This window comes from Sulfitobacter sp. JL08 (genome assembly GCF_003352045.1).
Classification (GTDB): domain Bacteria; phylum Pseudomonadota; class Alphaproteobacteria; order Rhodobacterales; family Rhodobacteraceae; genus JL08.
This window is the reverse complement of record NZ_CP025815.1, coordinates 788,136-845,806: the sequence shown is the minus strand read 5'-3', so window position 1 is coordinate 845,806 and position 57,671 is coordinate 788,136. Positions and strand designations below refer to the sequence as shown.

50 protein-coding genes, 1 tRNA gene and 2 pseudogenes (2 of these 53 cut by a window edge) are annotated in these 57,671 nt (G+C 54.6%); 23 read left to right on the top strand and 30 right to left on the bottom strand.

The window, feature by feature from the left end:
* The 4 genes and pseudogenes from C1J05_RS04280 to C1J05_RS04260 form a co-directional block, all read right to left on the bottom strand.
* Positions 1-271 carry the beginning of a phospholipase D family protein gene (locus C1J05_RS04280; RefSeq protein ID WP_114869176.1) on the bottom strand. Its footprint begins 1,271 nt before the window's first position, so 271 of the gene's 1,542 nt are visible here — the first part of the coding sequence; the start codon lies at positions 269-271; its stop codon lies beyond the left edge, outside the window.
* Between the two features lie 235 nt (positions 272-506).
* Positions 507-1,568, bottom strand: coding sequence for a DUF3604 domain-containing protein (locus C1J05_RS04275; RefSeq protein ID WP_254684696.1), 1,062 nt, complete (start codon positions 1,566-1,568; stop codon positions 507-509).
* Between the two features lie 354 nt (positions 1,569-1,922).
* Positions 1,923-3,407, bottom strand: a pseudogene (locus C1J05_RS04270) (phage terminase large subunit family protein); the annotation flags it as partial.
* A gap of 430 nt (positions 3,408-3,837) precedes the next feature.
* The gene (locus C1J05_RS04260; protein ID WP_162797859.1) at positions 3,838-4,521 is read right to left on the bottom strand and encodes a hypothetical protein; all 684 of its coding nucleotides are present in this window, start codon (positions 4,519-4,521) and stop codon (positions 3,838-3,840) included.
* 108 nt (positions 4,522-4,629) lie between these two features.
* Between C1J05_RS04260 and C1J05_RS04255 the strand changes: the two genes are divergently transcribed.
* From C1J05_RS04255 to C1J05_RS04205, 12 genes are all read left to right on the top strand, one after another.
* Positions 4,630-5,307: a LexA family transcriptional regulator gene (locus C1J05_RS04255; RefSeq protein WP_114869173.1), complete on the top strand. Its 678-nt coding sequence runs from the start codon at positions 4,630-4,632 to the stop codon at positions 5,305-5,307.
* A 2-nt stretch (positions 5,308-5,309) separates the two neighbouring features.
* Positions 5,310-5,546: a hypothetical protein gene (locus C1J05_RS04250; RefSeq protein WP_114869172.1), complete on the top strand. Its 237-nt coding sequence runs from the start codon at positions 5,310-5,312 to the stop codon at positions 5,544-5,546.
* Entirely contained in the window at positions 5,543-7,741 is a 2,199-nt protein-coding gene (gene recD2 / locus C1J05_RS04245; protein WP_114869171.1) for an SF1B family DNA helicase RecD2, read from the top strand. Before C1J05_RS04250 ends, recD2 begins: the two co-directional genes overlap by 4 nt.
* Positions 7,738-8,469 carry a hypothetical protein gene (locus tag C1J05_RS04240; protein ID WP_114869170.1) on the top strand — a complete coding sequence of 244 codons (732 nt, stop codon included), beginning with the start codon at positions 7,738-7,740 and terminating at the stop codon, positions 8,467-8,469. Before recD2 ends, C1J05_RS04240 begins: the two co-directional genes overlap by 4 nt.
* Before the next feature lie 126 nt (positions 8,470-8,595).
* Positions 8,596-8,838 (top strand): hypothetical protein, encoded by a 243-nt coding sequence (locus C1J05_RS04235; RefSeq protein WP_114869169.1) that lies wholly within the window; start codon positions 8,596-8,598, stop codon positions 8,836-8,838.
* A 40-nt stretch (positions 8,839-8,878) separates the two neighbouring features.
* Positions 8,879-9,328, top strand: a complete 450-nt coding sequence (locus tag C1J05_RS04230; RefSeq protein WP_205389050.1) for a DUF2924 domain-containing protein — start codon at positions 8,879-8,881, stop codon at positions 9,326-9,328.
* Entirely contained in the window at positions 9,328-10,653 is a 1,326-nt protein-coding gene (locus C1J05_RS04225) for a recombinase family protein (protein WP_114872103.1), read from the top strand. Before C1J05_RS04230 ends, C1J05_RS04225 begins: the two co-directional genes overlap by 1 nt.
* Positions 10,650-11,066: a hypothetical protein gene (locus tag C1J05_RS04220; RefSeq protein WP_114869167.1), complete on the top strand. Its 417-nt coding sequence runs from the start codon at positions 10,650-10,652 to the stop codon at positions 11,064-11,066. Before C1J05_RS04225 ends, C1J05_RS04220 begins: the two co-directional genes overlap by 4 nt.
* A gap of 32 nt (positions 11,067-11,098) precedes the next feature.
* A complete protein-coding gene (locus C1J05_RS04215) occupies positions 11,099-12,103 on the top strand; it encodes an HIT family protein (protein ID WP_217621157.1) in 1,005 nt (334 codons plus the stop codon).
* Position 12,104: 1 nt separating this feature from the next.
* Positions 12,105-12,560: a hypothetical protein gene (locus tag C1J05_RS04210; RefSeq protein WP_114869166.1), complete on the top strand. Its 456-nt coding sequence runs from the start codon at positions 12,105-12,107 to the stop codon at positions 12,558-12,560.
* Positions 12,561-12,567: 7 nt separating this feature from the next.
* On the top strand, positions 12,568-12,699 hold the full coding sequence (locus tag C1J05_RS21975) for a hypothetical protein (RefSeq protein ID WP_302622787.1): 132 nt from the start codon (positions 12,568-12,570) through the stop codon (positions 12,697-12,699).
* 347 nt (positions 12,700-13,046) lie between these two features.
* A complete protein-coding gene (locus C1J05_RS04205) occupies positions 13,047-14,957 on the top strand; it encodes a DUF3604 domain-containing protein (RefSeq protein WP_114869165.1) in 1,911 nt (636 codons plus the stop codon).
* A gap of 273 nt (positions 14,958-15,230) precedes the next feature.
* Here the strand turns inward: C1J05_RS04205 and C1J05_RS04200 are convergent, their stop codons facing one another.
* Positions 15,231-15,485, bottom strand: a complete 255-nt coding sequence (locus C1J05_RS04200) for a mechanosensitive ion channel family protein (protein ID WP_114869164.1) — start codon at positions 15,483-15,485, stop codon at positions 15,231-15,233.
* 161 nt (positions 15,486-15,646) lie between these two features.
* Positions 15,647-16,339 carry a hypothetical protein gene (locus C1J05_RS21640; RefSeq protein WP_205389048.1) on the bottom strand — a complete coding sequence of 231 codons (693 nt, stop codon included), beginning with the start codon at positions 16,337-16,339 and terminating at the stop codon, positions 15,647-15,649.
* Positions 16,340-16,420: 81 nt separating this feature from the next.
* Here C1J05_RS21640 and C1J05_RS04185 point away from each other — a divergent pair, with 81 nt between their 5' ends.
* Positions 16,421-18,337 carry a DUF3604 domain-containing protein gene (locus C1J05_RS04185; RefSeq protein WP_114869161.1) on the top strand — a complete coding sequence of 639 codons (1,917 nt, stop codon included), beginning with the start codon at positions 16,421-16,423 and terminating at the stop codon, positions 18,335-18,337.
* Between the two features lie 666 nt (positions 18,338-19,003).
* On the opposite strand, the gene C1J05_RS04180 is transcribed toward C1J05_RS04185, so the two are convergent.
* The 5 genes and pseudogenes from C1J05_RS04180 to C1J05_RS04160 form a co-directional block, all read right to left on the bottom strand.
* The gene (locus C1J05_RS04180) at positions 19,004-20,005 is read right to left on the bottom strand and encodes a HupE/UreJ family protein (RefSeq protein WP_114869160.1); all 1,002 of its coding nucleotides are present in this window, start codon (positions 20,003-20,005) and stop codon (positions 19,004-19,006) included.
* Positions 20,006-20,007: 2 nt separating this feature from the next.
* Positions 20,008-20,871 carry a peptidyl-prolyl cis-trans isomerase gene (locus C1J05_RS04175; RefSeq protein ID WP_114869159.1) on the bottom strand — a complete coding sequence of 288 codons (864 nt, stop codon included), beginning with the start codon at positions 20,869-20,871 and terminating at the stop codon, positions 20,008-20,010.
* A 418-nt stretch (positions 20,872-21,289) separates the two neighbouring features.
* Entirely contained in the window at positions 21,290-23,227 is a 1,938-nt protein-coding gene (locus C1J05_RS04170) for a DUF3604 domain-containing protein (protein WP_114869158.1), read from the bottom strand.
* A 1,034-nt stretch (positions 23,228-24,261) separates the two neighbouring features.
* Positions 24,262-24,966 (bottom strand): IS6 family transposase, encoded by a 705-nt coding sequence (locus C1J05_RS04165; RefSeq protein WP_114869157.1) that lies wholly within the window; start codon positions 24,964-24,966, stop codon positions 24,262-24,264.
* Between the two features lie 56 nt (positions 24,967-25,022).
* Positions 25,023-25,259 (bottom strand): annotated as a pseudogene (locus C1J05_RS04160) (IS110 family transposase); the annotation flags it as partial.
* Positions 25,260-25,434: 175 nt separating this feature from the next.
* On the opposite strand from C1J05_RS04160, the gene C1J05_RS04155 reads away from it, so the two are divergent.
* Positions 25,435-26,826, top strand: coding sequence for an alpha/beta fold hydrolase (locus tag C1J05_RS04155; RefSeq protein WP_114869156.1), 1,392 nt, complete (start codon positions 25,435-25,437; stop codon positions 26,824-26,826).
* Positions 26,827-27,271: 445 nt separating this feature from the next.
* On the opposite strand, the gene C1J05_RS04150 is transcribed toward C1J05_RS04155, so the two are convergent.
* From C1J05_RS04150 to C1J05_RS04130, 4 genes are all read right to left on the bottom strand, one after another.
* A complete protein-coding gene (locus tag C1J05_RS04150) occupies positions 27,272-28,330 on the bottom strand; it encodes an IS110 family transposase (RefSeq protein WP_114868711.1) in 1,059 nt (352 codons plus the stop codon).
* A gap of 382 nt (positions 28,331-28,712) precedes the next feature.
* Positions 28,713-29,711, bottom strand: a complete 999-nt coding sequence (locus C1J05_RS04145; RefSeq protein ID WP_114869155.1) for a sterol desaturase family protein — start codon at positions 29,709-29,711, stop codon at positions 28,713-28,715.
* A gap of 887 nt (positions 29,712-30,598) precedes the next feature.
* Positions 30,599-31,363, bottom strand: a complete 765-nt coding sequence (locus C1J05_RS04135; RefSeq protein WP_114869153.1) for a class II aldolase/adducin family protein — start codon at positions 31,361-31,363, stop codon at positions 30,599-30,601.
* 15 nt (positions 31,364-31,378) lie between these two features.
* Positions 31,379-32,596 carry a TauD/TfdA family dioxygenase gene (locus C1J05_RS04130; RefSeq protein ID WP_162797911.1) on the bottom strand — a complete coding sequence of 406 codons (1,218 nt, stop codon included), beginning with the start codon at positions 32,594-32,596 and terminating at the stop codon, positions 31,379-31,381.
* A gap of 134 nt (positions 32,597-32,730) precedes the next feature.
* Between C1J05_RS04130 and C1J05_RS04125 the strand changes: the two genes are divergently transcribed.
* The 3 genes from C1J05_RS04125 to rpsU all read left to right on the top strand — a co-directional run bounded on the left by C1J05_RS04125 (position 32,731) and on the right by rpsU (position 35,480).
* Positions 32,731-33,603, top strand: coding sequence for a GlxA family transcriptional regulator (locus C1J05_RS04125; RefSeq protein ID WP_162797910.1), 873 nt, complete (start codon positions 32,731-32,733; stop codon positions 33,601-33,603).
* Between the two features lie 530 nt (positions 33,604-34,133).
* Positions 34,134-35,090, top strand: a complete 957-nt coding sequence (locus C1J05_RS04120) for a DMT family transporter (protein ID WP_254684695.1) — start codon at positions 34,134-34,136, stop codon at positions 35,088-35,090.
* Positions 35,091-35,279: 189 nt separating this feature from the next.
* Positions 35,280-35,480 carry a 30S ribosomal protein S21 gene (gene rpsU / locus C1J05_RS04115; RefSeq protein ID WP_114872101.1) on the top strand — a complete coding sequence of 67 codons (201 nt, stop codon included), beginning with the start codon at positions 35,280-35,282 and terminating at the stop codon, positions 35,478-35,480.
* A gap of 148 nt (positions 35,481-35,628) precedes the next feature.
* Here the strand turns inward: rpsU and C1J05_RS04110 are convergent, their stop codons facing one another.
* Entirely contained in the window at positions 35,629-36,537 is a 909-nt protein-coding gene (locus C1J05_RS04110) for a DMT family transporter (protein ID WP_114869149.1), read from the bottom strand.
* Positions 36,538-36,944: 407 nt separating this feature from the next.
* Entirely contained in the window at positions 36,945-38,015 is a 1,071-nt protein-coding gene (locus C1J05_RS04105) for a LysR family transcriptional regulator (RefSeq protein ID WP_254684694.1), read from the bottom strand.
* Positions 38,016-38,072: 57 nt separating this feature from the next.
* Between C1J05_RS04105 and C1J05_RS04100 the strand changes: the two genes are divergently transcribed.
* Positions 38,073-38,717: a hypothetical protein gene (locus C1J05_RS04100; protein ID WP_114869148.1), complete on the top strand. Its 645-nt coding sequence runs from the start codon at positions 38,073-38,075 to the stop codon at positions 38,715-38,717.
* Between the two features lie 1,407 nt (positions 38,718-40,124).
* The gene (locus C1J05_RS04090) at positions 40,125-41,822 is read left to right on the top strand and encodes a hypothetical protein (protein ID WP_114869146.1); all 1,698 of its coding nucleotides are present in this window, start codon (positions 40,125-40,127) and stop codon (positions 41,820-41,822) included.
* A gap of 291 nt (positions 41,823-42,113) precedes the next feature.
* On the opposite strand, the gene C1J05_RS21280 is transcribed toward C1J05_RS04090, so the two are convergent.
* From C1J05_RS21280 to C1J05_RS04055, 8 genes are all read right to left on the bottom strand, one after another.
* Complete coding sequence (locus C1J05_RS21280; RefSeq protein ID WP_162797909.1) at positions 42,114-43,109, bottom strand: hypothetical protein; 996 nt, start codon at positions 43,107-43,109, stop codon at positions 42,114-42,116.
* 47 nt (positions 43,110-43,156) lie between these two features.
* Positions 43,157-43,819 carry a VPLPA-CTERM sorting domain-containing protein gene (locus C1J05_RS04085; protein WP_114869145.1) on the bottom strand — a complete coding sequence of 221 codons (663 nt, stop codon included), beginning with the start codon at positions 43,817-43,819 and terminating at the stop codon, positions 43,157-43,159.
* Between the two features lie 238 nt (positions 43,820-44,057).
* Positions 44,058-45,731 carry a DEAD/DEAH box helicase gene (locus C1J05_RS04080; protein ID WP_114869144.1) on the bottom strand — a complete coding sequence of 558 codons (1,674 nt, stop codon included), beginning with the start codon at positions 45,729-45,731 and terminating at the stop codon, positions 44,058-44,060.
* Positions 45,732-46,163: 432 nt separating this feature from the next.
* Entirely contained in the window at positions 46,164-47,144 is a 981-nt protein-coding gene (locus tag C1J05_RS04075) for a hypothetical protein (protein ID WP_162797908.1), read from the bottom strand.
* Between the two features lie 11 nt (positions 47,145-47,155).
* Positions 47,156-47,644, bottom strand: a complete 489-nt coding sequence (locus C1J05_RS04070; protein ID WP_114869142.1) for a type I-E CRISPR-associated protein Cas6/Cse3/CasE — start codon at positions 47,642-47,644, stop codon at positions 47,156-47,158.
* Complete coding sequence (locus C1J05_RS04065) at positions 47,634-48,116, bottom strand: hypothetical protein (protein ID WP_114869141.1); 483 nt, start codon at positions 48,114-48,116, stop codon at positions 47,634-47,636. Before C1J05_RS04065 ends, C1J05_RS04070 begins: the two co-directional genes overlap by 11 nt.
* 11 nt (positions 48,117-48,127) lie before the next feature.
* Positions 48,128-48,769, bottom strand: coding sequence for a hypothetical protein (locus tag C1J05_RS04060; RefSeq protein ID WP_114869140.1), 642 nt, complete (start codon positions 48,767-48,769; stop codon positions 48,128-48,130).
* Positions 48,770-49,160: 391 nt separating this feature from the next.
* Entirely contained in the window at positions 49,161-49,544 is a 384-nt protein-coding gene (locus C1J05_RS04055; protein WP_114869139.1) for a transposase, read from the bottom strand.
* Between the two features lie 261 nt (positions 49,545-49,805).
* Between C1J05_RS04055 and C1J05_RS04050 the strand changes: the two genes are divergently transcribed.
* On the top strand, positions 49,806-50,459 hold the full coding sequence (locus C1J05_RS04050; protein ID WP_368073731.1) for a recombinase family protein: 654 nt from the start codon (positions 49,806-49,808) through the stop codon (positions 50,457-50,459).
* A gap of 277 nt (positions 50,460-50,736) precedes the next feature.
* Here the strand turns inward: C1J05_RS04050 and C1J05_RS04045 are convergent, their stop codons facing one another.
* Together C1J05_RS04045 and C1J05_RS04040 are read right to left on the bottom strand one after the other, a co-directional pair.
* On the bottom strand, positions 50,737-52,101 hold the full coding sequence (locus C1J05_RS04045) for a DUF6538 domain-containing protein (RefSeq protein ID WP_114869137.1): 1,365 nt from the start codon (positions 52,099-52,101) through the stop codon (positions 50,737-50,739).
* 77 nt (positions 52,102-52,178) lie between these two features.
* A tRNA-Ser gene (locus C1J05_RS04040) sits at positions 52,179-52,268 on the bottom strand.
* 273 nt (positions 52,269-52,541) lie between these two features.
* Between C1J05_RS04040 and C1J05_RS04030 the strand changes: the two genes are divergently transcribed.
* Positions 52,542-52,742, top strand: a complete 201-nt coding sequence (locus C1J05_RS04030; RefSeq protein WP_114869135.1) for a hypothetical protein — start codon at positions 52,542-52,544, stop codon at positions 52,740-52,742.
* A gap of 30 nt (positions 52,743-52,772) precedes the next feature.
* On the opposite strand, the gene ychF is transcribed toward C1J05_RS04030, so the two are convergent.
* On the bottom strand, positions 52,773-53,870 hold the full coding sequence (gene ychF / locus C1J05_RS04025; RefSeq protein WP_114869134.1) for a redox-regulated ATPase YchF: 1,098 nt from the start codon (positions 53,868-53,870) through the stop codon (positions 52,773-52,775).
* Positions 53,871-54,054: 184 nt separating this feature from the next.
* On the opposite strand from ychF, the gene trpA reads away from it, so the two are divergent.
* Positions 54,055-54,846, top strand: a complete 792-nt coding sequence (gene trpA, locus C1J05_RS04020) for a tryptophan synthase subunit alpha (RefSeq protein WP_114872099.1) — start codon at positions 54,055-54,057, stop codon at positions 54,844-54,846.
* On the opposite strand, the gene C1J05_RS04015 is transcribed toward trpA, so the two are convergent.
* Both C1J05_RS04015 and C1J05_RS04010 read right to left on the bottom strand, forming a co-directional pair.
* Positions 54,843-55,298 (bottom strand): MarR family winged helix-turn-helix transcriptional regulator, encoded by a 456-nt coding sequence (locus C1J05_RS04015; protein ID WP_114869133.1) that lies wholly within the window; start codon positions 55,296-55,298, stop codon positions 54,843-54,845. The genes trpA and C1J05_RS04015 overlap by 4 nt on opposite strands.
* The gene (locus C1J05_RS04010) at positions 55,291-56,439 is read right to left on the bottom strand and encodes an Acg family FMN-binding oxidoreductase (RefSeq protein WP_254684693.1); all 1,149 of its coding nucleotides are present in this window, start codon (positions 56,437-56,439) and stop codon (positions 55,291-55,293) included. The genes C1J05_RS04015 and C1J05_RS04010 overlap by 8 nt, the downstream gene beginning before the upstream one ends.
* Positions 56,440-56,576: 137 nt before the next feature.
* Here C1J05_RS04010 and C1J05_RS04005 point away from each other — a divergent pair, with 137 nt between their 5' ends.
* Positions 56,577-57,671, top strand: the 5' portion of a protein-coding gene (locus C1J05_RS04005; RefSeq protein ID WP_114869132.1) for an alpha-hydroxy acid oxidase. It continues 72 nt past the right edge of the window; only the first 1,095 of its 1,167 coding nucleotides appear in the window; its start codon is at positions 56,577-56,579; the stop codon falls past the right edge of the window.

The following is a 57,671-nucleotide window of genomic DNA, read 5'->3' as shown; positions in this document are numbered from 1 at the left end:
GCACATCGATTGAGGATACCGCAGCATCTGTTAGAACAGCCCGTGCCGCGAACGCGAAACGCCCATCGAAAAGTGGGCGAACGCCATCGAGCCCTGGATTGCGCTCCATGGCGCCTTGAATGACCCGGCCGAGTGGCCCTTCCCAATCCGGTTCCAGTCTGTTCGTGGGAGCTGAAAAATTCTTCTCTGGCAGAGGGAATACTGTTCTCAACACCACCGCCCCGATGGTAAATAAAGCCGCAATCACCAATAACCACTTCAAGAAACGCATATGTTGGTCCAGCCTCCATGGCCTGTCTTACGATCTACAACCCTTTATCTCCGGCTACCGGAAATTCCAAATCTTCAATTCTCAATGACGACAGTCGCCGATGAAAACCAGCGCAGGTCAGTTCCGAGCCCCAAAACAGCCGAAAAAAGGCGCCGCCTCGCAGTTGGTGACGCCTTTCACGCTTTGACAGCCTAAACGAAGTTCTATCTCCAGTCGCAAATCGAAAAAACTGGAGTCAACCTTCCGGCGTATACCAGATCGGCGAGGTGTAGGCGCGTTCCTGATGCTTCAAGACGCCTTCGGCCGGAATCTCTGAGCCAAGCTTGACACGGTCATAGGCAAGCCACGTTGGCGTGGGAATTTCCAGGATGCGCACATAGTAGAAGGCGCTGCTGGACGGATCGAAATCCGGGTCTTCCCAATAGGCTGCCAATGCCGCCTCTCCAATAGTGTTGGTATAGGTCGCGGTATTCAGATCGACAGTGTCTCCTACAGGGCGGTCGCAGCGATTGTTGTCCGAAATCGCTCGTTCGTCCGAGCAGGCCACGTCGTATATCCGTTCCTGAGACACTCCGTTGGCATCAAGCCAACCCTTCACAATCTGGATCCGGTCGAGGTTGGCACCATTCGGATCACGCAAGGCGCGGACCATCAGTTTGGGCGCGCGCCCCGCGGGTGCCGCGGTCATGTCGCCGCCCATGGGCACACCGCTTGCATATCCGATGGTGGCAAAGTCCGGCTTGAACACATCGTCCTCCGTGAAACTCCATCCGGCGAAGACCCTGAGCACTGGTCGCGTGCCGGTAGAAGCATATACCTCCTTGCGGGCCATCGCGTCCCATATCGCTTTTCGGGTATTCTCCCGAGCCCAAACACCGGCCAGCGCTCCAGCCGTCGTCTCCCAGTGTTTGACCTGAACGCCTCCGTCACCATCTGGACGTCGATCTGAAACAACGTCGTCGTCATAGCGGAATTCTCCAGTGCCCGGCTCCACCCCGGAGAATTTTCCAAAATAGTTTTCTTCACGCGTGCCGGCAAGTGAAGTGTGGGAGTCGCTCGATCCGATCATGCCGAATTTGAAAGGGTTGATGCCAAGCGCTGCCTGCTGCTCCAGGCCGAGCTTCAGCGCACTGCGGGCGTATTCATTTGGCAGCATTTCGGGCGTCTTTGCTTCGAAGCCAAAGTCGCCTTTGTCCCAGTTATGGAATTCCGCGAACTCGTCCTCGGGCGAAAGGAAAGGATGCGCTTCTCCATCGCCTTTGCCCTGAGTTACCTCGTAGATTGGTTCCCAACGCATCCGCCGTTTTGCATAGGCCGCGTCGATTGGCTCGCCAGCTCGGGTCGCCCCAGAAAACTTGTGTGGGATGCCCGCGGTAGAGATACGGGGAATACTTCGCTGCGCCGATATTTACATTGTCCTCGGTGATCGACACGTCAGCTGCAATCGCGGTGGTCGATGCAAGGCATGCGCATAAGCCAATCGCCGCGATTTTCATTTTCAAAGGTTTCACTTTCTCTTTCCCCCACAAAAGTTAGAGCTGATTTTCAACGCTTGGTCGCCATTTGCATTGGCAATATCATTGGCAAATGCTTAAGACTGTCAGCTGCAGTCATTTGGGGGAAGAATTGGTGAAGAAAGACAGTTATGTTGAGTTGAGCTGCGAAGGCTGGCTATCGGGCGTACCGGTTGAGTTTGGGAGCCGACCCGTCGCGACCAAGCATACACGGCACTGGTCTCGTAGCCCGTGTCGATCGCCAGCCGCGCCAACGTCATCTTCTGACCGGAAGCATGCTCCCATGTCTGACCGAGCAAATTGGCCAGTTGCTGCCAGCACGCCGGATCGCCGGGACCGCCCTCAATGACCAGGTGATCGATCAGCCAACTCTCCAGGCCGCGGCCCCAGCCCCAGACATCAACCTCGATGCGATCCTTCTGAACATCGGCCCCGGCTGTCAGGAACAAGCCGCGCTCTGGAACAGTCCCTCCGTCCCAGGTCTCGCGCCGGTCCGCCAAGCGCTGCCAGTCCGGCGCTTCGCCAGTTTCGACCCACGTCTCACCGAGGATCGTATTGCGGAAGGCTTTGATCGCCTCATCCGATCCTTGCGCCGCGTCCCATGCCCGTACGATCCGCTCCCAGCTGAGCCAGCCGATCGGCGAATAGAGCGCAGAGAGGTGATAGCCGACGGTATTAGGGTCGGCGGCCACGGCCGTCGCGCGCCATTCACCCGCTTCCAGCATGGCCGTCTTGTTATGCTCGGCGATGGGCTGTTCGCAGCCCTCGCAATGATATTCGGCCGTTTCCGGTCGACCCTTTTGCCAGCGCAACCGCTCGAACTTCAGCCACTGCATCGCGCCGCAATGCGGACACGGCACGAAAAACCGCCGCTGATCGCTTGCCTCGAACTCCCGCTCGATCCGGCTCAGCCCCCGGATTGTGGGTGTCGAGACCAGGAACACCTTGCGCCGATGGGCGAAGGTCAGCGACCGGGCTTCGGCCAGCGTGACGGGATCACCTTCCTCGTCGGCCGAGGCCGGATAGGCGTCGACCTCGTCGAGGAAGATGTAGCGAGCGGGCGTCGAGCGCAGGCCTACCGCCGAGTTCGCGCCCGTCATGATCAGGATGCCGCCCGCGAATTCCTTCGACAGCATGGTGTTCCCGGCGTCGCGGGAGCGCGCCGGTTTGACCCGTTCTCGCAGTTCCGGGCTCTCGTCGATCAGCGGATCGATCCGCTGGCGCGAGTTCCTTTTCGCCAGTTCCACCGTCGGCTGGACCGCAAGCATCGGTCCCGGCGCCTGGTGGATCGCAAAGCCGATCCAGTTATTCCCGGCCTCAGTCGCGCCGACTTGTGCGGCCTTCATGAAGACGATCCGCTGAGTCGGATCTCCGGGCGAGAGCCGATCCATGATTTCGCCCATGTAGGGCGTGCGGGCGGTGCGATACCGACCCGGCTCAGCCGAGGCGCGGCCGGAAAGCATCCGATGTCGATCCGCCCATTCAGACACGGTCAGGTCCGCATCCGGCGTGAGGCCCGCTCCCCAGGCGCGCAGGATCTCTGCCGCGCCGTCGAACTCGAGGGCTTCATCACCGGAGATCGGGTTTGGCCTCGGCAAGCTCGTCGAGCTGGGCACGGACATGTTTCTCCAGAACTTTCTGCATGGCGGCGGTTTCCACCCCCAGATCGGCCGCCATCAACGCAGCGGCTCGGGCGGGCCTCCATGCGGTAAACCACACGGCCGCCCAGCTTCATGAACTGCGGGCCTTCACCGGCCCACCGCCACCGCTCTAATGTGCGGTGCGAGATGTTCCACCGCCGGGCCAGTTCTTTCTGATTGAGGTGTTTGAGTTGCATCTTCGTCTCCTGTCGCTCGCTGCGTTGGGAGGAAGATGCGAAATCCTGCTGTGGGATGTCGTCAGGATCGAAGTGGGATGCAGAGGGGGATCAGTTTCAGCCTTGCAACTCAACGGCGAACACCCTGGCGGGGGATTGTCATCCCACACTCATCCCCCTGCGCATCCCACTGTGGAGCCGGAAGGAGGCGCGTGCTTGAACGGGAAGGGTCAGAATCAGTCGCAGTTCAGACGGTAGTTGCCGCGACCGTTCGATTCGATCAGCGAGCGCCACTGCTTCTGCGATTTGAACACATCGGACATCTTCAGGCTCTTGGAGCCAGCCGTCGACAGGATCACCTTGCCGCTCTGCCAAGGCTCACCACGGCGCGCAGCCTGATGCAGCGCTCGGACAACTTGCGCCTGGATAGGGCCAAGGCGGAACTGGTGTCCGCCGCAGCGCACCTCGTGATAGTCGGATGACGCGCTGAAGATCGGCAACTGCGGTCCGGTCTCTGCGCCAGAGAACCCTGTCTCGGCTTCGAAACGATCACGTTCCTCGCGCCTTAGCAGCAAATCCTCAATGCTCAGAGGCACGCCATCGCGATCGCCCCAGATCGAAGCATAGTCTGACCCGGGCGTGCGGAAGTCGCTCACTGTCAACTCGGCAGCACGAAACATCTGGAAGACGTCCCGCGCATGCAGTTCGAGCAAACCATTGTAATAGCTCTGCTCGGTCGGCACCCGAAAGTGCTCGCCCTCACGGGTTTCCTCGTAATCCCCTAGCTCTAATGGCACACCGAAGACACGCACCGAAAGTCGCAGCTTGTCGTTCTCCGCCAGATAGATCAGGTCGGCCTCGGAGATGGACCAGCGATCGAGGATCTCCGGGAGAGTAAAATACGCCTTCTCGATCTCCATCTGTCCCCCGATTCCTGCCATTGAGTGTTTAGGGTTTGTTCTAAATCCTTGACGCGCTCCAATCAATCCTGTTTTATCCTATTTAATCCACAGACCCTTGGGGAAAACATGACCGAGCACCACACGCTCTCCGACCGCCTCCGTGCCCGCGCTCAGCAACTCGGACTCAGTCCTGCCCATGTCGCAGAGATGGCCGGGGTCAATCGTTCCTTTGTCTACGACATCCTGCGCGGCCGCTCTGCGCGGCCCGGCATCGACAAGCTCGAAGAGGTCGCCCGCGTGCTGAAGGTCGAGCGGGAATGGCTGATCCACGGCATCGGCGAGGTCGAAGGCGAGCCGCCCTTCATTGAGAACCCGGATGAAACCTTCGTCGCGATCGCACATGCCAGCCCGCGTCCGTCGATGGGCGGGGGTGCGGTGGTGACCGAGGATCACGACACGCCCGGCCGCGCCTACCATTTCCGCCGATCCTGGATAAAGGGCAGCCTCAAGGCCAGCCCGTCGCAGCTGCGCATCATGCATGTGGAAGGCGACAGCATGTCACCAACACTGCTGGATGGCGACACCGTGCTGGTCGACATGACCCGCCGCGCGCCGAACCCGCCGGGTATCTTCGTTCTGGATGACGGCATGGGGCTGGTCGCCAAGCGGCTCGAGCACGTCCCCAACAGCGACCCACCGGCCGTGCGGGTGATCTCGGACAACGGCTTCTACAGCCCGTATGAGCGCAGCTCCGAGGAAATCCACATCATCGGCCGCATCCGCTGGTTCGCGCGGGAGATCTGACGATGAGCCATGTTATCCTTCGTGGTACCAACATGCGCCGATATGAGGTCGATTTCGGGGATGACGAAATCTCGGTATCCCTTCATGCGAATTCTGAGACCGTCGAACTGTTCATCGAAGCAGACCAGGACGGCAGGCCAGAAGAACGGCGCCGGTTTGCGCTTGTAAACATACCGCGCCATCTGTTCAGCAAGGCAATCGCGGATCTTGCGAAAAGTACCAGGGATCGAGAGCCGTGAACGCCAAAGGTCCCGCGCATCAAGACACCCCGGGCGAAGTTCTCGCCGGTCTGGTTGAACGCGTGACCTTCCACAGCCTTGAAAGCGGCTTTTGCGTGCTGCGCCTGAAAGCACGTGGCCACAGGGAACTTGTCACGACCACCGGACATGCGGCAATGATCTCGGCCGGGGAATGGGTCACCGCCTCTGGCGAATGGGTCAATGACCGAACCCATGGCCTGCAATTCCGCGCCCGGTTCTTGAAAACCTCCGCACCAACATCCCTAGATGGCATCGAAAAGTACCTTGGTTCAGGCATGATCCGGGGCATTGGACCTGTGTATGCCAAACGGATGGTCAAGATGTTCGGCAAGGACGTATTTGACCTGATCGAGGCCGAGCCCGCTCGATTGCGGGAAGTCGAGGGCATCGGACCGAAACGCGCTGACAAGATCACGTCCGCTTGGGCCGATCAGAAAGTCATTCGCGAAATCATGGTGTTTCTCCACAGCCACGCGGTCGGAACCGCCCGGGCCGCGCGCATCTTCAAGACCTATGGCGTCGATTCCGTGCAGGTGATGAGCGAGAACCCCTACCGCCTCGCGCGGGACATTCGCGGCATCGGGTTCCGAACGGCGGATCTGATCGCCGAGAAGCTCGGCATCGAAAAAACCGCAATGATCCGCATTCGCGCCGGGATTTCCTATGCCCTTACTGAGGCCATGGGCAACGGTCATTGCGGCCTGCCGCGAGAGGAACTGATCCCTCTGGCAATCAAGTTGCTCGAGGTCCCGGATGACCTGATCCACACAGCCATCGAATTGGAAATGTCTGAAGGCACGGTCACCGCAGACACCGTCGGCGATATGCCCTGTGTCTTCCTAAGTGGGCTGTACCAAGCAGAGAAAGGCGTCGCCGACCGGTTCCAGAATCTGATCTCAGGCCCGCTTCCCTGGCCAGACATTGATGCCGACAAGGCAATCCCCTGGATCGAGAAGAAGACGGGACTGACACTTGCTGAGACCCAAGCTGAGGCCATTCGGCTCGCGCTTAGCTCCAAGATCATGGTGATCACCGGTGGACCCGGCGTTGGCAAAACCACCATCGTTAACTCGATCCTGCAGATCCTGGCGGCAAAAGCCGTCAAGCTGTTGCTGTGCGCCCCGACCGGGCGGGCTGCAAAGCGGATGAAAGAAGCGACTGGCATGGAGGCGAAAACCATCCACCGTATGCTGGAAATCGATCCAAAGTCATTCGGCTTCAAGCGAAACGAGGAGAGCCCTCTCGACTGCGATCTGCTGGTCGTTGATGAAAGCTCAATGGTCGACGTCTCCCTGATGCATGCGCTCCTCAAGGCAGTTCCGGATCATGCGGCGGTCCTGATTGTCGGAGACATCGACCAGTTGCCTTCCGTCGGCCCCGGGCAGGTGCTGGCCGATGTCATCGGATCCAACGCAATCCCGGTCGTGCGGCTGACGGAAGTGTTTCGGCAGGCCGCCCAGAGCAAGATCATCACAAGCGCCCACCGGATCAATCAGGGCCAATTGCCGGACCTGACCAAGCCCGACGGCGAGAGCGATTTCTATTTTGTTCCCGCCGAAGATCCGGATCAGGCGGTGACGCGCATTCTCGATATGGTCAAGAACAGGATCCCGAAACGCTTCGGTCTGGACCCCATTCGGGACATCCAGGTTCTTTGCCCAATGAACCGCGGAGGTGTCGGCGCCCGTTCGCTCAACATCGAACTTCAGGCCGCGCTGAATCCTTCCGGGGACAACAAGGTGGAACGATTTGGGTCGACCTTCGCACCCGGCGACAAGGTCATGCAGATCGAGAACGACTATGACAAAGAAGTCTACAACGGAGATATCGGCTACGTTGAGGGTGTCGATCTGAATGAGGGCGAGTTGACCGCCAGCTTTGACGGCCGCACCGTAACCTACCTGTTCGGAGAACTTGATACGCTGGTACTGGCCTACGCCGCAACGATTCACAAAAGCCAGGGATCGGAGTACCCCGCCGTTGTCATCCCGGTCCTGACGCAGCATTACGCCATGCTTCAGCGCAACCTGCTGTATACCGGTATTACTCGTGGCAAGCGCCTGGTGGTAATCGTCGGCCAACGCAAGGCGGTGGCCATTGCCGTGAAGAACGTGTCCGGACGGCGGCGCTGGTCCAAGCTGGACGAATGGCTGGTTGGAGGTGATGCCGCATGATCGAGTTGCGCTCTCTCGCAGATGACGAACCTGCGCTTGCCTTTTCGCCGCTCTTGCGGGGTTTTCAGAAAACCTTCGCCTATCTTGGTGAACACGGGAGTATTGGTCTGACACAGTCAAAAGGCTTCAAACGCAACTTCGTCCACTGGGCCGCTGCTGAGTTTGACTGGCCAGGCCATTCCGAAGCAGATCTTTTCGCAGTCAACAAAGTGCTGAACGAGCAGGATTTCATGCCGCTCGGAGACATCCATTTCCTGCTGACAACGCTGAAGATGGGGCGGCATTACAAGGGCCAGTTCAAATTGACCAAGGCCGGGACCGAACTTATCGGTCAACCGGGCCGCCTATTCGGGATCATCACGCCCTTCTATCTCTTCGAGATTGATCATTCCGCCTGGTCCCGTCTCCCGGACGAACGCCTCTTGGGGAACTGGGATATCTTCCTCAACGTGATTAACGTGGAGGCCGAGAATGGCGTTACAGGCGAAGAACTACGGCACGTGCTTTTTGGCGAACCGGAGCCGAGCCCATTCCCGCGCTATGACGAAGTCATGGGCAATCTTTACATCCAGGTGCTTCGCCCACTGATCTGGACGGGCCTGCTGCAAGAAACACGCCCTGGGAAATCCTTTCGGTCGCAGGAAAGCGTGTTCACCAAAACCCCTCTTTGGAAAGTCGCGCTCAAACTCGAGACAGATTCGATGGTTCGGCAGGCCACGCGGCACTGAAGGGTCGCGCGACGCAAACCCGATCCATTACGCAGGCCAACGCACAACCACCGCAACCCATTGTTTTAACTTGATTACCAGCACCTTTTGAAGCCCAGATAGGGCATCAAATGAAAAGGCGCTCCCATGCTTAATGATGTCTCAACCCCGGCTTCGGGGCCCAATCCCCTATGCCCGGACAACATGTCAGCGCGCGCGCGTTTCGAAGAACTCGGCCGCATTCTGGCTGTCGGCTTCATTCGCCTGAACGCTGCCAAGTCCAGTTCTTTATCTGCCGAAGGCGGAGACAGTTTCGTGGACTTCTCGCCCCGAAAGAGCGGTGGTCGTCGTGCAAAACGTATCCGCATCGGAGGAAGTAATGAAGAATAACAATAAGATAACAGCGTCAAAGCCTGGGCAGTACCGAGCCATGGATCAAACCGTCCTGGCGCGCCTGGCCACGCTGAAAGCCATGTCCGTCAAGGACCTGAAGGCCGAATGGGAGAAGCTCATCGGCAGTGCCGCGCCGAACAACAGCCGGACCTTTCTGGAAATCCGGATCGCTTATCGTATTCAGGAACTGACCTACGGCGGCCCCGACCGTGAAACCCGCCGCATGCTGGATCTGCTGGCCGATGAGGTCGAAGGCGTCGCGCGCCGCAAAAATCAGATCGCCGATCCGCGCAATCCCGTAGTGGGCACCAGACTGATCCGGGAATGGGACGGGGTCGAGCAGACGGTGATCGTCCTGAAAGACGGTTTCGACTGGCAGGGCCGGAAGTTCAAATCGCTCTCGGCGGTGGCCCGTGCCATCACTGGAACGCGCTGGAATGGCTATCGCTTCTTCGGCTTGCGCGAACGCAAGCGGGAGGAGGCATGATGGACATCAAAGCCCGCCCCAACCGCCGCCTGCGCTGTGCGATCTACACCCGCAAGTCGAGCGAGGAAGGGCTCGACATGGAATTCAACAGCCTCGATGCCCAGCGAGAGGCCTGCGAAGCCTATATCGCCAGCCAGCGATCCGAGGGCTGGGTTGCGACCCGCGAACGTTACGACGATGGCGGTTTTTCCGGTGGCACCCTCGAGCGGCCCGGTCTCAAGCAGCTTCTGGCCGACATCGACGATGGCTTGATCGACGTCGTCGTGGTTTACAAGATCGACCGTCTGTCGCGGTCGCTAATGGATTTTTCCAAGCTGGTTGAGATCTTCGACCGTAACGGTGTCACCTTCGTCTCGGTCACGCAGTCGTTCAATACCACCACGTCAATGGGACGGTTGACGCTGAACATCCTTCTCAGTTTCGCCCAGTTCGAGCGTGAGGTCATCGGCGAGCGGATCCGCGACAAGGTGGCGGCTTCGCGCAAGCGCGGGATCTGGATGGGCGGCTATGTTCCGCTGGGCTATGATGTGCAGGATCGCAAACTGTTGGTGAACGATGACGAGGCCGCATCGGTCCGTCGCATTTTCGAGCGGTTTGTCGAACTCGGGTCCGCCACGGTTCTGGCACGCGAACTCCGCCGCGACGGCTTCCGTAACAAGCAGGGTACGCTGATCGACAAGGGTTACCTCTATCGGCTCCTGAACAACCGCGTTTATCGTGGTGAAGCCGTCCACAAGGGTAAGGCTTATCCCGGCGAGCACGACGCGATAATCGACAACGACCTCTGGGATCGGGCGCACGCCATCCTGAAGGAAAGCCCCCGCAAACGCGCAAATAACAGTCGGTCGCGGACCCCCGCTCTCCTGAAAGGGCTCATCTTCAGCGACACCGGCGCAGCCATGACGCCCACAAGCACGAAGAAAGGCGCGAAGCTTTACCGCTACTATGTGTCAATGGACGTTATCCGGAACCGCGAGACCGGCGAAGAGACCGCCCCGATGCGGCTGGCGGCTGGAATGGTCGAGGACGCGGTCGTGACCGAGGTCCGGCGCATCCTGCAAACGCCAGAAGTCGTGACGAAGGTGATCACGGCCCTGAACCAACAGGATGGCGCGGTTTCGGAGGCGGACGCCATCGCGGCATTGCATGAATTCAGCGCGCTCTGGGCGCAACTGTTCCCGGCCGAGCAGGCAAGGATCATCCAGCTCCTAATCCGGCGCGTTACTGTCACCGCCGCAGGTCTTGAGGTGGACATTCGGCGCGAGGGAATCACGGGCGTCATCCGTGAGATGGTCGCGCCGCGCAATCTGGAGGCGGCAGAATGACGAACGCCGATGACACGATCCGCATCGTGATCCCGTTGAAGATTCGCAAGAAGAACGGTCGGCCAAAAATCATGCCGCCCGCCGACTACCTGCCCAGCGAAGATCAGATGCAGGACCCGCATGTCCTGCGCGCCATAGGCCGGGCATGGGGCTGGCGGCGGCGGATGGAGGCAGGCGAATTCAGCACGATCCAGGAATTGGCCGAGGCTGTTGGGTTGGCCGAGCGTCATGTCAGCCGTCAGTTGCGGCTGGCATACCTCGCGCCCGAGGTGCTGAAGCGGCTGGTCTACAAGCGGGAGGTCATAGCGGTGACGGTCATGCAGCTGACTGAATGCGCGGCGTTGCCGTGGCAGGGCCAGGCGGGGGTGGTGTTTGGCGGAGCGTCAGATGCCCCAAAGCATTACCAAGGCTAGATTTTCCTTGGCTTATCGGCCACCTTCGGCCCATGAGCGCAAACCAATCCTTTCAACAGCTTGAGACCTACATCCGCGAACAGATGCGGATGTCTCATGTTTATCAGCCGGTCATGCTTCAGGTTCTGCTGGAAAAGGGTGGCTCCGCATCGACCGAGGACGTTGCCAAGGCTCTGCTGAGCTATGATCGCTCGCAGGTCGAGTACTATGAAATCCGAACAAAAAACATGGTCGGCAAGGTACTCACGCAAAATGGCGTGATCGAGCCGGTCAAAGATGGACGGCGCATTGTCGGATACAGGCTGGTGGCCAGCGATCTGTCTGAACAGGAAATCGCTGCACTCATTGAACTCTGCCAGCAACGTCTGTCCGCCTATATCGGTCAGCGAGGCGATGGCATTTGGGGGCATCGCGGCATTGCGGATGGCTACGTTCCTGGCTCGGTCCGGTATGAGGTGCTCAAGCGCGCCAAGCACCGTTGTGAGCTATGCGGGGCCCATGAAGACCAAGCCGCGCTGCATGTCGATCATATCGTGCCACGCGCCAAAGGCGGAAGCGACGACTTGAGCAACTTTCAGGCGCTCTGCGTCACATGCAACACGAACAAGCGAGACAGGGACGATACCGATTTTCGGGACGTGCTGGCATCCTACGGCATCAGAGATCAAGCCTGCATATTTTGCACAATCGGCGAAGACAGGATCATCGCCGAGAACGAGCTTTGCTACGCGATCCGTGACGGATTTCCCGTTACCCCAATGCACACGCTGGTCATCCCCAAGCGGCATGTGGCCGATCACTTCGACCTCTATCAGCCCGAGTTGAACGCGATCCAGACGTTGCTCAAGGAACAGCGCGAACAAATTCTTGCCGCAGACCCCTCCGTCACAGGATTCAATGTCGGGATCAACGCCGGGGCCGATGCCGGTCAGACCATCTTCCATGTCCACGTTCACCTGATCCCGCGTCGGAAGGGCGACGTTGCCGATCCCCGCGGCGGCGTGCGAGGGGTCATTCCTGAGAAGCAGACGTATTAGGATGAACAGCGATCGGTTTACCCCGCGATTTCCCTTCGCAGATTGGCCAAACCCAGACGTCCCTGCGGTCGCCGCAGGCGTCTATGCGATCTGGAAGGATAACGAACTAATCTATTGCGGCATGTCCGGGCGAGAGATCGACAGCAAGGGCAAGGCCGCGCCCAAGAAGTACGGCTTGGTCACCCGCCTAAACAGCCACGCTAGCGGCAGGCTGTCAGGCGACCAGTTCTGCGTCTACGTGGCAAACCGTTTCGTGATCCCGTCGCTAAAGGCCGAGGAACTGCCCCTGTTCGCGAGCGGTTCGCTTACACTTGATTCCCGCACGAGGACCTTTATCCGCGACCACTTGGAGTATGCCTACGCCCTGGTCGAAACCTCTGCCGCCGCTTATGAATTAGAGCGAGCCGCTCGGCGCGGGGATCTGTTTGGTACCCAGCCGTATTTGAATCCCTTATGATCGAGACATGGCCAACCTTGCCCCGGAGGTCCTGAAGCGGCTGACCTGCGGGCGCGAGCCATCGGCGGTCAGCCTTTATGATCTGTGTTTTTTGGCAGGGGAGGCTTGGGGGGAACAAGAGCAGCGCGTGTTCGACTAGCAGCTGGCCTTTGGCCTCAAACGACCCAGGCACCGTGCCTGTTTCGGATGGAGCGGACGTTCGTGCCTTCTGCAGCTAATGACTGTTGAGAGCCCGATTTTACCGCCTCGCGCCTGGAAGGTTTTTGCACATGCAGAAAAACGTGCCCGATAGAACCGGCCCAAAGCCGACCTTGGTGCTCTTTGCAGCGAAGGACGGCAAAGGTCCCACTATGGGAAGCCGTTGAACTTGATCCAAGTCATTGTTGCCGCAGCCGACTGAATGTAGTTTTATGCATAATATGAGCCTCTGGAGCGAACGCCCTTCCAGATGGATAACAGTAGAAATATTGGAAGGCGGATTTGAATATGCCTATTGGAAAAACGCTAACTGGCGCACTGCTCACTTTGAGTACAGTCCTGCCGTCATCGGCCGCTGCCCAACAAGCGAGCGGGCCTGATTTTTCCGTACCGAAAAACGAAATTGTCGAGAAGACAGAAAATTATTCCCCTTTCGTAAACTTCGAGGCACCTGATCGTGTCTTCTGGGGAGATTCACATCTGCACACTTCGTATTCTTGGGATGCTGGATTGGTAGGCAATACGTTAGGCCCGGATGAGGCTTATCGCTTTGCGAAAGGTCAGCAGGTTATTGCAAGCTCTGGACAGCCGGTCAAACTGGTCAGACCTCTGGATTGGCTGGTGGTAGCTGATCACGCAGAGAGCCTTGGTGTCGCTGTACTTATCGAGCGTTCAGATCCCGCCATTCTAAAAAGCGAAGTCGGCCGGACGACGCATGACCTGTACAAAAAAGGCAAGATCTACGAAGCCTTTGAAAACTGGGGTCTAAATGTCATCGTTGGGGGCAATGATCCGCTCAAAGACCCTGCGCTGACCCGCACTGTCTGGGAAGAGATCATAGACCACGCTGAAAACCACAATACCCCCGGGCAGTTTACGGCCTTCATCGGCTACGAATGGTCATCAGCGCCAGGTGGCAATAATCTGCACCGCATAGTCATAACGCGGGATGGTGCTGCGGAGGCGAAAAAAGTTCTACCGTTCGCTGCCTATGAGTCCGACGACCCCGAGAAACTGTGGGATTGGATGGAAATCTACGAAGAAAAAACCGGAGGGCAGATTCTCGCTATCCCCCACAACGGCAACATCTCAAATGGTGTGATGTTCTCAGTCGAGACCCAGTCTGGAGAGCCAATAGACCAAGACTACGCCGAGCGTCGCGCCAAGTGGGAACCTCTCTATGAGGTCACTCAAATGAAAGGTGATGGAGAGTCGCATCCGTTCCTGTCACCGAACGACGAGTTCGCCGACTATGAAAATTGGGATCGTGGAAATTGGGCCGGTGAGCCAAAAACACCGGAAATGTTGCCACATGAATACGCCCGGGGTGGATTGAAGGTCGGCCTTCAAATGGAAGAACAACTCGGCATCAACCCATTCAAGTTTGGATTGATCGGTGGAACCGATTCACACACCTCGCTGGCCACCAGTCGAGAAGACAACTATTTTGGCAAAGTGTCATTAATGGAACCCGGTCTCGACCGGTTCGAAGGAGAGATCGTCCCCGATCCGCAGAATGCGGGCACAGGTACGTATGAATTTGAGACCATAGCGTCGGGGCTTCAAGGTGTCTGGGCAAAGGAAAACACGCGCGAGGCGTTGTGGGATGCGATGAAACGCAAAGAAACATATGCAACGACGGGTAGCCGTATGACGGTCCGGGTGTTCGGCGGCTGGGAGTATGACGCCGACGATGTGCTGCGGCCAGACTTTGCCAAGACGGGCTATCTGGGCGGTGTACCCATGGGCGGTGATTTGCAGAACGCGCCTGGCGGCATGGCCCCAAAACTGATGATCCGCACACTGCGTGACCCGGACGGAGCGAACTTAGATCGCGTTCAAGTTGTCAAGGGTTGGCTCGATTCAAACGGCCAGGCGCAAGAGCTTGTCTATGATGTCGTTTGCTCCGACGACCGAGAAATCATTGAAGCCCGTTGTGAACGCTCCGTCGGCAATACTGTCAACATTGAGGCTGCCACATACACCAACGATATTGGCGATTCACTTCTGATGGCGTTCTGGGAAGATCCTGACTTCGATCCAACCCAGCGTGCCTTCTACTATGTTCGGGTTCTTGAGATTCCGACGCCACGCTGGACAACATATGATGCGGCCTTTTACGGCGTCGATCTGCCTGAAGGCGTACCGCCGTCACAGCAGGATCGGGCATACACTTCTCCGATCTGGTATACGCCATAGCAGACGTTGGTCCATCCCGCAGCGAAAGCACACTTTCCGCCCATAGTACCGAAATGTGCATGGTGCGGCATTCGGGCCGCTTCCATTTTCCATCACGGTCGGCTTCCGGCCCTCAGCAGTCTTTCTTGCTTCACGGGGCGATTATCGGCTTTGGCGCACGGCCAAGATGACAGAGACAGTCACCCGAACCGCCAGCTTTGCTGCGACAGTACCACTCCCGGAAGCGTTGTCATAGCTTTGTTGCACCGATCGTGGACCGGCTGACATCCGGCACTATGAAGAGCCGGTGCTGCTTTGATAAAGATGCACATCTCTTTGAGGGAAAGGTATGGAAATGCCCTCGGCATCAAACCGTTCTTTGGCTCTCCCAGTCAGTCCCCAATAGACTGTCCAATAGTTTTCGGATTTCACCCATGGGCGGCAGAAAATGTTCACCGAACTCTCACCCAGTTCGCCAACAAATACTTCTGCAGATGGATTTTTCATGCAAAGCTCGTCTGCATTTACGAGATCCGAAAGAACCTTAATGGCATGAGTGGCATCATCCCCGTAAAACGTCGGTGTGCGGACTTACAAGCCATTCACCTCGGCATTTTTGATAGCTGCTTTGGGAAACGTCTACCAAAACTGGTCATTGCAAATAAGGGACTATTCTCTTGGCCCATCGACCGTCGCTGGGCCTTCAGACGCTAGCTGCGTTCGGCGAAACAGTTTCGAATCCTTTGGATGATTTTGGCGCTACCCTCAAGGTCATACTTTTCATTAAAGCCGTTGGATGTGAGGTCGATCGTGTGCCCATTCTCGATGAGCCCCAGGAGGGAGACCTGGTCAAGATTTGCAATCTCCAGGCGTGTCTCGCTCTTGGCTTCGGCGGCAGTGCGGACTTTTTGGGGATAGAAATCGACCAGCGCGATCATGTCGTACCGGTGGGAAGGCGGCAAGCGCCAACCCGGATTTGACAGTCGCAGGTGCCAACTCCCATCGTCTCTTTTCGCAAGCGCAAACGTGGTTCCATCGCTAAACGTTGTGCTGGCCCAACACTCTTTAAAACCTGAGCTACCAGGACCGGTTTCGATGCCCCCGCTCCAGCGACCGTCCACAAACGGTATAGAAGGCTCTCCACTTGCATTGGCGATAGTGTGCAGGAGAAAAATGAAAAATACCGTGACGTAGGACCGTTTGTACATTGCCGAAGTGACCCGGGCGTGAGATTCGCTTTGATTGCTAAACCTAGGCCGTGAAACCATTTGATTGCAACAGGAGTGCTTTCGGTTGACCGTCTGCTCCGGGCTCCTTGCTGCCGTTAGCCGCATCGCAGCGATCCTGCCAAACGATCTCGCCCCGACCAACATGAACGGCCCATTGCCGACCTTGGTGGTCATTGCAGCGAAGGTCCGGTTGCTTCGGTACAGGTCTTCGCTACAATGCAAGCTGATCAAAATTTTGCCTAACAGGATTTTCCCATGAAGATTTCCGTCGCGTTAAGCCTAACAGTTGCTGTCATTATTCCATCCATTGTAGCAGCGCAGGAACAGCCCATAGTTTATGCCGGAGACGCGCCCGCTGCATCCGCAGGCGACATCAAAGAAGAATACTCACCGTATCTTCATCAGGCCTACCCCAACCAGGTTCTGTGGGGCGACACCCACCTTCACACGTCCTATTCCACGGACGCAGGCATGATCGGGAACTACCTCGGGCCGGACGAAGCGTTTCGTTTTGCGCGGGGGGAAACCGTCACGGCGTCACTGGGGCAGCGTGCCCGCTTGATCCGCCCGCTCGATTTTCTGGTCGTCGCGGATCACTCAGAGAACCTTGGTCTTGCTGATCTGATCGCAGAATCCAACCCACAACTTCTGCGCAATCCGTGGGGCAAGCAGGTTCATGACCTTGTGAAAGCCGGGAAACCATTTGAGGCCTACGGCCTCTGGGGCTTGGAAATGGGCAAAGGAATTGACCCACTTCAGGACGATGCCTTGGTTCGGACGGTTTGGAACCGAATTGTTGATTCTGCAGAGCAGTACAATGAACCCGGCGTTTTCACAGCATTGCATGGCTTTGAGTGGACGTCATCTCCTGGAACCAACAACCTGCATCGGGTCGTGGTTTTCCGCGATGACGCGGATGAGGTTGAAGACCTGGTGCCCTTCTCTAACTACGATTCCAGCGACCCGGAAAAACTGTGGGAATGGATGGATGCCTACGAAGGACGCACCGGCGGACAAGTTCTGGCAATCCCGCACAACGGGAACCTATCTAATGGGTTAATGTTTGACGATGTGACGCTGGATGGCGCACCGCTGACACGTGAATACGCCGAACGCCGCGCCTTGTGGGAACCGCTCTATGAAGTAACCCAAATCAAGGGTGACGGCGAAGCACATCCAGCCTTATCCCCCAATGATGAGTTCGCAGATTATTATACTTGGGATAAGGGCAATTTTGGACTCGCCGAAAAAACCCCAGATATGTTGCCTCGGGAATATGCGCGAGAGGCCCTGAAACAAGGGTTGGAGAAAGAGGCAGAGCTTGGAGTCAATCCTTTCAAGTTTGGCATGATCGGCTCGACCGATAGCCACACGTCTTTGGCGACAAGCCGCGAAGAGAATTTCTTTGGGAAAGCAACACCTGTTGAACCCGGTTCTGGTCAAGAGCGCTATGACGAACTGATCACCGGTGTCATTGACGTCGAAGGTGTGGACGTCAGAATCAAGAACTACAAAACTGTGGCCTCTGGTCTTGCTGCCGTTTGGGCCAAAGAAAACACCCGCGAGTCAATCTGGGACGCAATGGAGCGCAAGGAAGTTTACGCCTCTACCGGTACCCGCCTGACAGTGCGCGTCTTTGCTGGATGGGATTTTGCAGCCGATGAAATCACGCGTCCAGATTTTGCCGCACACGGTTATGCCAATGGCGTTCCAATGGGCGGCGATTTGACTGCTGCGGCAGAAGGAGCCGCGCCGAAATTGCTGGTGCGCGCGTTGCGTGACCCAGATGGCGCAAACCTTGATCGCATCCAGATTGTAAAAGGTTGGAGAGACGCCGACGGCACTCTGCACGAAAAAGTCTATGACGCTGCATGGGCAGGCGAGCGCGTAGCGGACGCCAAAGGAAAACTTCCTCCCGTAGGCAACACGGTAAACGGCGCGCGTTATACAAATGACATTGGTGAGGCAGTTCTGGGCGCTTACTGGGAAGACCCCGATTTTGACGCTTCCGAGAGCGCTTTCTACTACGTTCGTGTTCTGGAAATCCCAACTCCAAGCTGGTTGGCCTATGACAAGGCCCTCTACGGCAATGCCATTACGCTTCAGGACGATGCTGTTTTGGTGCAGCAAGACCGCGCCTACACCTCGCCAATTTGGTACACGCCCGGCTGATCGGTCTACTAAAAGCTCTCGTGTTAATCGCGGAATAACGGGCGCAAACGAACTTTGCGCCCGTTTCAGTTTGCCGCTGAGAACCTAAGTTCTCACAACAGTTTTAGGGCAAGGTAGGGCACAAAATTGGTAACCAATACCAAAATTTTATAATTGGATAGGTAACCGAAATAGGCTCGTTTAAGGTTTTTTCATCTAGTCCAGTTAGACGCATTGTGAATGCGAGCCACAGCTGGGCGGAATGCGGTCAAAGCAATACCTGTGGCAGCAAGGAACCCAAAATTAATCACAGTCATCCATCCAAACAATGCAGTCCAAGTCTCGATTGTCATTTCCAGCTCCTTCCAGCTCGCATTCTCTACATGGAATACCTTTTATCCTACATTATTGCTGCTGTTTCCCCGATCAAGAACTTTTCACGCGTGAGCGCAGCGTACAATCGCATTTTCCGCTTTGCGGACCTTGGTGCGAAGTGCAGCGAATGTCCGCAATCCGCCCCTTGTGTCGAGCGAAACGACCGGCCCATTCCCGACATTCAGCGATGCTCGATGCTGACTCACCAGCTTGCCCAGACCGGACATTCGTCGATGGCACAGCATTTTCGAGAAGCGAATGACCGCAGCGCGGACAAAGTGCCAATGCGCTGCGCAACGCGCACAACCGGGTTCAAAACCCACTGACCCGTTCGATCAGCCAGAAAGAAGCGGTGGAGCCTATGAAGTAAGCCGGCATTTGCACCGCCCAGTTCGGCATCTCGCGAAAGAACTTCTTCAGCAGGAACATGAAGGCAAGCACGCTCAGCACAAAGGTGAGCTGCCCCAGTTCGACACCGACGTTGAACATCAGCAGAGCCAGAGGAATTTCGTGTTCGGGCAGGCCCACATCCGCCAGCGCACCGGCAAATCCGAGACCGTGCAAGAGGCCAAAGGTAAATGCAACCAGCCACGGGTAGGTTGCTGTTAAGCTGGGCTTGTTCTGCTCGACCTTCAAAAGCTCGCCTGCAAGGAACAAGATGGACAATGCAATTGTCGCCTCGACCGGTGGTCCGGGCACCCATACCAAGCCCAACGTCGCTGCGGCCAAAGTGAGACTATGCGCGAGGGTGAAGGATGTGATCGCCCACAACAGTCGCCTGCTTGGTCCGACGATCAGAAGCAGGGCCAACACGAACAACAGATGATCAAACCCGCCAAGAATGTGTTCGAAACCCAAAACGGTGTAGTCCCACGTGACCTGTGCTGCACTTCGGGGGCCTTTCACGATCATCCAGGGCTGTGACGGCTGCAACAGATTTGTTGTCGCGGCTCCATTGGCGAATGCGATCCGCACAAGCACATCCGTGTTGGTTTCGCGCAGCCCGGCAATTTCGATGCGGCTGCCCAGAAACTGCGCGGGGTCGACCTCGATCAGGCGGCGCTCAACAATTGATCTCGGCAACTCCGTCGTCACAGGTTCGGTCAGATTCTGCGCGGCCTCGGGCAGTTGCAAGACCAACGCTGGCAGCGGGGTAGACAGCTTTGGGCTGCGCCAAAGCACGCTGTAACGCCCCTCGGAAACTTCAGTAAATTCTAGGTAGCCGGGCGTCGAGTCATCCGCGCGCGCCGCGCCGCCAAAAAGAACCGCACATACCGTCAGCAGTACGGCAAGAAAATGCAGGCTTCGCACCATCCTCAGTTCTCCCCTGTGGGCTGGGCCTGTTCTTCTACCGGCATGACAGTGACATCATATCTGGACAGCAGTTTTTGAAAGGTCTCTTCTTCCAGGGCCTTTTTTTGTTCAAGCTGCCACTCCCGCGCGACCAGATCGCGGACTTCGGCCAGATCGGGCAAGCGTCCCGGGACCCTGTCGCTGACAAGAACCAGATGCGCGCCAAAGCCGGATCGAACCGGCCCCACCCATGTGCCCACCGGGGCGGAGGCGAGTGATCCAGCGAACTCCCCGCCGAAATCACGCCTGATCTGAGCAACAGAGGCAAGCTCGTATGATGAGGGCAGCAAAATCGGATCACCAAGCATTGGAGCGTCTTCGCCAGCCTGCAATCTCGTCAGGATATCCCTGGCATCTTGGCCGATATCGTTGCGCCTGTCCGGGCTGAGATAGACATGTTGGAAGGACAGCTTGGGGTCCAGACGAAACCGGTCTTCGTTTGCGGTTAAAATCTGTTGCAGGTCCTCGTCCGAGGGGGATGTCAGGGCAGATACATCCTCAAGAATGAATTCCAGCTTTTGCCGCAGACGGCGACGGATCACCCCGTCACCTTCGTCCAAACCCAGATTGACGGCTTCGCGATAAAACACCTCATCCCGGATGTATTCGGAGATCAGGCGCTGCCGTTCCTGAGGTGTCGGAGGGCGCGACCATGTCTTGGTGAACCCCGCTTCCAGCTGTTCGATCTGCCCCGAACTGACTACAATCTGGTCCGGGTTGTCCGCTTCAGACGGGTTCAGCGCCCCAAAAGCGATGAACATGCCCGCCCCGATCGCCAGAAAATGCAGCATCGGTTCCCGAAGGGCTTTCTTTAGGTCAATAACCATTGATCTTGCTCACCTTGAACGTCTGAAGTTATAGGGCCAAGTGGCCACCTTGTGGTGCTGGTCGCGTCATTGAGGTCTCTTGGCATGTGAAGGGGCCTGCAGAACAAGCCCCTTCAATGTGTGGATGGTTACGCGTTACCCGTTTCTGGGCGTGTAGCTGCCGCTCGCCGGACGTGTTGTATGCTGCGATGCGGCCCGTCGAACCAGCCGCTCGCTGCATCTGCAAAACACGCACCTAACTGAACTCACAGAGTGCGGGCAAAACGGTAATTGTAGTTTTAAACGTATGAACTTTCGGATTGAGCCAAAATAGAGTGTTCAGCGAAGATGGCTGAATTTCTCCATAGTTGGTAGTTGCTCCAAATTCATCTGAGCAGAACACTGCTCAGACGCCTGATCATACATTTACCGATTGAGCTTACCCTTTTGGAGTGTACCAAATTGGTGAGGTGTAGGCGCGTTCCTGTTGCTCCAGCGGCGCCCCTTCTGGGACCTCAAGGCCGAATCTCACGACATCATACAAATACCATGGAGGTGTTGGAATTTCGAGAACGCGCGCATAGTAGAACGCCCGATCGTTCGCATCAAAATCCGGATCACTCCAGACAGTGACCAGTTCTGACGCACCGATTGTATTGGACCAAGTTGCGGTTGCAGGATCGACCGTACTGCCAACCGGGGGCAGTTTGCCGTTATCTGCGATCTCACGTGTACCGGACCAGACAACATCATAGACCTTTTCGTGGGTCTTGCCCTCTGCATCCAGCCAACCTTTGATGATTTGAACGCGATCAAGGTTTGCACCAATGGGATCACGAAGGGCTGCTACAAGAAAGCTGGGAGCCACGCCCGCCTCGGGGGGCGCTGTCAAATCAGCGCCCATGGGCACGCCCTTTTCATATCCAACAGCGGATACTTCCCGGCGCTTCAAATCTGCGTCGCTGAAATCATATCCCCCAAAGAAACGAACGGCCATGCGGGGGCCAGTTGTGCCATAGACTTCCTTGCGGTCCATGGCATCAAACAAAGAGGCACGCGTGTTTTCATGCGCCCAGACAGCGGTCAGGCCGGAGGCCACCTGTTGCCAACTGGCGAGTTTGCCGTTTTCGTTTTCCATGAAGGGGTGTGTCAGACGTTCGGCAGAGGGCTCATACCCTGCGTGTTTGCCAAAGAAGTTGTTCTCTTCGATCGCGGGCAAGGATGTGTGGGAATCCGTTGCGCCCGCCATGCCAAATTTGTAAGGGTTCGTGCCGAATTTTTCTTCCAGAACCATGCCGTTTTTGAGGGCTTCCCGCGCATATTCGTACTGGAGCATGTCTTCGGTCTTGGCCTCGGACAGATCAAGGTTACCCACATCCCATGTGCCGTAATCCGCAAATTCATCGTCTGGTGACAGGTAGGGGTGCGTTTCGCCATCGCCCTTGATCTGGGTGGCTTCATACATCCGTTCCCATTTGGCGCGCTGCTCGACATAGAATTTGTCGATGGGCTTGCCGGTGAACTGTGCATCCATCGGGAACATAATGCCGTTGGACAGGTTGCCATTGTGCGCGAATGTCATCGTCGAGCCATTGGTCTTGGCTTCGTATTCCTCAAGGTATTTGTACAAATCCAGAGGGTCATTGCTGCCCACGGGTGCCTGAGTTGTATAGGGGACAACCTGACGCGCCCGATCCGGGCCGTCGCGGAAGATAACGTTGCGGTGCAGGTTTGCCCCTTTTTCAAGAGACGTCCACTCGAACCCGATAAATGCAGTGAAGCGACCGGGTTCGTTGAATTCTTCCGCGGCATTGATCACATCATCCCAGATTGTTGCGTAGCGCCGCGCGCCGGGAGAATAGTTGGCAAACATTTCAGGGTCCATTTCACCCTGCGAAAAAGTTTGAATGAGGTTGAGAGTGGCTTCTACAGCTTCCTGACCTCCGGCGCCAAAACCTTCGGCCCAACGCGCACCCTGCTCATACTGAGTGACAATCGGCGCTTTGGCCAAAATGTCAGTGATCAATCCCATGCCATCTGAGTGGTCTGTGATCGCAAGCCAGTCCAGCGGGCGGCTGAGGCGAATGTCTTGCCCAGATGAGGCTGTGACCTGTTCTCCGCGCGCCACGCGGTAGGCCTCGCGCAAGCCCAACCGGTTACCAAAGCCACCAGCGTCCATTGAAAGGGCGGTGTGCAGATGGCTATCGCCCCACATCGGGCGTTCTGGAAAGTTACGATCAACATATGGGGAATAGGGCGTGCCCGCTGGAAAGAGCCCTTCAAGTTGCTCCTCATTTGCTTGGTATTCTTGTGCAAACACTGCGCCGCCGACAAGTATCGCTATGGCTGTTGAGCAGGTCAGAAAACGAATTCGCATGATCTTTTTTCCCCCAAGTTAGTAGTCGTTGCCAGCTTCCGCCGAAAAGCGGAATGCTGCGTGCTTAGATAAGTTTATCACGGTCTGGATTGAATTGAAAAGAAATGCAAGTCGGCTCAGATCGTGAACATTTCAGTTGGCCAGCTTAGTCAGACCGCCTGCTGGGGAAAATTATGGGGCGCCGGTGAGCAAAGTTATTTGGTGGTTTGCATTGAATACTCACTGCCGACCTTCGCTGCGTTTGCACGACAGAAAAAAACTGGTCGATGCCCTGAGCGTCCGCTTTCTTCGAGCTGCCCTTTCGATTTCGCACTTGCGGCGAAAGTCCGCAATCCGCCCTTAGTGCCAAATGCTGCGCTAGCAAGCCCTGAGATTTCGCGGTCGCGGCGAACGGCTGGAAGGTCCGCATCTCGGTTGTTGCTGCAGGCTGCAGCGAATGACCGGTTCAGGATCCAGGGGCCACAATCGCGGGGACAACTTCTTCCAACCAAGGTGCGGCCCAACCCACTCAAGCCTTCGCATCACCCCGCACGACCACGCCGCCTTCGGGTGTCTCTGACCGTTTCGATAGCGGTCGAACCTGCTTCAACTGCGGCGCAACCTATTTTCGGCAAGCACCTGAAAAGAAAACCATTTTTGAATGCGTCTCGATTTGGGTGAAGGGCGGGTGGAAAGAGACGCGGGGCGTTCGGAGACCGATTTTGGATCAATGGCCAGTCTCTGAAAGTCGGGTGGCGTCGCTAAACCCCTTTGAAACAAAAAGAAAAAAGGCCCACACTGGGGCCTCATCTCGGGTTCGCGAATGGTTTGTGGCGAAGGAAGCGGGATTCGAACCGATGGTTCGCTTCGTCGTGCTCGACGCAAGAATTCAGCGTCTCCGTCTTTGCCGTTCTCGGCTCCGCTCACGTTTCTCGACGGTGAGCGGGTGATTGCGGCCAAGTGCACTGTAGACGCCACCGGTCTTTGACCAATTCAGGAACTGGTGCTGTCAGACGAATTCGAACCAGTCTCTGCAAGGACAGTAAGGCTGATCCTTATGCCGCACCGAGACCGCGCCACTCAGCCAGAGCGGCGGCACGGTTGAGCTTGAAATTCGTTCGACTTGAGAGGCTGCGTTCCTGATTAAAGTGGTTATAGACGGAAGCGTGAACGGCGGCGAATTTCTGCAAACTTCGCATGCGCCTGAACCGCAGCATCGCTCGCTCTCGTCGTCGGAACGGCAGGTGTGAGTTTTCTGCTCTGTTGTTCAACCAGCGACCAGTTTCCTGTCTGTCTGCAGCGCCGATCTCCTTAAGAGCCGCGCCATACGATGCCAGCCCGTCCGTCACGATCATGTCGGGACTGCCGTGCTTACGCATTGCTTTCTTTAGGAATTTCAACGCAGCCTTCTTATCACGTGCCTTTGTGACGAAGCTTTCCAGGATTTCGCCTTCATGATCGACGGCCCGCCAGAGATAGTGCTGTTCGCCGTTGATCTTCACGAACATCTCGTCCAGATGCCAGCGCCACCGGCTGGATTTCATGCCGGTAATCCGGCGCTTTCTTATCTCCGCAGCAAACATCGGGCCGAACCGATGCCACCAGAATCTCACAGCTTCATGGCTCACATCTATGCCACGCTCATGCAGCAGATCTTCCACGTTGCGAAGGGACAGAGGAAACCGGACATACAGCATTACCGCCAGGCGGATGATCTCACGGCTCGTTTTGAAATAGCGAAATGGGTCAGGTTTGGTCATCTTCAGACGTTACGAAACCGTCCTGCCCGGCTCAAGTCAGTTTCTTCTGACAGAGCCATCCGGGGCTCGAACCCCATCTTGCTCAGCGTTCGGCTGACAAAGTGCGCGCTCAGGCAAGCTTCCATCCCGACAATACATTGCGGCAGCTCCTCAAACGTCGCAACCAACGCCATGCGTTTGATCTTCTTGCGCAAAACAAGCCGACCTTCTTTGTCAAAGCCAACCAAGTGAAATACGTCTTTGCCGATATCAACGCCAACTGACATCAGCTCATCAAAATCATTCTTCGCCATGCTACTTCTCCTTTTTGCAGTATAGGCCAAGCCTAACCTGCTGGGTGAAGCAGCCGGTACATCCCATTAGTGGAAATTGCTTCTACACAACATAGTTCCAAACGCTCGGGCAAATGTTTCCAACTTGAAGCAGGCAAAAGATGCTAAGAGGTAATCCTCGAGGAGGACCACGCTTATGCAAAATCGTCTGGCAGCAATAATGGCCACAGATATGGTCGGCTACTCGCGACTAATGGAAATCGACGAACTGGGCGTTCTCACTCGCCAAAAAGCACACCGGAAAGAGTTGATAGATCCTAAGATCGCATCCAACCGCGGTGAAATTATCAAAACGACTGGCGACGGTATGCTCGTCACGTTTTCATCGATAAAGGATGCAGTTCGTTGCGCAATAGACGTCCAAAGTGAAATGAACCGCCGAGAAACCGATGAACCTGAGGAACAGCGTATCTCTTACCGCATAGGTATTAATCTTGGCGATATTATTTTTGACGATGGTGACGTCTTCGGTGACGGCGTAAATGTTGCTTCCAGACTTGAAAGTCTTGCCCCGCCTGGAGGAATCTGTGTGTCGGATGTCGTCCACCAGTCAGCGGCAGACCGGATAGATGTTTCCTTTCGAGATATGGGAGGACAGCGCGTCAAAAACCTTTCACGTCCGATCCGCGTCTGGCAATGGTCTCCCGACGCGCCGCCAGAACGCAAACCACCAGACATATCGCTGCAGCAGCGCGTAAGCTTTTGCCAATCGGCAGACGGTACACATCTGGCATGGGCATCAACAGGAAGCGGAATGCCTGTGCTGAAGGCTCCAAATTGGCTGAACCATCTTGAATATGAATGGACTAGCCCCGTTTGGGGAGACTTCCTTTCGGAATTCTCGAAGCGTTGTAATCTTGTGCGGTTCGATCAGCGGGGAAACGGTCTGTCGGACTGGGATGTCGAAGACATTACTGAAGACCGAATGATAGATGATATGCTTGCAGTCGCTGACGCGGCGGGATTGGAGCGCTTTGGTCTTTTTGGCATCAGTCAGGGAGCGGCCTTCAGCGTTCGCTTCGCCGTAAAGCATCCGGAAAGGGTTAAATTCTTAATCCTCCTTGGCGGATACGCGCGAGGGCGAATGGTTCGTGATGATCCGGATGCAGCTCAATTTTATGAAGCCTCACGCGCGATGGTCTCGTCAGGTTGGGGCTCTCCAAGTCCGGTATATCGCCACTTCTTCACCACCGCTTATATCCCAGATGCAACGAAGGCAGAAGGAGACAGTTTTGACGAGATGCAGCGAATTTCAACCAGCCCGGAAAACGCGCTCAGGATAATGGAAATGAACGCATATGTGGATTCACGGAAAGAAGCACGTGCAATCCGCGTTCCGACGCTGGTGTTGCATGTCAAAGGCGACATGGCGGCAGCAATCAAGGAAGGCAGAGAACTGGCTAAGGAAATTCCGGGCGCAGGATTTACGGAGTTACCGGGAGCCAATCATTGTATGATTCGCGGCCATCCAGGATTTGATGAGTTTTTCCATGAGATCAGTCCATTTCTGGAAGCCAACAGCGGATGATTTGATAAAGTGATTTTCGGCTAGAAAAACAGAACCTGATGTCTCCTTAGTCCCGCATGTGAGACATACGTCGCAACCGCAGCGAACGTCCGGTCCTGGTGAAAGCAGTCGTTTAGAACCAAAACTTCGAATTTCCGGTTGTGAACGGCTGCTTAACGCGACGAACCGGTCATCAGAGAAAAACAGTCGAATGACTGCATCGAGCCCAATGTATGTACCGGCTGCTGTTCGCAAGTGTTCAATTGCATGTCTTCTGGAAGTCGCTGATATGTATCCGGCCTTTGGATCGGCTTGTGTTGCTTGCCGTGGCCCTGTTGGGAGTACGCACGCGCCTTTGTCTCATTAGCGGACAGGTCGATTATGACCATTCGGGCTCTCAGACTTTGAGTGCGTTTTTATTCCGTTCCATGCATTTGAGGTTTACGAACGTCGTTTGCGGCTGTGATCAGATCGCAGTCGCCAATTCTTTTTCCATCCAATCGAAGTCCTTGCCTGAGTTAAGAACACTCCATGCGATCCGCGCTAGCTTATTGGCAAGCGCCACGCCGAGCTTGTTGTGCTGCATGCGCGTCGCGGCGGCTTCCAACCATGCGCCAAAACTAAACTTATGCCAGTTCTTCGGTCGCATCATGATGACCTGCGCGGCCTGCACAAACAGCATGCGGAGATACCGGCTGCCTCGTTTTGTGATACGACCCAGGATGGTGCGCCCGCCGGTGCTGTGTTGTCGCGGAACGAGCCCCAGCCAAGCCGCAAAATCTCGCCCCCGATCATAAGCCTCGCCGGTCCCGACAGCTGCAACCACAGCCGTTGAGATGATTGGCCCGATGCCCGGAATGGTCATCAGACGTTGGCAGCTTTCCTCGGTCTCGCTGACCTCTTTGATTTCAGATGTGGTCATATCGATCCGTTTATCCAGCCATATCCAATCCTGTTGGAGCCCCAGGATCAATCTCCGCATCCGCAAGGACATCTCGTCGCCGCGATTGCTAAGAATGGCTTCGAGCGAGGCGCGCAGAGCCGCGACACTACGTCGGACAGTGATCCCCTGTTCGATCAGAAAGGCCCGGATCTGATTCATTGCTGCTGTCCGACGTGACACAAGCCGTGACCGAACGCGATGCAGCGCCTGGAGATCAAGCTGCTCCTGCGTCTTCTCCGATACCGTCTTGAGATTGGGACGCAAAGCGGCTTCTGCAATAGCTTCAGCGTCATTGTAGTCGTTCTTCTGGCCCTTGTTGAAAGGCTTCACATAAATCGCGGGAATGATCCGGGGCTCGAACCCCATCTTGCTCAGCGTTCGGCTGACAAAGTGCGCGCTCAGGCAAGCTTCCATCCCGACAATACATTGCGGCAGCTCCTCAAACGTCGCAACCAACGCCATGCGTTTGATCTTCTTGCGCAAAACAAGCCGACCTTCTTTGTCAAAGCCAACCAAGTGAAATACGTCTTTGCCGATATCAACGCCAACTGACATCAGCTCATCAAAATCATTCTTCGCCATGCTACTTCTCCTTTTTGCAGTATAGGCCAAGCCTAACCTGCTGGGTGAAGCAGCCGGTACATCCCATTAGCAGACATGGTCCGGCACGGATGCTCGCAGATGCAGCAACTCTGTTGAGCGAAACCATCAGCTGCGCTGCAGAAAGAAAAACGGTCGTTCCTTCTCGGCGCAGCAAAATCTGGAGGGGCAATGACTGAGTTGCGGGACTCAGTGTGCGTTCGTGGCAGTTGCTCCACGTTCAGCTTTCGGAGTGTCATGCTGCGAACGCGAACGATGCTGTCGTCAAAACCGTATCAGCTTTGCCTGAATTGGGCGGTGCGCCTTTGCCCGCTTCGGGTAGCAAGCGGCCTCCCTCTCACGTTCTGGCAAAACACTCGTATCGTCAAATCTTGCCATGCATCTCTTTCTTGCGCGCGCGCGTCACTTTCGTCCCCTCGTCGCTTCCATCATGAAACGTACCAAACCAGCGGTCCCATGGCATTTCCTGATTGCCATAGTTGCATTCGTAATAACGATGATGCAGTTGGTGATAAAACGTCCCCAACGCCAATCTGCGCTTGTCTTTCACCAGCAGGTCTTCGTAGCCCGTATGGGTCATCGCAGCCCCCGGCCCGAGATATATCACGTGGAAATACAGATGGATAGGATGGCTTGGGAACACGCAATGGATCATCAGCGAAGAGAAATAGAGCAGATGCTCGACCGGATGCATCGACAGCCCGGACCATGGCCCGACGTTAACATTTCGGTGATGCAGCGCGTGGACACGCTTGTAGAGGGCAGGCGCATGCAGCAACCGATGCACCCAGTAAAAATGAAAGGCGGACCAGATGGGCAACAACACCAATCCGGCGGCAAACAGGATCGGATTCGAGGCTAGAGTAATCGTCGGCACGTATCCGTTTGTCATGAGCCACATCATGGCGGCCTGAAACAGGGTCAACTGCAACACACCGCTTCCCAGCGACCAAAACATGTTGTCATGGACCTGGTTCGAGAAATTCCAGAGACGGTTGCCGCGTGCCGGTTCACGATGATCGAATTTCAGCGCCTTGCCTTGGCCTTTTCGTATGTAAAAATACCCGTGAAGCCCTCCGGCCATTCCAATCATCAGGCCCAGATTGACAAGCCACACCTGAAAAATCCACCCGACTGAAAAGGTCTTCGCCGCTTCCAATGAGGGGTAGAATAACCACCAACACAGCGTGGCCAGCAGCACCAGCATCACGCGCTCGCTTAGCATGAGCCAGTTGCACACGAGCCAACGACCCAAGAAACGAGGGTCAGGCGGCCATTTGAAAATCGACGGGTCCGCGAGCGGCAGATCGGGGTGATAATTCCATTCCCGGCTCACGGGTTCAGGGTCAGTATGGTTCGCCATTGCAGCCTCGAAATGCCATTTAGGCGATCAGCGTCCTTTCTGAAAGATGCCAAGTCTTGCCCAAATGCGACAGCTTTGAGCGCAGCATACTATTTTTCATTGTGTCGAGTTTTATGAGGTCTAGGTGACATCCTCTTACATGGCGATCTGACCGAAACACTGCCATTCAAATAATTTACAGCATTAGGCAAAGTGGGCTCTGACCGGTCGTTCGCTGCACAGAAAACGAACGTCTGCTTTTCATACTGCCGATTATGCAACTTTGGACACCGTCGAATTGGGCGGAAAGCGGACGTTCTCTGCAGGTGCGCTTTGTTAGATGCAGAATGTTGAGAGCAGACATTCAGATTACGTCAAATCCGGTTGGATTGCTGGAACACCGAAAGGCGGCTGCGAGCCCAGAGGCGACCTCGGTGAAGGTCGCAGCATCAGTCGCAATGGGCGGAAACCTGAACTTATTCTCGAACGCTTTTCTATAGAACAAGCTAGGCTGTGGGCCATTCGAATGAACGGCAGCTTGGTCCACGACCCAGCCATTGCCTTTCTAAATGTGCTGCACGACGCTCGAATGGCAGCGATGCGAAAGCTGCACCGCAGCGCCAGTGGTGATGGTTAATGTCTCCTTTGGGCCGGCAGCAAGTGTCGGCTTGAGGGTCGCGAAGGTCTGAATAGTCCCGCAGAGCGGAAGTAGGCCTATTTTTCAGTAGCGTCCGCTCTTGTGGCAAGCGGCCATTAAGAACCAAAGTTTCGAATTTCCAGTCGCGAACGGCGGCTTGACGCGACACAGCAGACACTTACCAAAATCCGTCGAAGGTCTGTTCCGAGCCCATTCCTTCCACTTTGCTGCGTGATGGCGAATAGCGGTTTTTCGGCTCCCTGTGTGGTTCTCAGCTTGCGTAGTCTCGACCGCGCGCATCCAGCATGCGCATAAGACCTGCCCACTCTGTCTTTCCGTTGTAGTGGTAGTGTTCGGACACCGCCATTTGATCCTGATACCGTGCAACCTTTTGTGGATCGATTAGGTGCAGCTCTCGTCCCATCGATAAAGTCTTGATCTGCGTGCTACAGGTTTGCCGCAGGAAGTAGGCGCGGAAAAACGCAGCAGCAGCCGTTTCGCCCAATGCGTAGTAGCCATGGTTGCGGCTGATCAGGATTTGATTTTGGCCGAGGCACTCCACGAAGTGATCACCGAAGGCTTCATCCTCTTCGAACTCATATTCAATGTATCCAGTTATGTTTCCGAGATAGACGGCGGGTTGATTGAGGGGCAAAAGACCTTCCTCGATTGAGCCCACGGCCATCACCTCTTCCTCATGCCCATGTACAAAGAAGTTCGCGTCCGGCCGAGATCCCAGGATCCATTGGCACAGATTCTGCACCCCGTCATTCAGCCACGGTGCATCCGGGTCTACCGGCTGGCCCTCGGCATTGATCTTGACCATGTTGGAAGCACGCGCCTCCTCCCAGAACATACCGTATGGGTGGACAAGGTAGTGATCAGGTTCGTCGGGAACGCGTGCGCAGACGGCACCATTGGCCAGATCGGACATGCCATAATGGGCGATGATCCGAAACAGCGCGGCGAGGTCGACGCGCGCCTGCCATTCGGCGTCTGAGCAGTCCTGGCGTGTTTTGATCGAAGCAAGGGTCATGATTGCGGTCCTTATCTAGCTTACGCTGTCGGCGCGGAATTGGCGTTTGAGGGTGCGGATGCGGGAATGCAGATCGTCACGATCTGCATAAATGCCTTCGATGAAGCGCGCGCCGCCCTTGGCATCGTAGCCTGCGCGCCCATGCAGGGCGCGGCGGTTGTCAAAAGCCAGTAGATCGCCTGCTTCATAACGGAACTTCATTTGGTATTCTGGGCTTTGCGCGCGCTCGGAAAAGGCGCGATAGGCTTTGTAAGCCCGCGCCTGGACCTCCAGAGGGGCCTTCATCGGAGCGCGAAGGAACGTGTTATAGCGCACCCCAGTGATCGCGCCGGTGGCATCGGTTTCAACGACGGGACCGCGCCCGCGATAATCCGAGGTCTTGGCGCGGTTGTTATATTCCCAGACGTCGGTGATAAGCGAATGGAAGTGCTCTGGTTGCGCAGTGCGCATGTCCTCGGCCACGCGATAGGCATCCACATAAAGGCCTTCGCCGCCAGTCGTGGTATTTTCACGCATGTAGAGGAATTGGAGGCCGAACGGCAGTTCGCGCGTGGGCAGGTCGATGTGCTGAAGCAAAGCGCCTGAGGTATAGGCTTGGCTGTCCGGATCGTCCTTGATCTCGAGCACGTATTGCCGACCAAAATTGCTTTCCCTAACGGGGCCGATCCGGGTCACGATCTGTTCCAGAAGCCCGTCCTGCTGTGGCAAACCGCGCAAACGCGCAACGCCGTAGACGTGCAGCGCTTCAAGCCAGTCAAGAAAGACTGCCGGATCATCCAAGGCGGCAGGCCCGTTGAAGGTCGGGGGTTCGGGTTGCTCGGCGGCGGTCCAAAGAACCAAGGGTTCAGGTGTATCATCACCGAACCAGGCCGTTCCGCGGAGCCAGCCGGGGTGGTATTCGGAGGTAAGACCATCAGAGAAGGTAACGCTGATGGCACCAGAGGCCCGAAGTTCGGCACCCGTGAGACAAAGGTCTTCCGCAAGCTCCTCCGGTCCAATCGCCATTTCACGTGCTTTGGGGTGTGTCGTCACGGGATCAGGGCTATTTTCGCGCAGCAGCAATGCGTGATGCGCGCTTTTCCGGCCGTCTGACCACGTGATTGTCAATGCCTCGGACGACACGTCGAGACTTTGAACCTGATGATCTACGGGCCAAACATCGAAGTCGGGCGTTATCGGTAAAGCTGTCATCGTGCGATCCTCCTTTCTCCGGCATACAACGTAGACGCTCAAACAACTTGACAAATATCAGCGATTGCTTGACGCATTTCTGCAAATAGTGGAGGCGAGCCGTGCCAAATGTCGTAATCGTCCTGACGAATCACTTCCCGATCCTGTCGCTGACGCTGGTCACAGAACCCTTGCGCGTGGCCAATCGCGAACTGGCCCAACCGGCATGGCATTGTCGCATCTTGTCCGCATCGGGAGGTGTTGTCAGAAGCTCAAGCGGTATCGACGTGCCGACAGGTCATCTGGACGAAGCCCGCGATGATATCGTGTTGCTGCTGTCGTCCTACACCCCCGAAAGCGCACTGACGAAGCCGTTTCTGGGATGGCTCAGACGTAGGGCGCGGGCCGGGACCCTCATGGGCTGCGTGGATACTGGTGCAATGATCTTTGCCGAGGCGGGCTTACTGACCCAAAACCCGGCGGCGGTCCACTTTGAAGCATTGCGAAGCTACAAAGAAACCTATGCGGATCAGATGTTCGTGGACCGGATGTTTGATCTGTCCGACAATCGTTGCTCCAGCGCCGGTGGCGTCGCAACCTTTGACATGACCCTCGCCCTCATTGCGCGGTTCTCGGGGCGAGAGCTTGCGAAAAGGGTCGCGGAAATCCTGACCTACCGACCAACCGAATATGACGGGCCGCAACAGAGAATGCTCGCGGAAACGTCCCTAGTCCAGTTGGATCGCACACTCGGTCGTGCGGTTGATCTGATGTTGGCAAACCTCAGCGACCCATTGAGCATCTCGACCCTCAGCTCGCAATTGAGCGTCCCGCAATGGACGCTCGAACGCCTATTCAAGCGGCACCTCAAAATGACGCCTTCGGCCTACTTCCGTTTTCTCCGCCTGTCTCAGGCACGAAACCTTTTGCTGAATGCGAACTACCGGATTAGCGAAGTTGGCTCACAATGCGGCTTTGACAACCCGGAGAGTTTTGCACGCGCTTACAAAAAGCAATTCGGAGAAACTGCTTCTTATACAAAGTCATCTGCGTCCCGTACGCAGCAATAGCAGACCTTGGCGCAGCAGCAGCGAAATGGTGCTTTGTCCCGCATGTGAGACATACGTCGCAACCGCAGCGAACGTCCGGTCCTGGTGAAAGCAGTCGTTTAGAACCAAAACTTCGAATTTCCGGTTGTGAACGGCTGCTTAACGCGACGAACCGGTCATCAGAGAAAAACAGTCGAATGACTGCATCGAGCCCAATGCAGACATGGTCCGGCACCGATGCTCGCAGATGCAGCAACTCAGTTGAGCGAAACCATCAATTGCGCCGCAGAAAGAAAAGCGGCCGTTGGTGCAATCCGCAGCAAACTCGACAGAGGCTATGACCGAGTTGTGGGACAAACTGGCCTTTGATCTGGATTATTGATTGAAACCGACATTCCGGTCGCTTCGTGGCGGGATGCTCATCTTGGAATAAGCAGTCTACTGTCATGACTGCCTCAACTTATACACACGCACCGTCGCTGTCCCGCACTCTCCAAGGGATCACCTGTGTGCTAACGGGCATGGTGCTGTTTGTCGGGCAGGACGTTCTAATGAAGGGTATGTTGACACATTACCCGGTGTGGATGCTGATCTTCAGCCGCTCCATCGTCGCTTTGATGACCTTGCTGCCGCTCGTCCTGTGGCTAGGTGCGCCGCATCGTATTTTGACCCCTCTTTGGCCTTGGTATCTAGCACGTGCCATGCTCTTTGCTTCAGGCTTCGCGATGTTCTATGCCGCCTTCCCTTTTATGGGCCTTGCCGAGGTCACGACGCTGTTCTTCGCCGCACCCCTGATGACTGCGACTTTGGCAGCGCTGTTTCTGCAGGAGAAGGTTGGAATGCACCGCATTGCCGCGCTGCTGGTAGGGTTTGCGGGCGTTGTCATCGCGATGAACCCCACAGGCGGAAATTTTGGCTGGATTTCGGCTCTTCCGCTTTTTTGCGCACTTACCTATGCAATCAGCCAAATCATTGTGCGAAAGATCGGAGAGCAGGACACATCGCTCGTCATCGGGCTATACACGATCTCGTTCTCGGGTTTTGTAATCGTTCCGATGGGATTTGTGGTAACGCAAATGGTTGTGGTCTCGCCAGAACTAAACCATCTGCGCATGAGTTGGCCGATGCCAAATGTCGAGGGCATCGCCATGCTGGCTTTTCTGGGTGCAATCGGAACGGTGGCCTATACACTGGTCTCGCGCGCATATCAAATCGCCAGCGCGAGTGTGATCGCACCATTCGACTATAGTTACCTGCCGTTGGCAGCCATCCTCGCATACCTGCTGTGGGGGGAAGTCCCACCCCATACGACCTTCATTGGCATGGTACTGATCATAGTGAGCGGCATGTACACAGCCTATCGTGAGCTTCGGGTCAATCGCTCCGCAGACGACAACCCGCCCACGGCTCAGACGGTTTTTACCCCAGGCGCGCCTTCTGTGGTATTGGCGGACGCGTTGGATGCTGAGGCCATGGAACTGGATGAGTTTGACAAGAAGTTACCTTAATCTGCCAGCAGCCTCGGCTGATACTGGGTGAGCGAAGATACTGCTGAAAACGCGGCTCAACGGTCGAAAACCAGAATTAGGAAGAACACCGTTTTTCCAACGTTCAGTTGCATATACAAAAATTACCTTGACAACTGACAGGCTCGTGCAAATCTCAATAAGTTGTTTCTGGAAAGGTTTGAAAACCACATGCAAGTAAGTGTTCGCGACAACAATGTTGATCAAGCTCTTCGGGTGTTGAAGAAGAAACTACAACGCGAAGGTGTATTCCGCGAAATGAAGCTGAAGGAACACTTCGAAAAACCTTCCGAGAAAAGGCTGCGGGAAAAAGGCGAAGCAATCCGCCGCGCCCGAAAACTTGCGCGAAAAAAACTGGAACGCGAAGGGTAGCTAGACGTCCTTTTGGCTAAAGCTGCGCAATAGCAACACATACAGCGGAACCCCAAGTGCAACAATCATCACGCGCAAGTGGATCTGATCACTGATGCAAAGCACCGACCCACGGCAGATCCATCAGGAATAGGTTGTTCCCAATCCCCTAAGGTAACGTGATCGGCGGCGGCCTACGTCGCTTGCCTGACAGAGCGTTTCCGGCGATCGCCGCAAGTAAAACTGCGCCGCCTGTCAGTGTGTTTAGCGTGGCGGTTTCGCCGATGAACAACCAGACCCATAACGGGCCAAGCAGAACCTCAGCCAGTGACAACAGCGCAAGTTCCGCTGCAGGAAGGCTGCGAGACCCCAGTGTATACAGGATCAACCCTGCGCCGACCTGAAACACCCCCATGCCCATTGCAATGCCGCCATCTCGGACCGACAACACTAGGGACAATTCCAAAAATAGGCATATGCCGGACGTCACGATGATGCCGAACAATCCGGACAGAAACACCGACGGCAGCATTTCACCCGATTTCCCCCACCGCAGCGCCACAGTGAAGACCGCAAATCCAAAGGCGGACCCCAACGCCGCAAGGCTGCCTTTCAGGGCGACGCCTCCGGATTTATCTGCGACCATGATCGCGATACCGGCAATGGCAACGGTGATCGCCACCCAGGTGGCAGGGCGTACAGGTTCACGCAGAACAATCCATCCCAGAACTGCCGCCATAAAAGGCGCAGTAGCAAAAAGCAGCATGGCATTTGCCACGGATGTCGCTTGAATCGCATAAATCCCGCCGGAATAGGCAGCCACCAGCGACAGCCCCGCGATCACCGCTGGAAAACCGGTGCGGCGGATCTGGGCAAGGGGGCTTTCACCAGACCGCATGCGAATGAACACATAAAGCAGAAGTGACAAGCTGGCCGAACGGTAAAGTAATATCTGCCACACAACCGCGTCTTCGATCAGCCGTATTCCAAGCCCGACGGTCGACCAAAGCACACCAGCAGCAAAGACAAACAGGACACCGAACCGATGCCCGTCAGTGCCGAGTGACGATTGGTTCATGGCAGTAATTCAGTCTCCATAAGACATTTCTGCCTCATTGCTAGCTTTAAGGCTGTTGCATTAGCCTTCCGTTTGCGACACCGAAACTGTTCGTGGCACATAGACGCCAAGGAATGGCCTCGGACCAGCACCTTCTGCCAACGCCGCGAATTGGTACTTCGTCCGCTCTGCCGACATTAGTACGTTCCGCGGCGAAAGACTGCCTTGAGCCCATATTGACCGATGCTGCGTCTTGCATGAACAAGCGCGAACCGCGCATTGCTGCCGTTGACCACCTCACGAACGGCCCACTCCTGCCGTTCACCCACTGGTCGACATGCTGCGGTCGCAGCCCGCTTTGCGGACTTCACTTTTCCCGATCTGAGATATTACATGTACGGGATTGGTGTTTTGCCCGGACACAGCGATCAGCCAAGACTCACATTCGCTTCGGCGATATCACCCATCTGTGCCCTGATCTGGTGGAGCAATTCTTGGCTCGATCTGTCTGCAAACGCGCTTGGAAGATCCTGTAGTTCAGCCTTACGCGCTACAACCGTCAAAGTACGCGACAGGCCTGACACCGGCAGTTCTCTCAGTTGCAGGTTCATATTCTCGACCATTCCATCGATCAGCAAAGTCGGTGTCAGCATGCTGAAACCCTGACCGGCAGACACGCAGGATGTCACCATACTGGACCTATCGGCAAGGATGACTTTCCTTGGCTCGAACCTCAGACGGCGCAAGTGTTGGGCAATCTGACGGCCCGCATTTGTCGTGTCGCCGAATCTGACAAGTGGCAAGTTCTCCTGAATGGCTTCTAGGCTGTCAGTTGGGCCATCGTAGGATCCTGGCAAAACGAGAAGGTACTTTTCGGTCAAGACATGGTGCCGCTCCAACCCGTCCATGTCGAGGAATGGGTTGGACGTGATCGCCAAATCCGCGCGTTTGGTCCGCAGGAGATGCTCATGGTTGCCGCTTTGCCCGGCGTACAGGGTGATGTCCTCAACACCGAAAGTCTGTTGGGCCAAATCGATCAGTGAGGGCGTCAAGGTCGTTGCAATGGAGGCTTGAAGTCCGACACGTAGTAGCGAAAGCGACTTTTCACCGATATGGCGTAGTTCGGTTTCCATGTCCGAAATTGCATTCAAAATCTTCTGAGCTTTGCCAAGCAAACGCGCACCCGCGTGGGTCAATCCAGCCGGGCGTGTTCCGCGGTCAAGCAGCATAGTGCCAAATGATTTTTCCAGTGCCGAGATGTGCTGAGACGCTGCGGGTTGTGTCAGGTTAAGAAGTTTTGCACCGGCCCGCATCTGACCGGTTTCGGCCACTGCGATGAACACTTCCAGCGAGCGTATCAGCGCAAGCGCGGGAGCAAAACAGCGAATGGCCCCCACCCACATGCCCTGAATGTCCAAGCGCCGCTGCTCGGCAAGCTCCGCGACGAGACCGGCGACATCCTGACACCGTCGCACACGAAGAAAGGCAATCGTCGTCATCGCTACTATGTCTCAAACCGACTGGTCTCGGGAAAGCCGGACCCTGCAGGCTGGCGATTGCCGGCCAAGGCATTTGAAGCCGCCGTGGCCTGCGCCATTCAGGACAGCCTGACACGCGCAGCCGAGAGACACGAGGTCATCATTGCGAAGGATGTCGTGGTGGTGCAGGACGCCTCGGCGCGGGCACACAGTCTGGCGGCACGCATTGAACGCGAAGGCATACGCCAGGCGGCACCTCTGATCGACAGGGGCACGATCCGCAAGGACAGGCTCGGCATCACGCTGTGCGCGGCGGCGCTTTCGAATGCGCTGGAGCTGCAGGTGGATGAACTCACTCCCGCCCTTTTGCGCATCAAGGCCCCGTTCCATTGCCGGCGACGCGGGGCGGAGATGAAGATTATCGCGGGCAGCTTCCAGCCCGTACCGGACAAAACCATGATCCGCGCCCTGCGCAATGCGCATGCCTGGGTGAGACAAATGAAGGCAGGCGCCTCGATCCGGGAGGTCATGATGCAGGCCAACAAGTCCGACAGCTATGTCTCGCGCATCATGCTCCTGGCCTTCCTCGCTCCCCGGATCCAGAAAGCCATCATCGACGGCACCCAGCCGGTATCTCTGACCCTGGAAACCCTGATCAGATCGCGCATGCCACGGGACTGGAACGCTCAGGAGGTCCTGTTCGGGTTTGACGCAAAATCCTGACCCCGAACGCCCCTGCAACCCCGTTCCCTGTTCCGTCCCTGAAAATCCCTGTTCGCCCGCGAAAAGTCCCTGTTAAGGGTCAGAAAATTCCCTGTTCCATATCTTAGGGAATTCTCCTTCTAACCCACTGTAATGCCAGCGCTTTATTCACGCCAAAACCACTCAAACAGGCCGAAATCGAAAAAATTCCCTGTAAATTCCCTGTTAACAGGGAATTCCCCGCCAAACCCCACCGTCCAAACCAGCCAACTGAGACAACCACGCAAATGCCCGTGAAAATCAGCAGAAATCCCGTCTCAGCACGACTCAAATCCTGCAAAATCGCGGGGAAATCGGACAGAATTTTGAGAATTTATCACATAATTACAATGGGTTATGTTGGTGGCGGAGACGAAGGGATTAGAACTATTATCTCTACTGCATTGTTTTTATTATATTTTATTTTCCTGTATGTTCCGTCTGAGTACGGTTCGTATGTTCCATTTATTGTCAAAACTGTGTCAACACTATTGACATATCCTGTGTTATGTGATAGTATATTATTGTAGGGATTAACTATGCTGTCCCTTTGTGTAAATGTGTCAGCACTATTGACATATCATGTGTTATGTGGTAGAGTATTAGCATAGGGCAGTGTAATCGACTGCTGGATGATGAGCGATCACGTAACCAATCGTGACGAACCGAGGGATTGCCGCTGTGTGTCGTGATAGCACATAGGACGAGGCGTCAGCATAGGACGGCAGGAGGCGTAGAGCCTTGAGAACGTCAGCGCCGGGGTAGCGCCCGGACTTCACATCACATTTTGAATGATATGGAGGCTGGCTCAATATGTCCGCTGCTGCTCAAGAACTAACGGCTATCTATCGCAAGAACTCCCCTCTCCGAAAAGATCACCCACTCTCAAAAGAGCATGTCGAACAGATCAGCAAGGCTCGTAGTCCTTCTGACAAATACGATGATCTGATCCTATTGGCACGGAAGCAGAAGGGACGGGATGTTGCTGACACCGTATGGAAGTCAGTCCAACGCCCTCACGGTTACACCCTAGCTCAGTGGAAGTCCCGTCTGCCAACTCTGTACGATGTTGACGCATTGGACATGAAAGCTGATCGCTTGCTGGACCCAGTGACAGAGGCACCGCTACTCGAGAAGTGTCGTTTGAAGGCCACCAAAGGTGAGCTGACAAAGGCAGAGTTCTATCATCTGGCAACTGTCTTACTCACAGACCATACCACTCTGCAAATTAGCTTCTGAAACCCCTTATTTATATGGCTGAAATTCACCGTTTTTAGCCATCAAGCGGGTACCCTACCTCAACCCCAAAATTAGACCTCTTTTGAGAGGCTATCGACCGTCCGAACAGGACACCCTTCAACCAACCAAAAGAAAGACAGGCAAAACACCATGACTGAACGAAACCCTAAGACCTTTGACTATTACAACAAGATGCGCCGTGAACAGAAGCGCCAGTATCAATCAACCACTGTGCAACGCCAGATGGTAGAAGACCGAAAAAAGCTAGGGGAGAAGGCTTTCTACTCTAAGGCTGATCCTGATGTTCAACGCAGGGAAGAAATCCTAGCTGCTGTGGAACAGATGCTCCTCAAGGATAGGGGTCTGGTGGACTTGGTAGGCCGTGACAACGTTTGCGTGTGGACTTCGAAACATGATCTGAACTCAAAAGATGAGACTTACTCCCAAAAATTTGCCAAGTCAGAAGTGAAGGACTACGGCATAGCTGTCATTTGTCACAAGGCTGTATCGGAGAATGGCAAGGCACTGTTCCTAGGTGATCGTGATCTGTGGGTTTGGGACGAGGAACCAGAGAACTCCCGTTTCAGTTCTGTTTCACTGGCAGACTTTGCTCATGCTCACGAATGGGCCAATTCGGTTGGTGATAAGGCCATGATTGCTACGACACGTGAAGCCCTTGATTGGGCAACGGTCACGTATGACAATATCAAAGCCAACTTCGAACCAGTGGAATGCCTGCCTTGGGTGCTGGAGATATCGTCTTGGGATATGCTGGCACTTCGTAAGGCTGACCCCGCTGTGACCTTGGAAGTGAACGAGTTGAATCAGTTCTGTAAGGCTGTGGTTATCGGAATGGGGTTTGTAAACAGCCGATCCTACGGTGATGTGAAGGTCATTTCATTTAACGGCATATCGTCGGAGCTGGCCTATCCAGAGAAGACTGTGATCCTGTCTGCTACAGCATGGGTGTCTGGTTACAAATTGGCTCCTGACAAATACACGGCTCACTTCGACGGTTATCTCCCAGAACCAGATTACCGCAACTTGTCCCTTGTTCATCTAGATAAACCTGCTGGCTTACCGATCTATTACAAGACGTTTTCTGGGAGCCGGTCAGCTAAGGCCAAGATGACGAATTACCTTGAAACACTGGTAGCGGACATTCCAGAGCGTAAGGTTTTTATCACGTGTCCAAAGGCGATACTGCCCCTAGTTCAGGATTGTGATTTTGTTGAGGGCAAGGAGGTGTTCACCTCGCATCATGGCATTGGCACTGGGTCAAACGATTGGCAGGACTGTGATGCAGTGATCTATTTCCTTGATGATCATAAGCCAGGTGCTGCTCATGTCGCCAAAAGACACGCTATCGTAGGGGATGAAATTACCAAGGAAACTCTGGACGATGCACAGAATTATCTGAGGGGTTCATATCAAGATGTTAAACGTGGAAGCTACTTGTCTAATATGATTCAACTGTTGGGTCGCGGCAGGGTACGACAGAGGTACGACGATGGCAGTTCCCATAAGATGACAGCTTACATGGTGGTTGATAAGCGTTACTTCGATATGCTCTCCGCTCAGTTCCCCAAATGTCAGGTTGAATACCGGAGTAAACCCAGTACGAAAGGTGCTGTTCTGAGTAAATATGCAGACTTCTTACGGGAACAGGTCGTAGAAGCACCTCTTTCCGTCAAGTACGTATCGGAGCAACTTGGAATAAAGAACTACAGGAAATACACTTCAGACCTTAAGGCTGATAAGGACGGCATACTGAAGGGTTCAGGTTATCAATTCCAGAAGGGTGAAAGTGGCCGATACGGTACAGGACATCTATTCGTACCAATTTGACGCAGACGGCACCAAGGGTTCCCTCTTCTTATTTCAATTATGGGGAGACACTCTCCTAAGGTACAACTAAAGGGGTGACCTAATTTTAACAGTACCTATCGCCATATAATTTAACTACCTTAGTGCAAGGTACTGTTAGAATTCTATAGGTGCCGTTCGTCAGATTTGGGTACATTTAATTAGGATAATCCCACGTAAATCTAGAAGGGCCACCCGTAAAGGCAGCCCCCCCCTTGCCCTCGGTACAGCCTCTGAATCCACAACCAAAACAACACGGTTGCTGGTAGAGCTTCAGCAGTTGTCTTCAATCGCCTCACAGACCTTCTCGCATTCCCTTTTGTTAGGAGAGGAAGAATAAGAGAAATCATCGTCACAAGTATCCTCGCACAAGTCCACAATCTTTGAACAGGACTTGCCAGTTCCTTGAGATAGCAGCCGCAACGCAATTTGTTCCGCTCTCTCAAGGCCTGTAACAAGTTCAGTGTATGTCATTGCACGGCATTTGTTATTGGCGTCGATAAACCCAGTGTTGCAGCTGTAACCAGTTCCAAATGCATTCAAAGACGCATTTTCGGGGACGAAAACCCTTTCACATTCATCTCCCACTTCTCGATATCCTCTGTTGCATGCCCACCCCTTTATCCCAGGTAAGATGATTGAGTTTGAAGTCAGATGAGCATTTTTTGGAACAGTAACGTAGGCACATTGGTCCCCTCTGCGGATGTAGCCGGTCAAACATCTCCAATTATTCCCCGAGGGGTCTAGTTCGGCATTTGGGGGAGTGACTATTTCGGTGCAATACTCAACCGGGAACCCATCTGGCTTGTAACCTCTAGGACATTTACTCATGCCAAATGAGTTTTCAGTCGGTGCAACGGTTCTTGGTCTTTGTTTGACTTTCTCAAATGCTATATAGCGAGAAATTCTATCCATCCTCATGCAAAATGAATCCAGCGGCAATCCATATTCGCTGATATACCCGCTCACGTCGGATCCACTAGCATAAGGAAGCGTACCCAAAGAGATAGCAAATCGACCATTCGCTGCTTCTAAAAGTTCGACGTTCTGGAAACTCTGGCTATATTCAGTGGCAAGCTGTTTACTTTCCTGCAGAGTGGTTCTGGACGCAACAATCAACTTGCATTGATCGGCTAAGGTCGCTGACGGGAACAAAGCTGTGACAATTAACAACGTCAGAACAGCTGCGCGGTGCCTAAAACTAGATGTCATTCCTAACTCCCAACCTACCAGCGCCAGACCTTTTCCAATAAAATCAAAGAATTTCACTTTGAAGGGAGGCCCGTAAGGCTGACCATTGGACTTTTAACCATAGTTCACTCAACTAGTTTGGCCTTTCTTTTACGACGACGACCAATGAAGCCAAGACCACCTATGCCAGCCAGAAGCATCGGCAGGGCAGCAGGAAGGGGGACTGCAGACAGACCATCGGGACGCCACGGTTCACACTTCGGGGGTGTGTAGTTGCTAGGTATGCAGCCGGGAGGTGGAGGGCCCAGCGGAGGATTCGTCACGGCTGCGATGCGCCACGAGCCCGATACCCTCGCCTCACTCACGAGCCCGATATCCACGCCCGATCTCCAAAAAGTGGATGTTTGGGAAAGCTGAAGATAATCAAAACATACGCCACGTTGACCGAAAGAACAAAACAGGACTGATACATTATTATATGAACTCCAATTTATTACATCTCCCGATCCGTCCGTCTGTACACCGTCAATATTTGGCGATTCAGCTTCAGCTAAGGACCAAGTAAAACCCTCGATATTAATGTCGAAGAAATCGAAGGAAGCGAAGTTGATAAATGAATTAGCGACAAGCAATGAGTCGTCAATACCAAAGCTTCCGACAATAATTGATGCATCTGGGAGAGTTTGCTCAAGCGTCAAAGTGTAGGTCACAGTGGCCGCCTGCGCAGAAGTAGAAACCGCCACCCCCCACAACGAAACGACCGCCGCCATTAAAATTTTCTTCATCATAAAATATTCCCCCACATCAAAATAATAAATCCCAGATCAGAAATACATACATACATTGGAATTTTTAGCCAGCACTGATCCAAATCAACTCAAAAGGTCGGCTTTAAATTCTCAAGTAAATCAATTCGTTACATCCAGTGAGAAATTACCGAGATAATTTGGGTATGTCGTTCTGAATAGAACAGGTACCCCTATCAAACAGGATCTGACCCATTTGAAGTATCAAGGTCGCAAAATCTCAGAAACTAATTAGCTGCTGGGCTTCTGTCCGACTTTTGGCCTTTGCAATTTCCCGCAGCCTTTCGAGTGGGATGACGTTGTTGCCATCCTTGTGGGCGCGAGCATGGCAAATGCGGCAAAGCACGGCCACATCATCCATGGACGTTGCAATCATACCCTTCGCCTCCGCTATGGGATTTAGATGGTGTACTTCAACCTCTCGCAAGATCAGAGGTTGGTGGCCGCAGGTTTGGCAATCAGTGCCATGGTGGCGCAGAGCGTCCCGACGCAAAGCGGGATTGCGTTCAGCCTTACTTTGCACAACCTCAACCCGACGCCCCTCAAACCAGCCCTCTCGAAAGCGGACAGGAGCCACATCGCCTAATTGGGAAATACGCGGATCGCATATCACGATGGCGCAACGGGCGTCCGGATGCCTGAGACCGCGCCCAAACACCTGCTTTAGCCGTCTTGTCGCAGCGTTCTTGCTATCAAAGTAGCTAGTCATTGGATCACCGATCCGAAATGCATCCTCGTCGGTCCAAGTATCGAACAGCTCGTTTGGCCCGGTGAACGGAACACGAGGGATGATAACGGTGGCCCATTGCACCGGGGTATCCATTCCGGCCCAAGCACCGGCACCGATAACAATGTCACGATCCCCCATTCGCCCAACCGCATCTGTCATTGTTTCGTCACGCTGACGAACGGTTGATCCGCTTATACGATCTCCCAATTCCGTCGCCAGTTTATGGGAGGGTGTCGCAACCAGAACCGGTGTATCACTGGCTTCAATCTGTTCGACAACGGTTGCCAACCATTCATCACTATCAACGGGATCATCCGTGAAAAACGAAAAGCTCAGGTGGCCGTGATGCTTTGGTTCGATGATCCGGCTGAGGCTGGAACTGTCACCGATCCCCATAGCGCGCTTGAAGTCATTGAACTGACCGTTGATTGATAGAGTTGCCGAGATGAATATTGTAGAAGGCCGGTTGGAGATTTTCTTGAGTAGCCGCCCTGGCAACCGGTGGATCACGGATACGCCGCCTTCTTCCGTCATCCCGACACGTTTATACCAGACCTCTGGTTCGCTGGCGATTTCAGCAATGATCTTGGCCTTGGCCCTAATCTCGCTGTCCAGCTGAGGGAGGCTAAGCAGTTTGCCTGCCACCTCCAGTGCGGTGGACGCCGCGCAATTCAAATCGCGGAGTGTTTTTCGGTCAATCGATAAATCCGACGCCAATGCGGCAAGGCCCGGAATTTGATCTGCTTCATCAAAGACGATGACATCACGGTTGGTAACGCCATTGTAGCTGCCCGACAGACGCTGATCAAAAATTACAGAACTTGCCGTACAGATCAGGATGTCTGCAATCTGAGCGGCCTCTCGTTGCGCTTCATAGGCTTCCCGGTCATCTTCGAAGTATCTACGGCTGCGGAAGACAGCGACAGTTTTGTCCGGAGCTAGTTCCTGTGCCCAAGGCAAGTCGCTGGAGTTCAAAATCTGTTCTATCAGGGCATTGGTTGCAAGGCAGATCGCAACGCGCTTATCAGTTTGGAACACAGCCGCTAGATAGGCCCGTGTTTTTCCAAGGCCAGTTGCCCCTTCGATCAAGAGAGGCGCATCCGGATTGCTGATATGGTTTGCTACAAATTGGTTGAACTCAGCTTGTTCTGGCGATCTGAACACGGGTCGTCCTTTCGTCTCGATTAACCACTCTTGGTGGCTACGCTTTTGGCGTCAAGTGCCTTGGGTTAGCCACCCAAATTCTGGATGGCTGTATCCCCGGAGACGAAAGAGACGATCAAGGGCTACCTTTAGTAGCCACCCAATTTCCGGATGGCTGTATTCATACCGCCAGACGTGATCCGCGCAATCCACCTTTAGTAGCCACCCAATTTCCGGATGGCTGTATTAAGCCTGCCTGCATTCGGATGCGCGCACCTCCTTTAGTAGCCACCCAATTTCCGGATGGCTGTATTCGCGCCACCACGCTCGACATGCCTTTTAGCCTTTAGTAGCCACCCAATTTCCGGATGGCTGTATTAGATGTCACATCAACCCTCTGATAAAGCTCGTATAAATGCAAAGGAAGGTTGGAAAAAACACACCAATTCCTTCTTAAGTTGCTTCAAAGTCGCGAATTTTTAGCGGTTCAAAGCCACCAAAACTGACAATCTTGGTTATCTTCCCGTCCAGCTTGAATGATGCAGTCCCGCTAATCTCACCTGCACCACGGGCGCTTTGTGCGCCTAAAACGGGCCAGCGGCTCAGCCCATCCAGCCCTCTAAGTAGAATATCCTGATCACGTTCGCGGGCTGATCGCACAACAAATTTACCCTTCAATTCCAAACCTTGCGGCAATGCATAGCTGACCCCCAGTGAGCGCGTTGATACCTGCATGTCGCCCATGTCTTCCTTGTACTTTGCTGCCAGTTTTTCTGCTGCTTCAAGCTGAACCTTCAGGTCAGCGGCATCGTCCGACCCTGTTTTGACAGCCTTGCTTTCTTTGCGCTTTAGATCGGCGACCAGAGCTTCCGCCTGCGCCCGATGTCGATTTGCCTGCTCGCGGGCAAGATAGGCGCTGCGGTCTTCGTCAGGCAATGCCTCCAATACGCCTTCGGTGTCACCAATGTCTTTCCGAACCCAAGTAAAGGCCATTGGGAGCGTTGGGTGGTCAGGAACAAAATTCGATACCAAAAGCCGGGACTTAACTCCGAGACCGCTGCCAAACAGATCAACGATAGGGGATTCCTCTCGCGCTTCCGCAATGGCGGTCAGATCAATTTCGTCGGGCTGCTGCTCACTGCCGGGGTCTTGCCCGATCAGCTCGGAATAGGCTCGTTCCAGCCGATAATGCGCGCCTTTTTCAGCGGCGGCTGCCATTTCGGGCAGTACAGCAAAGCGACGTATGGCCCCGCGAATGGTTGTTGCAGGCAAAAACCCTGACTGTATGGGTTGGCCTTCTTCATCATAGCCAACCGGGGCGACTGGAAAGTTTTCCCACTTGTTGGGCTTAGTGTATTCTGCCACAGGCATTGCGATGCTGAGTGGCGCTTCCAGCCGGATTACGACTTCGGTAATTAAAGTTGATTGGTTCAAGGTGTTCTCCTTCAGATTACCAGCATTCCGTGGCCGAAGGCTTTGCCCGGTCCGCCAATGCCATGTTCAAGAACTTGGTTAAACGCTTCGATGTCCGTCACACGCAGAACCCCGGCAAAATCGCTCTGATCAATGCGGATGTTTTTCTTTATTGGAGTGCTCCGTGCCGAAACGGTGACAGCCAGTACGTCAAATCCGGATGCCCGCCGGTTCAGCCAAGCGTGCCGTGCACGCCAGTCCTTCAGTGGGAAATAGCGGTGTTTACCTTTGACTTTGACGCCACAGGACGCGCGCAACTCAAAACCAAGGACATCTCCCAAGTTCACTGTGGGGACAGGTTTTGATGACTGTGTAAGGGATTGGTCAACTGAGCGAACCAACAGATGGTCTCCGTTATCGACAAAAAGGGGTCTGGCCCCATCCGTTAAGCCTTCAAGAAGCTGATGACTGGCGTATGCCCCGAGTGTTGGCGGCTTGGGGATGACGTGATCATGCAGCATTGCTTTTCTCCTTCTTCAGAACGGCCTTGCGGATGTTCCTTTCCGCGACACCGGCAGTTTCGGGGAGGGTGCCAACAGAAAAGTCAAATATCTCTGGCGCTACATCCGGCGCACAGATTTTCGTAACACGCGGATCGAACGTCGCGAAAACATTACCGAGGTTGACGGTGGACTTGGTGAACTGGAGAAAGACTACCGGTTCCCGAAAATCGCTTAGTTCGTCGGCAAAAGCCTCGTATCGGGTGCGCCCATCGTTTGCCATTACTCCTTTCGCTGCCAAATTGGCCTGCACTGTTGATCCGGACGCACGAAAAATGGCCCAACCCGTTAATCGGGACGATGTACCTTTTTCGTTGTTAAGTAAGTGGTTCATTGTCAACGCCTTTGCAGCGTCACGGATCGGATCACCGGTTGTTGAGTTCCCGAGAACATGCCGCGCAAAGCCCTTGGATATGAGTTCAAAGGTATTCATCCGGCCCTCCTCTAAAGCGGCTGAGGCGCGTAACAAGCTGCGCGGTGTTCGGGGTTCCAGTAGGCTGGCTTCCAAGCCAAATCCTGCAAAGGCAGGCTCCTATCACCAGTAAACATGTTTTCCGGGATCGGGCGACGTGGTAAGCCTTGTTCGTCTACAAGAGGATCAAGGTCGGTCTTTTCAACGCTCCAGGCGGCAACTTCGCCAAAACCCTGTGCGCGCTTTTTCCCAATAAAGCGGAGATCGCCGAGTAGCCCTTTGATTTGGTCCAGATCACCCGTGCAAATCCAGCGAACACTTGGCGTTGAAATTGTATGATAGGTCGACAAGACGTTGCCTAAGTCCCGTCGGCGTTTCCTGCCCATTTTTCTGTAGATTCGACCTGATTTGTTTTTGGGGAATAAATCGGCGTCAAGATCATGATCCGCTCTAAGCGATGCCGCAATAGAATAACTGCCTCGCTCCACCGGTGTCACGATTGCAGCAGAAGCGTGGAACAAGCCTTCCGAACACTTTAGCGGCACTGATGTATGAGCCGTTTCGACATCACCGCATCGGTCAAAAAGCACTGCCGCCAAAAGGCTATCGAAGGTCATGAACCCTTGGGCTATCAGGGGTGACTTGAGCGAAGCCGTAAAAATCAGATTTTCCATCTTGCATCATCCGTAGACTGCGCCAGATCGATTTAGCAAGCGTTTTGGTGTTTTCATTTGAAGTGCGCATCAGTGGCAACAGATAGAGGACAGCCTACTAGGCTACTACGCATTGCCTCTTAGGGTCCTATCCCTAGGTATCTGGTTTCTTTGGCGCAGCGGGGATCACTGCTAGAATAATCATTGCCAATAACGTAAATGGGACTGCAAATAATCCCCAAAATATTGGACTTCTGTTCAAAGAGCGTGCAATTTTCGCGCATAAAATAGCCAACGCACACTTGATGACAATTACGCCAAATAGTAAAACTATTTCACCTAGACCCGTCTGTTCCACGTCAGCACAAAACCTATAATGAAAGAGCAATCCTAGTGCGGATAGTGTACTGGATCACTTCTTTTCTTGTATCTTTTGCATAGCCATCTTTACATCCTTTTGATCTTTCCATGTCCCAATAGGATTTGCTTTAACGCCATGTTCTTTTAGCACGGCTGTCTTTGTTCCCTCTTTAGCAGCATCATACTTCTTGATGATCTTAGCTTTTTGTTCAGGCGTCCAAGTCTGTCTTTTCTTGCCCGTATCGCCAGACCCGCTCAGTCCAAACAGTTTAGCGCCAGCATTCTGCCAGTTGGCTAGTCTCTGATCGTAGTTTTTCTGAATTCTTTTCAATGTTTTCTTAATTTCATCTAAGGCTGCCTGTTCTGCCTGTAGCTCACCAAGCGTTTTGAGGTGGATTTTGCTTGTGTCTTTCAGTTCAAATTCTTCCTTTGGCATAATATTTCTTCCTTATACAGATAATGGATACCATAGGTGCACCAGCTAATTTTTGTCGAGATAATTTTTAGGTACCATTCAGTATATAAGAAGGCCCCCCATCCCCCCCGGTCCCCTCTTGCTGTACGTAAGACAAATAATAAGAATTTCCTTCCTCTGATCCTACCTGACAGGGGTATACAAAGCACAACGTTCCTTGAAGTTTTGTATTTACAATAGTATGCTTAGCTAAACTTTAGTTATGCATAAGGATGAGAGATAATGAAGTACGTTGTTTATCAGAGGGTTAGTACCAAAGGGCAGGGTGAGAGTGGTCTTGGCCTAGATGCACAAGAGAGAGACATACAGTTATACCTAGACAATTATGTAAATGATTACAGTGTGATAGGTAGGTTTACCGATATCGTATCCGGTAAGGTAAACGACAGACCAGAACTAACTAAGGCCATAGCACTGGCAAAAGAGAGCAAGGCTACACTTCTTGTCTCAAAGCTGGACAGGCTATCACGTAAGGTGTCTTTCATTGCAACCTTAATGGATGACAAGAACCTTGATCTGAAGGTAGCCCAGATGCCTCATGCCGATATGTTTCAACTTCATATCTATGCTGCCTTAGCTCAACAAGAGCGAGAGTTCATAAGCAAGAGGACCAAGGCTGCACTTAAGGAAGCTAAGGCAAGGGGTGTTATCCTTGGTGGTCTCAGACGTGGGACAGAACAGAGGAACGAAGCTACCAAGGCTCAAGCTGATCACCGGGCAAATCATGTCTTCCCAATGATCGAAGCCTTCAGGGCCAAAGGGATGACACTCAAGGAGACAGCCCAGGAATTGAACAGACTGGGGATTGAGACAGCTAGGGGTGGGAACTGGTACGCTTCAACGGTACGTAACGTAGAGCAGAGAATGGCACCGTAGAGCGCCTGAGAGGGGTGCTAGAGCGCCTCTAGCTCTATTTTTGAGGAACCCCTAGCCTAGAGACTTAGAACGACTGTAAGGTGCCTCTCCGTGGCTGTACGTGGATATTCTATATATTGATTTATTCTGAGTAGAAGACACAACATATAGGCAGTCATTAATGTTCAATTTCACTCTGAATACCTCATATACACATAAGTATTTGTTTTTAATACAATAACTTTATATTTACCTAAAGAAAGTATACCTTAAGTTCTTACGCGCGTACGAGGCAGGTTCACCTTGTTCTTAGCCAAGGGTGTTCCACGGAGTTCAAGGCATCTGCCCGGACTTTCAAGCTAGGACCAGAGCCATAAGACCCGGCAACATCGCCAGACCCATGACCCGTTATGAAATCGTTAACCTCCTTTGATATTCCTGCGTCACGCAACAGGTCTTTCAAGTTACCCCGTAGCGAATGAACAACCTTCAGTCTATCGCCTGTCACCTTCCTAATCTGTTTCATCAAAGCCTTACTCGCTGGAGCCTGTGCCTTCCCGTCTTTGTCTCTTGAGAACTCAGGAAACAGTGGTCCTTTGGCAGGAGAGATGAAAAGAGGTTGTATCACCTTGGGTATTGGAACCTTACGGGCTGAACCTTTGGTCTTAACAATACTGTCTGTCAGATCGAAGTGAAGGATACCCGCTTCTGTCTTTATGTTTTCCCAGTCTAGTAACGCAGCTTCATCTAAGCGCATCCCAGTTGTCGCTAAGATAGACAGCAAATTTCTGAGATGGTCAGGCATCTTTAAGCTAAATAAGCTTTCTAGTTCAGCATTGGTGAAAGGCTGGTAGCTTGCCCTTGCTGTTCCAAGTTTCTTATCAAGTTTCACAGTCATAAAGATATTGGTTTCGACAAATCCTTTTCGGACTGCCCAATCAAACATTCGTTTAACGTATCCAATCTTTTTGGCTACAGTCTCCCTGCTCTTAGTCTCCCCGATCTTTTCAGCATAACTGTGGATCAGGACAGCAGTAACACCATCAAGAGCAATGTCCTTCGTGAAGTCTATAAATTCCGTTATCGCTAATTCAGCATCCCGCATTGTCTTAGCTGGCCCATATGGTTTGGTAGCCAGATAGTCCTTCTGAACCACAGATAGGACAGGACAGCCACTTGAGGACTTCGTTGTCTTTGTGTCAGTTAGCATCTCTTTCAAGATCAAGTAGGCTTCACGTCCCTTGCGTCTGGCTTCTGGTTCAGGTGTCCTACCTACTGTCTCCCACGGTTCGACCTTTGTCATGGCAACTCTAGCGACAGCCAACAGGTCTTGCAGATCAGCTTTGGTCAGTTCGGGTTCCCAGTCTTCGAAACCATCGTCCTCTGGGGGGACATCATACAGCTTGTCTTCGATATGCTTTGGGAAATCTATCATGCGGAATAGTTCGGATATCGGGTCAGGTCTGGCTGCATCGAACTCAGCATAAATCTTACTGGAAATTGAATGTTTCCTGCGCTCAGCAAGAGACTTGTCTGCCGTACCAGTACTTCGTCTGATTTGCTTTCGACCCTTGAAGAACGGCCTCAAGTCATCAGGTATCGTACAGTTGACGTAATATTTGTCTTTGATCTTTACGAGGGTCGTATGAGGTAATTCCACCATGCCATATGTTCCAAAATATGTTCCAACGTATGGTCAGAACCCTATATTTATATAAGAATAAAGGCAATAAGGATGGGTGGCGGAGACGAAGGGATTCGAACCCTCGAGACCCTTCCGGGCCTACTCCCTTAGCAGGGGAGCGCCTTCGACCACTCGGCCACGTCTCCGCTGACCCGTTTATCGGGCGCGCCTGCGAGAAACAAGGCGAAAAAGGTACCGGCTTTCAATTCGGGTTTGTGAGGGCAAATACACTGACCCGCCGCACATGACGCGGCGGGTAATCGTTGGATTTTATCGCGACTGTGGACGCGCTTTCGGGAACGGCCAGGTGCGGTGCCACCGGCATTCGCTCACGGTTTTCAACACAGGAGTGAACGGATGTGTTTTGCGCTTTGCGCCGGTCCATAGAAACTTGGACGTGGCAAAAGGAGCATTTGAACATGGGCATTCAAAACCGGATACTTGGCTTGATCCTGATTACAACCGGCAGTCTGGCGCAGACCTCAGCGACAGCAGACCCGATCAACACGGTCATCCCGCCCCTGTGGGCAAGCGTGGAACAGAACGACCAATTGATGAAATGGTGCCGTGGCGGCCCCGGGCAGCCACCAACCTTTGAATGTGAAAGCGGGCGGCGCTAAACGCCCGCTTCCGCAATAGAAACACCCCGATCAGGTGTTGAACAGGAAATGCAGGACGTCACCGTCCTTGACGATATAGGTCTTGCCCTCGGCGCGCATCTTGCCCGCTTCCTTGGCGGCCTGTTCGCCCCCCAGCGCGACAAAATCGTCATAGGCGATGGTTTCGGCGCGGATAAATCCGCGTTCGAAATCGCCGTGGATCACACCGGCGGCCTGTGGCGCGGAAGTGCCCTGTCTGATGGTCCAGGCGCGGGCCTCTTTCGGGCCAACGGTAAAATAGGTTTCCAGATGCAACAGGTCATAGCCAGCGCGGATCAACCGATCCAGCCCGGCCTCTTTCAAACCCATTTCCGTCAGAAACATCTCGGCCTCTTCGGGATCAAGCTGGCTGATTTCTTCCTCGATCTGGGCCGAGATAATCACGTGGGCGTTGCCCTGCGCTGCCGCCATCTCGGCAACGGCGGCGGAATGCGCGTTGCCCTCTGCCGCATCCGCTTCGCCCACGTTGCAGACATATAGTACCGGCTTGGCCGTCAGAAGCTGTAGCATTTTCCATGCCTTGGCGTCTTCGGCATCCACGGACACCGTGCGCGCGGGGTGTCCGTTTTCCAGCGCCTCCAGCGCCATTTTCAAAAGACGCTCCTGCGCCACGGCCTCTTTGTCGCCACCCCGAACCTTGCGCACCAGCCCCTGAAGCCGCTTTTCGATGCTTTCGATATCGGCCAGCATCAGTTCGGTTTCGATGGTTTCCGCGTCCGATACCGGATCAACACGCCCTTCCACATGGGTTACATCGCCGTCTTCAAAACAGCGCAGTACATGGGCAATGGCATCCACTTCGCGGATGTTGGCCAGAAACTGGTTGCCCAGCCCCTCGCCCTTGGATGCGCCTTTGACCAGACCGGCAATATCGACGAATGTCATGCGCGTTGGGATGATCTGTTTGGATTTCGCAATCGCGGCCAGTTTGTCCAGCCGATCATCGGGCACACCCACTTCACCGACATTGGGTTCGATCGTACAGAACGGAAAATTCGCCGCCTGCGCCGCCGCGGTGCGGGTCAGCGCGTTAAACAGCGTGGATTTGCCGACATTCGGCAGCCCGACGATCCCCATTTTAAAGCCCATTACGCTCTCCTTGATAGCAGTTGGCCGCTTCTAGTGCGCAGACCCGACGGGCGCAAGCCACGCCGCGCCGCGGGATTTTTTCCAAACGCTGCGTCAAAACTCTTTGCAAGAGTTTTCGCGCCCGAGCATTGATTTTCCCGCAGTCTTTGTGCATTGCAAAACGACTGTTTCAAAAGGCCTGATCATGACCCGTATAGATGCCAAATTCGCCGAACTTGCTGCTGCCGGAAAAAAGGCGTTTGTCGCCTATGTGATGGCGGGCGATCCCGATTACGACACATCGCTTGAGGTGGTGCGCGGCCTGCCCGCCGCAGGGGTGGATGTTATCGAACTGGGGTTGCCCTTTACCGATCCGATGGCAGACGGGCCTACCATCCAGTTGGCCGGTCAGCGCGCGCTGGAAGGCGGCATGACATTGCAGAAGACGCTGGATATGGCGGCGGCGTTTCGCGAACAGGACGATACAACCCCGATTGTGCTGATGGGCTATTACAACCCGATCTACAGTCGCGGTGTCGAAACCTTTCTGAAAGACGCCAAAGCCGCCGGCATTGACGGTCTGATCATTGTCGATCTGCCCCCCGAAGAAGATGCGGAACTGTGCATTCCGGCACAAAAGGCGGGGTTGAACTTTATCCGTCTGGCCACCCCAACAACCGATGATAAACGCCTGCCCCGCGTGCTGCAAAACACATCCGGTTTTGTCTATTACGTGTCGATAACCGGTATCACCGGCGCAGCCGAGGCATCGGCCACCGATGTCGGGCCGGAAGTGGCGCGGATCAAATCGGCCACAGATCTGCCGGTCATTGTCGGGTTCGGCATCAACACGCCCGAAAAATCACAGGCGATCGCGTCCGTGGCGGACGGGGCGGTTGTAGGGTCGGCGATAGTTGCAAAAATCGGGGCGGGTGAAACACCACAACAGGTTCTGGCCTTTGTCAAAACCCTGTCGGACGGGGCGCACCGGGCCTAGGATACACGGTCGCGCAAGGCATCTATGCTGGTGCGCACCTCTTGCAACAGTGGCAAAAGGGCCGCAATTCTGTCGGGCGGAATGTCCTGCGCCAGTTCCTGAAACAGCGGCACCATCCGTTTGATCGTTTCATCGCGAAAACTGCGCCCTTTCGGCGTCAGCCAGACCTGCTTTGATCGTTTGTCATCGGGATTGGGGCGCATTTCGACCAACCCATGTTTTTCCAGACCCGCCAGCGTATGTGTCATCGTCGTCTTGGGTACCTGAAACGCATTGGCCAGAACCAGCGGCGTCTGGCCGTCCGCAACCCGTATCAGGTGGTTGACCACTCCGAAATGCGAGGCCAGCAACCCTTCCGGCAGACGCGCCTCAAGAAAGGTTCGGCTGATCTGTTCGATAATGCCGATTTCATTGAACAGCGCAAAATAGGCGCCGGCATCCTGTTCATCCATTGCGTATCTTTGCCTCCAGCGGCCAGCGCGGGCTGTGCCCGACACTTGGCCCGTAGCCCAGTCTGCCCAACATTTGCACAGTGCCGCCATCCGGCGCCAGTTGCAAATGCACCGCATCATACCAAGCAGCCATTTCGGGGTATTCCTGAAGGGCCTGGCTTATCGGTTGAACATCCAGCCCCACCGTTGTGGCGGCAAGGTTCAGGCGCACCCAGTCGCGACCGGCGGCAATCTGATCATTGCGCGTGTTTGTCGCCGTTACCTGCCAGATATAGGCCATGCCCGTGCGCGCCACATCCTGCACCATTTGAACCGCAGACGTATAGGAATACCCCGCGCGGTCCAGTGATCCTTCGCGGGTGAACAGGCCGGTCAGATGCAGCGCTTCGAACATCGGACCGGAAAAATCCAGACCGTCCGGGTTTGCATTCACTTCGCGGTGGCCGATCCGGAACAGATCGACGCTTTCCCGGTAGGCCGAGGGCGTTTCGAACTCTTTCAGGAAGGCGTTGGCCGTCAGATCGCGCAATTGCGCAACCCGCGCGGTGTCGTTTGTGGTTTCTACACCCGTCGTTGCGCAAACCGACTTGCGCAGTGTCGCCAGCACTTCGTCTGATACCGGGCGCGCGGTGTCATAGGGTTCTTTCACAGACCGGCGGTGCAGTATCTGGGCAAACAGGTCCGGTTCCGCCAGCGACGTGTCAGGCACAAAACGGGCGATGGCAACCGGGCGGCGATCAAGGCTGTCGGCCTCTGTTCCTTCGGGGAACAGATCGAAATGCACGCGGTATCCGTCTTGCGCCGCCGAAAGCGCCAGCAGTTCCAGAAAACAGCCCAGCCCGATGACAATCTGGCGGCTGAACGGATCGGTGTGGGGTAACAACCTGTCCGTATCGACATAAAGGGTTGCCTGATCCGGTGTGTCCAGATCCACGATCCAGGGCTGCATGTTATGCGGGTTCGGCGCCAGAATGGCATAGCTTAACGCGCGTTTGCGCGGATCGGTGTACTGCCCGGCGGCGGCCCATGGCGCAACCGCATCCTTTGGGGTTCGGGTGATTGCGAAACCGGCGGCGCCGGTTGCGGCCAGCAGGGATCCACCTCCGATAAGGGCCAGTGTTTTTCGACGGGACAGGATCATGATCAAGCACTCCATTTAATACGATATCGCACTATATAGTACGACTTCGCACTACCTTCAAGTGCATTTGTCGCGTTGCCAAAAATTCGGGCGATTGGTAATGAAGATTTACCAATCTTTGGAAAAGGCCGCTCTCAATGCCAGTCATCACCACAATTGACGATCTCAAGAAACTGTATGCGCGCCGCGCGCCCCGCATGTTTTACGACTATGCGGAATCGGGCAGCTGGACAGAGCAGACCTTTCGCGAAAACAGTTCCGATTTCGATCAGTTGCGCCTGCGCCAGCGGATCGCGGTGGACATGACAGGGCGCACTACCGCCAGCCAGATGATCGGACAGGACGTTGCAATGCCCGTGGCGCTGGCCCCTGTCGGACTGACCGGCATGCAATCGGCCGATGGCGAGATCAAGGCCGCCCGCGCCGCCGAAGAGTTCGGTGTGCCCTTTACCCTGTCCACCATGTCGATCTGCTCGATCGAGGATGTCGCCGAAAACACCACCAAACCGTTCTGGTTTCAGGTCTATACACTGAAAGACGATGATTTCATGCGCCGCCTGATCGCGCGCGCCAAGGATGCGGGATGTTCCGCGCTGGTCATTACCGTTGATCTGCAAATCATGGGCCAGCGCCACAAGGATCTGAAAAACGGCCTGTCCGCCCCACCCAAGCTGACGGTCAAATCCATCGCCAACATGATGACAAAGGTGCGTTGGGGCCTGGGCATGCTGGGCACCAAACGGCGGTTCTTTGGCAACATCGTCGGCCACGCTGCCGGCGTCACCGATCCCGGCTCGCTGTCATCGTGGACAGCCGAAGCCTTTGATCATTCGCTTGACTGGAAGCGGATCGAAGAACTGATTTCGATGTGGGACGGCAAGGTGATCCTCAAGGGTATTCTGGACGCCGAAGACGCCAAAATGGCTGCCAAGGTCGGGGCTGACGCGATCATCGTGTCAAACCATGGCGGCCGTCAGCTTGATGGTGCGCTCAGCTCGATCCGGATGCTGCCTGCGATCCTTGATGCGGTGGGCGACAGCGTCGAGGTGCATCTTGATAGCGGCATCCGCTCTGGTCAGGACGTGTTAAAGGCGTTGGCGATGGGGGCCAAGGGTACCTATATCGGGCGCGCCTTTGTCTACGGTCTGGGCGCGATGGGACAGGAAGGGGTGACAGCCGCGCTGAATGTGATCCACAGGGAACTGGATCTCACAATGGCGCTGGTCGGGCAC

What these genes read in the sequence shown, in the direction of transcription:
- C1J05_RS04175 (WP_114869159.1), bottom strand. Translation starts at nt 20,871, where the DNA reads ATGGTTATTGACCTAAAGAAAGCCCTTCGGGAACCGATGCTGCATTTT.
- C1J05_RS04170 (WP_114869158.1), bottom strand. Translation starts at nt 23,227, where the DNA reads ATGCGAATTCGTTTTCTGACCTGCTCAACAGCCATAGCGATACTTGTC.
- C1J05_RS04260 (WP_162797859.1), bottom strand. Translation starts at nt 4,521, where the DNA reads ATGGAGATCGAGAAGGCGTATTTTACTCTCCCGGAGATCCTCGATCGC.
- C1J05_RS04210 (WP_114869166.1), top strand. Translation starts at nt 12,105, where the DNA reads ATGAACAGCGATCGGTTTACCCCGCGATTTCCCTTCGCAGATTGGCCA.
- C1J05_RS04165 (WP_114869157.1), bottom strand. Translation starts at nt 24,966, where the DNA reads ATGACCAAACCTGACCCATTTCGCTATTTCAAAACGAGCCGTGAGATC.
- C1J05_RS04085 (WP_114869145.1), bottom strand. Translation starts at nt 43,819, where the DNA reads ATGATGAAGAAAATTTTAATGGCGGCGGTCGTTTCGTTGTGGGGGGTG.
- C1J05_RS04145 (WP_114869155.1), bottom strand. Translation starts at nt 29,711, where the DNA reads ATGGCGAACCATACTGACCCTGAACCCGTGAGCCGGGAATGGAATTAT.
- C1J05_RS04220 (WP_114869167.1), top strand. Translation starts at nt 10,650, where the DNA reads ATGACGAACGCCGATGACACGATCCGCATCGTGATCCCGTTGAAGATT.
- C1J05_RS04050 (WP_368073731.1), top strand. Translation starts at nt 49,806, where the DNA reads ATGAAGTACGTTGTTTATCAGAGGGTTAGTACCAAAGGGCAGGGTGAG.
- C1J05_RS04070 (WP_114869142.1), bottom strand. Translation starts at nt 47,644, where the DNA reads ATGCTGCATGATCACGTCATCCCCAAGCCGCCAACACTCGGGGCATAC.
- C1J05_RS04065 (WP_114869141.1), bottom strand. Translation starts at nt 48,116, where the DNA reads ATGAATACCTTTGAACTCATATCCAAGGGCTTTGCGCGGCATGTTCTC.
- C1J05_RS04010 (WP_254684693.1), bottom strand. Translation starts at nt 56,439, where the DNA reads ATGATCCTGTCCCGTCGAAAAACACTGGCCCTTATCGGAGGTGGATCC.
- C1J05_RS04030 (WP_114869135.1), top strand. Translation starts at nt 52,542, where the DNA reads ATGGGCATTCAAAACCGGATACTTGGCTTGATCCTGATTACAACCGGC.
- C1J05_RS04060 (WP_114869140.1), bottom strand. Translation starts at nt 48,769, where the DNA reads ATGGAAAATCTGATTTTTACGGCTTCGCTCAAGTCACCCCTGATAGCC.
- rpsU (WP_114872101.1), top strand. Translation starts at nt 35,280, where the DNA reads ATGCAAGTAAGTGTTCGCGACAACAATGTTGATCAAGCTCTTCGGGTG.
- C1J05_RS04215 (WP_217621157.1), top strand. Translation starts at nt 11,099, where the DNA reads ATGAGCGCAAACCAATCCTTTCAACAGCTTGAGACCTACATCCGCGAA.
- C1J05_RS21975 (WP_302622787.1), top strand. Translation starts at nt 12,568, where the DNA reads ATGGCCAACCTTGCCCCGGAGGTCCTGAAGCGGCTGACCTGCGGGCGC.
- C1J05_RS04250 (WP_114869172.1), top strand. Translation starts at nt 5,310, where the DNA reads ATGAGCCATGTTATCCTTCGTGGTACCAACATGCGCCGATATGAGGTC.
- C1J05_RS04205 (WP_114869165.1), top strand. Translation starts at nt 13,047, where the DNA reads ATGCCTATTGGAAAAACGCTAACTGGCGCACTGCTCACTTTGAGTACA.
- C1J05_RS04135 (WP_114869153.1), bottom strand. Translation starts at nt 31,363, where the DNA reads ATGACCCTTGCTTCGATCAAAACACGCCAGGACTGCTCAGACGCCGAA.
- C1J05_RS04255 (WP_114869173.1), top strand. Translation starts at nt 4,630, where the DNA reads ATGACCGAGCACCACACGCTCTCCGACCGCCTCCGTGCCCGCGCTCAG.
- C1J05_RS04120 (WP_254684695.1), top strand. Translation starts at nt 34,134, where the DNA reads ATGAAGGGTATGTTGACACATTACCCGGTGTGGATGCTGATCTTCAGC.
- C1J05_RS21640 (WP_205389048.1), bottom strand. Translation starts at nt 16,339, where the DNA reads ATGACCACCAAGGTCGGCAATGGGCCGTTCATGTTGGTCGGGGCGAGA.
- C1J05_RS04090 (WP_114869146.1), top strand. Translation starts at nt 40,125, where the DNA reads ATGACTGAACGAAACCCTAAGACCTTTGACTATTACAACAAGATGCGC.
- C1J05_RS04180 (WP_114869160.1), bottom strand. Translation starts at nt 20,005, where the DNA reads ATGGTGCGAAGCCTGCATTTTCTTGCCGTACTGCTGACGGTATGTGCG.
- C1J05_RS04045 (WP_114869137.1), bottom strand. Translation starts at nt 52,101, where the DNA reads ATGGTGGAATTACCTCATACGACCCTCGTAAAGATCAAAGACAAATAT.
- C1J05_RS04235 (WP_114869169.1), top strand. Translation starts at nt 8,596, where the DNA reads ATGCTTAATGATGTCTCAACCCCGGCTTCGGGGCCCAATCCCCTATGC.
- C1J05_RS04110 (WP_114869149.1), bottom strand. Translation starts at nt 36,537, where the DNA reads ATGAACCAATCGTCACTCGGCACTGACGGGCATCGGTTCGGTGTCCTG.
- C1J05_RS04275 (WP_254684696.1), bottom strand. Translation starts at nt 1,568, where the DNA reads ATGCGTTGGGAACCAATCTACGAGGTAACTCAGGGCAAAGGCGATGGA.
- C1J05_RS04230 (WP_205389050.1), top strand. Translation starts at nt 8,879, where the DNA reads ATGGATCAAACCGTCCTGGCGCGCCTGGCCACGCTGAAAGCCATGTCC.
- C1J05_RS04105 (WP_254684694.1), bottom strand. Translation starts at nt 38,015, where the DNA reads ATGACGACGATTGCCTTTCTTCGTGTGCGACGGTGTCAGGATGTCGCC.
- C1J05_RS04055 (WP_114869139.1), bottom strand. Translation starts at nt 49,544, where the DNA reads ATGCCAAAGGAAGAATTTGAACTGAAAGACACAAGCAAAATCCACCTC.
- C1J05_RS04155 (WP_114869156.1), top strand. Translation starts at nt 25,435, where the DNA reads ATGCAAAATCGTCTGGCAGCAATAATGGCCACAGATATGGTCGGCTAC.
- ychF (WP_114869134.1), bottom strand. Translation starts at nt 53,870, where the DNA reads ATGGGCTTTAAAATGGGGATCGTCGGGCTGCCGAATGTCGGCAAATCC.
- C1J05_RS04185 (WP_114869161.1), top strand. Translation starts at nt 16,421, where the DNA reads ATGAAGATTTCCGTCGCGTTAAGCCTAACAGTTGCTGTCATTATTCCA.
- C1J05_RS04150 (WP_114868711.1), bottom strand. Translation starts at nt 28,330, where the DNA reads ATGGCGAAGAATGATTTTGATGAGCTGATGTCAGTTGGCGTTGATATC.
- C1J05_RS04225 (WP_114872103.1), top strand. Translation starts at nt 9,328, where the DNA reads ATGGACATCAAAGCCCGCCCCAACCGCCGCCTGCGCTGTGCGATCTAC.
- trpA (WP_114872099.1), top strand. Translation starts at nt 54,055, where the DNA reads ATGACCCGTATAGATGCCAAATTCGCCGAACTTGCTGCTGCCGGAAAA.
- C1J05_RS04240 (WP_114869170.1), top strand. Translation starts at nt 7,738, where the DNA reads ATGATCGAGTTGCGCTCTCTCGCAGATGACGAACCTGCGCTTGCCTTT.
- C1J05_RS04015 (WP_114869133.1), bottom strand. Translation starts at nt 55,298, where the DNA reads ATGGATGAACAGGATGCCGGCGCCTATTTTGCGCTGTTCAATGAAATC.